Here is a 54,703-nt window from a genome sequence, read left to right as displayed (position 1 = left end):
GACGGCCGTCTCGAAGTCGGTCATGGCGCCCTGCAGGCCCTGGCCGGCCTGCTGCAGGGCGTCGGCCGCCTCGTCGATGTTGGCGTGGTGGAGCTTGATGGTGCCCATCGGTGGTCCTCCTCGGTGGGGTGGTCCGGATGTCTACGGATGCCTGCGGGGGTTCAGGGGTTTCAGGGGTTGAGGGTGTATTTGATGTCGTCGGAGAGCCCGGAGCCCCCGCCCCACTTGCCGGTGACCTCCAGGGCCTGCTCGTGGGCGTTGTTGATCTTGGTGTGGCCGGCACCGAACGCGCCGTGGAAGGTGTCGTAGGCCTGCTGGAGCTGCTGGTACCGGTCCAGCCAGTCGTTGATCTTCTGCTGGTAGCGGTCGCTGCAGGCGGCCTGGAAGTACTTCTGGACCTCGTCGTTGACGTCGGTGACCTGGGTGGCGGCGCGCTTCATGATGCCGAGGTGGTGCTCCAGGCTGGCGAGGATGCGCTGGACGGAGGCGTCGTCCGTCTGCAGGCTGGGGGTGGTCATGGGGTGGCTCCTTCCGGTCGGTCCCGGGGCGTTTCGGCCGCCGGGTTCATTTCAGGTCAACGGTCTTGCGGGAAGTACGGGTTCAAACCGGCAGGAACGCGTTCCAGCGGGTTCAGCGCGGGCACGGCGGTGCCGGCGGGGCGCCGGTGGGGGCGGGGCCGGTGAGGGCGGCCGGGTCGAGGCTGGGGCCGGTGGGCAGCAGGGCCAGCAGGGCGGCGGGCACGCCCGCCGGGGCGAGTTCGCCGTAGCCGAGCTGTTTGGCGACGGCGGGGGCGGCGAGCGGGTACTTCACCCCGGTGTCGGTGACCAGGTAGAGGGTGGCACCGGTGCCGGCCGTGGACAGGGCGCGCACCAGGGCGCCGCCGCCGGGGCGCACCGCGACGGTGTCAGCGGGGGTGCAGGCGGCCTCGATGCCGGGCTGGGCGGTGGGGGCGGGGCCCTGGACGGCGCTGTCGTCGACGAGAGCGAGGGTGGTGGTGGGGGCGCCGTCGCCAGGGTGCAGTTCGGCGCAGACGTCGCGGCCCTGGGGGGCGGTGAGGAGTTCGGGCACGGTGGCGGGCAGGGCGGCGGCCGACGGGGCGGGGGCGGGGGGCGCGCTGTGGGCGGCGAGGTCGGCGGCGCCGATCGCGGCGGGGGTGGCGGCGGCGCCCTGGTAGGCGCTCTGCTGGGTGCGGGGGTCGGCGAGCAGGAGTTGACGGGCCATCGGGGTGAGCGGGGTGAGTCCGGCGCCGGTGAGCAGGTAGGAGTCGCCGCCGGGGCCGGTGAAGAGCTGGCCGATGCGGGTGGGGCGGGCGGCCAGGTCGGGGCCGGGGGTGCCGCGCTGGTCGAGGTCGGGGGCGGCGAGGTCGGGGCCGGCGGGCAGGGCGTTGAGGAAGGCCTGGGTGACGGGCTGGGCGGTGGCGGCGGCCTGGCCGAGGGCCTGGCGGGCGCCGCCGCGGGTGTCCAGGCGCAGCCGGCGGCCGTGCCACAGCAGGTACTGGGCGTCGTCGGGGGCGGTGACCAGCAGGGCCTGGTCGTCGGTGAGGGCGGTGCCGTGGGTGGCGGGGTCGACGGCGAGGGCGAGGCGGGGGCGGCGGGTGCCGGAGGGGTCGGGGCGCTGGGTGGCGCAGGCGAGCCAGGGGGCGGTGGCGAGGCGGTCGGGCAGGGGCAGGCCGTCGGGGGCGCCCGGGATGCCGAGCGGGGTGCCGCGCGGGGTGCCGTCCAGGGAGCGGCTGCTGACCTGGTCGACGGTGAGCCGGTCGCCGGCGAGCAGGCGGGCGGTGGCCTCGTTGAGCAGGGGGTGGAGGGTGCCGTCGAGGTAGAGGTAGCGGGCGCCGGTCTCCTTGACCAGGACGAGGGTGCCGGGTTTCTTCCAGCCGGTGGCGCCGCCGGGGACCATGACGCCGTAGACGGCGGCGATCAGGCAGGCGAGGGCGGCGACGAGCAGGCCGGTGGCGATGCCGCGGGAGGTGCGCCCGGTGGGGGCGTCGGGGGCGTCGGGTTCGCCGCGGAGCATGCCGGTGGCGAGGCGGCCCATCACGAACAGGTGGGCCTGCACCTGGTCGCGCTTCGACTGCATGGCGGTGGTTCTCCTCGGGCGGCGGGTTCGGGGCGGGGTGTGCGAAGGGTGACGGGGCGTCAGCCGCCCAGGGCGCGCAGCCCGTGGTAGGCGCCGGCCGCGGCGAGGGCGAGCGGCAGGACGGCGACGGCGGCGAGGGTGTGCAGCAGGTCGGCGGCGCGTCCCCAGTAGGGCAGCAGGCGCCGGCCGGGGACGGTCCAGGAGGCGGCGGCCAGCAGGGCGGCGGCGGCGAGCAGGGCGGCGAGCAGGCCGATGCGGGCGGCGGGGCTCTGGGCGGCGGCGAGGTGGGCGGTGAGCAGGGCGGGGCCCAGGACACCGGGGGTCAGGACGGCCAGGCGCTGGGGGATGGAGCCGATGCCGCGGGCGTGCAGCAGGAGCAGCACGGACAGGGCGCAGGTCAGGGCGGCGGGGGCCCAGCCGTCCTGGCCGGTGAGGACGGTCAGGGCGAGGGCGAGGACGGGGGCGAGGGCGAGGTGGAAGGCGGTCAGGTAGCCGTCGGCGACGGTGCTGCGGGTGCGCACGGCGGTGGCGGGGACGGCTTCGATGCCTTCCTGGAGTTCCTCGGCGTTGCGGGGCAGGGCGGGCAGGCGCAGTCCGGACAGGCGGAAGCACAGGCCGGGCAGGAAGGCGGCGGTGGCCACGGGGGCGACGGCGAGGACGGCGGCGGTGGCGGGCGGGGTGAGGCCCGCGAGCAGCAGGGCGCCGGCGGCGGTGACGTGCAGGGCGAGCAGGAGCAGGCCGAGGAAGAGCGGGGCGGCGCAGCCGACGGCGGCCAGGGCGAGGGTGGCGGCTCCGGCCGCGGCGCAGCCGCCGGCGAGCAGGCGGGCTCCGGTGGCGGAGGGGCCTGCGCCGGTGGTGAGCAGGGCGCCGGCCAGGGCGAGGTAGGGCACGGCGGTGGCGCCCAGGGCGGTGCCGGCGCCGGCGTCGCCGACGGCGCGGGAGGCGCTGAGGGCGCCGAACAGCAGGAGCAGGCCGGTGACGGCGGCGGCGCCGGCGCGCAGGTGGTCGGGGCCGGGCTGCAGCAGCAGGGCCAGGCCGCCGGCCAGGGCGGTGACGGCCAGGGCGAGGGCGGTGTGGTGGGTGAGGGCGGGGCGCCAGGTGTCGGGGCGTTCGCGCATGCCGGTGGCCACGCCGTCGGGCAGGTCGTCGTAGTGGACCTCGGGCAGGGGGTCGCGGCGGGGGCGCAGGTAGAGGTCCTCGCCGTCGTGGAGGTCGAGGGCGTCGGCGCCGAGTTCCTCGTCCAGCGGGGGGTGGCCGAGGCGTTGGAGGATCCAGCCGTCGTGTTCGGCGCCCTGTTCGTCGAGGTCGTCGCCGGCATGGTCGAGGACGGCGGGCAGCAGGTCGGCGAGCGGGACGTCGGCGGGGACGACGAGTTCGAACACCGCGTCGGGTGCGTGGAACCGGAGTCGGCACTGCCCGGTGACGGCGGCTCCGTTGGCGCTCCCGTTCAAGGTTCTCCTCACGTCCGTACGGTCCTGGCCGTAGGTCTTCCTGGCTGCGGGTCGGTTCCGCCGTCCGCGCAGCGCTCTCCCTCTGGGGGGACGGGCGGTGGCGGCCGCGGGGTTCAGCTCGGGTTTCGCCGCTCGTGCGGGGGTGGATCCGGCGGGGGTGGATCCGGGGGCGTACGGGCGGGTTGAACCCGGGGCGGGGCGGTGGCCGTGGTCCTGAAGGACGGCGGCCCGAGAGCCGGGCCGTGCGGCCGTCCCCCCGGGTCCGAGGAGCGCGTTCGTTGAGTGTGGTGCTGGTCGACCGTCCGCCGCGGCGTCCCGGGCCGGCGATGCCGGACGGCGAGATCCAGTTGCAGGAGCCGCCGGCGCTGCCGGAGTCGCAGAGCGGCATGTCCAGCATGATCTCGATGGCGCCGATGGCGCTGAGTTCGCTGTCGATGGTGTTCGTGGTGCTGCGCCCCGGCGAGGGCGGCGGGGTCATGACGTACGTGGCGATGGGCATGATGGGCCTGTCCGCGGTGGGCATGCTGGTGACCTCGCTGATCCGCGGGTCCAGCGACCGCAAGCGGGAGTTGCGGGCCGAGCGGCGGGACTACCTGCGCTACCTGGCGCAGATGCGCCGGCAGGTGCGCGCGCACGTCGTGCGCCAGCAGGAGGCGCTGGCGTGGCGGCATCCGGCGCCGGGGTCGCTGGCCTCGCTGGTGCGCACCTCGCGGCTGTGGGAGCGGCGCAGCGCGCACCCGGACTTCGGTGACGTGCGGATCGGGCTGGGGCACCAGCGTCTGGCGGTGCGGCTGGCGCCGCTGGCGACCAAGCCGGTGGAGGACCTGGAGCCGTTGTGCGCACACGCGTTGCGCCGGTTCATCCACGCCTACGGCACGGTCGCGGACCAGCCGATCGCGGTGTACGTGCGCGGGTACGCCCAGGTGCTGGTGCGCTGCGACGAGCCGGAGGCCGGGCGGGCGCTGGTGCGGGCGATGCTGGCGCAGCTGGCGTTGTTCCACGCGCCGGACGAGCTGCGGATCGCGGTGGTGTGCGGGGCGCAGGAGCGGGGGCGGTGGGAGTGGGCGAAGTGGCTGCCGCACGCGCTGCACCCGGTGGACACCGACGCGCTGGGGCCGGTGCGGCTGGTGGCGGGGTCGGTGGCGGAGCTGGAGCAAGTGCTGGGGGCGGAGTTCGCGGGGCGCGGGCCGTGGGAGCCGGAGGCGCAGCCGGGGCGGGACGAGCCGTTCACGGTGGTGGTGCTGGACGGGGTGGCGGTGGGTGCGGGCAGCCGGGCGGCGCTGGCGGGCTGGCGCAACGCGGTGCTGCTGGACCTGGGCGAGGCGCTGGAGTGGAAGCCGCTGCGGCACCGGCTGCGGCTGCGGATCGAGGACGGCGCTCTGGCGATGGTGGGGGCGGACCGCAACCACCGGGACGAGTCGACCGACCTGGGGCGTCCCGACGCCCTGTCGCAGGCCGCGGCGCGGCGGCTGGCCGCGCTGATGGCGCCGTACCGGATCGGGGACCAGTCGGAGGCCGGTGAGCCGCTGGCCGGGGACTTCGACCTGGCGTCGCTGCTGGGCATCCGCGACCTGCACGGGCACGACGTGGCGCTGGGCTGGGCCGGGCGCGGGGGTGCGGGGCGGCTGCGGGTGCCGCTGGGGATCGCCGGGGACGGTGCGCCGGTGGAGCTGGACATCAAGGAGTCGGCGCAGGGCGGCATGGGGCCGCACGGGATGCTGATCGGGGCGACCGGTTCGGGCAAGTCGGAGCTGCTGCGCACGCTGGTGCTGGCGCTGGCGCTGACGCACTCCTCCGAGGTGCTGAACTTCGTGCTGGTGGACTTCAAGGGCGGGGCGACGTTCCTGGGGCTGGACCGGCTGCCGCACACCTCGGCGGTGATCACCAACCTGGCCGACGAGGCGGCGCTGGTGGACCGGATGCGCGACGCGCTGCACGGGGAGCTGGTGCGCCGTCAGGAGCTGCTGCGTTCGGCGGGCAACTACAGTTCGCTGCTGGAGTACGAGAGCGCCCGGGCCGGCGGGGCGGTGCTGGAGCCGCTGCCGACGCTGTTCGTGGTGGTCGACGAGTTCTCCGAACTGCTGGCCGCGCACCGGGACTTCATGGACCTGTTCATCATGATCGGGCGGCTGGGGCGTTCGCTGGGGGTGCACCTGCTGCTGGCCTCGCAGCGGCTGGACGAGGGGCGGATGCACGCCCTGGAGTCGCACCTGTCGTACCGGATCGGCCTGCGGACGTTCTCGGCGATGGAGAGCCGGGGGGTGCTGGGGGTGCCGGACGCGTACCACCTGCCCTCGCAGCCGGGCAACGGGTTCCTGCGCAGCGACATCGCGACGCTGACCCGGTTCAAGGCGGCGTACGTCTCCGGCCCGTACCGGGCGCCGCGTCCGGCGGCGGTGCGCCGGCAGGCGGCGGCGGGGCAGGTCGCGGTGTACGGGACGAGGTACGTGGCGCCGCGTCAGCCGGTCGCGCTGCCGGCGGAGCCGGAGGTCGAGGAGGTGTCGGAGAGCCGCAGCCTGCTGGCGATCGCGGCCGAGAAGCTGGTGGACGCCGGGCCGCCGGCCCACCAGGTGTGGCTGCCGCCGCTGGGGGTGCCGCCGACGCTGGACCAGCTGCTGCCGCCGCTGGCGCCGGACGCGGTGTTCGGGCTGACCACCGAGGCCGATCCGGGCCGGGGCGGTCTGCGGGTGCCGGTGGGCGTGGTGGACCGCCCGTTCCACCAGGTGCGCGACCTGCTGGTGGCCGACCTGTCGGGGGCGGACGGGCACGTGGGCGTGGCGGGCGGGCCGCAGAGCGGCAAGTCGACCCTGCTGCGGACCCTGGTGGCCGCCCTGGCGCTCACCCACACCCCGCGCGAAGTGCAGTTCTACTGCCTGGACTTCGGTGGTGGCACGCTGTCCTCGCTGCGCGGCCTGCCGCACATGGGCGGGGTGACCGGGCGGCACGACCCGGAGCGGGTGGTGCGCACGGTCGCGGAGGTCAACGCGATCCTGGCCCGGCGCGAGCAGCGCTTCGCCGAGCGGGGCATCGACTCGGTGGCGGCGTTCCGGCGGGCGCTGGCCGCGGGGGAACTGCCCGAGGAGACCCACGGCGACGTGTTCCTGGTCGTCGACGGCTGGAACACCGTGCGCCAGGAGTTCGCGGACCTGGCGCCGGCGCTGACCCTGATCGCCCAGCGCGGCCTCAACTACGGCATCCACCTGATCGTGGGCACCACCCGCTGGGGCGAGGTCACCGGCGCGCTGCGCGACCTGCTGGGCACCCGCTTCGAACTGCGGCTGGGCGACCCGGTGGACTCCGCGATCGGGATGCGGGTGGCGGCGACCGTGCCCAAGATCCCCGGCCGCGGCCTGACCGGTGAGGAACTGCACTTCCTGACCGCGCTGCCCCGGCTGGACGGCAACGGCGCCACCGAGGACCTCGGCGAGGGCGTCGCGGACCTGGTCGACGCCGTCGCCGAGCACTGGAGCGGCCCGCGCGCCCCCGAGGTGCGGATGCTGCCGCTGCACCTGTCCTCGGCGGCGCTGCCCGCCGCCGAGGGCCGGCTGCGGGTGCCGCTGGGCCTCCAGGACGTCTCGATGGCGCCGCTGTGGCACGACTTCGAGGAGTCGGCGCACCTGGTGGTGGTCGGCGACAGCGAGGCCGGCAAGACCAACCTGCTGAAGCTGGTCGCGGCCGGCATCACCTCCGCCTACCGGCCCGACCAGGCGCGGATCATGCTGGTCGACTACCGGCGGGTGCTGCAGGGCGCGGTGCCCCAGGAGTACCGGCTCGGGCACGCGGTCGCGGTGGACGTGCTGCGCCAGATCGTCGACGGCGCGGCGCGGGCGATGGCCAACCGGCTGCCCGGGGCGGACATCCCGCCGGAGCGGCTGCGGCTGCGGGACTGGTGGGAGGGCCCGGAGCTGTTCATCCTGGTCGACGACTACGAGCTGGTCGCCGGCTCCCCCGGCAGCGCCGCCCACCCGTTCGCGCCGCTGCTGGACTACCTGGCGCAGGGCGCCGAACTGGGCCTGCACCTGATCGTGGCGCGCAGCGCCAACGGTGTCGGGCGGGCCTCCTCCGACCAGCTGCTGCGCAAGCTGGAGGAGGTCAACACCCCGGCGCTGCTGCTGTCCTGCCCGCCGAGCGAGGGCTTCCTGTTCGGCAACACCAAGCCCCGGGTGCTGCCCCCGGGGCGGGCGCTGCACGTCACCCGGCGGCGCACGGTGCTGGTGCAGACCGCGCTGCTGGACGACGGCGGGGACGGCGGCACGGGCGGGGCGGGCGGCGGCGTGGGCGGGGGGTCGGGGCGTTGAGCATCACCGGACAGGCCCCCGGGACGCGGCGCTGGCTGCCGCGCCGCCGCACCGGGGGCGACGGCGCCCCGGCGCCCGCGGCGACCCTGCACGAGGTGGGCCCGCACTTCGTCATCGCACCCGGCGCCGCCGACGGCCCCGACCCGGTGCCGCTGCCCGCCGAACTCACCGACGCGCTGGCCGCGTTGACGCCCGTGGTGGGCACCGTCACCGTGCTGGCCGCGGCCGCCGACGCGCAGCCCGTACTGCTCGGCCGGCTCGACGAACTGGCCCGCACCGCCGCCGCCCGCAAGGCCGCCACCCTGGTCCTGGCCGCCTCCGGCCTCGCCGCCGCGGCCGAGTCCGGGCCCCGCCCCGCCCAGCGGATCGCCGAACTGGCCGCCACCAGCATCGTCGCCCCGGACGGGCTGGTCACCCTGCGCCCCGACGGGACCCTGCTCACCACGGGCGACCCGGACACCGCGCCGTCCTCCTGGTGGCTGTTCACCCCGGACGGACGCACCCGCCGCCTCGGGGCGGTGTGGCCGCTGCCGGGAACGGGCGCGGCACGCGGCCGGGCGGCGGGGGCGGCGGCGACGGGTGTGCCGGCGACGGCGGGGGTGCCGGCGGGCCCGGCCGCGCCGGAGGCGGGCCGCGCGCCTTCTGCGCCCGAGGCGGCATCGGCAGCGGCACCCGCCGTGGTGCCGGGCCGGGTGAGCCCAGCGCCGTCGGCGCCGCCGAGCGCGCCGACGAGCACGCCACCGCCCGCGCCGCCCGCCGAACCGGCGGCGCCCGAGACGGCCCCGGAGCTGACGGCCGCGCTGCCGCACGGCCGCTGGTTCCACGGCGGCCCCGCCCCGGCCCTGCCGCCGGCCGCGCTGCTGGGCGCGGAGTCGGTGCCCGGCACGCCCGTCCTGGTGGTGGGCCGCCCGGGTGTCCCGCTGCCCCCGGTCGCCGAGGTGGCCGCCGCCCTGGCCGCCCGACCGGACGGGCCCGGGCCCTCCCCGGCCGACCCGCTGATCAGCGCGCCCTGGGCCACCGTCCCGGAACTCGTCTCCCTGGCCGGCGAACTCGCGGCGGAACTGGGCCGCGAGGTCCGGGCCGCCGTCGGCCTGCCGACCCGCACCGCGCACGGCTGCTCCTCGCTGGTCCTGACCGCCGACGCGGCCCCGGCCTGGGAGCCGTGGCTGACCGAACTGACCGCCTGCCCCGAACTCGGCCGCGTAATCGCCTCCGCCTGGCGCCCCCTCCCCTCGGCCTTCGCGGCCTGCGGCCCCGCGCTCCACCAGGCACCCGTCGCGGGCTGGCGCCTGGAGGCGGTCCCCGCCGGACTGTGGCTGCGCCCCGAGGAGACACCGCACGACCGCGGCCCCCGGCTGCTCGACCCGGCCCCGGACCGGCCGACCCTCATCGCGGGCTCGGCCGACCGGACGGCACCCGCCGAGGTGCTCGACGTCCTGGACGACCTGCTGTCCGCCCTCACCACCCCGGGCACCCCGACCCCGCGCCTGCTCCTGCCCGGCGCACCCGACTCCCCCACTGCCCCCGAGGCCGCTAACTCCCCTTCCCCGCAAGCCCCGCAGGCCGATCCCGACACCGGTAGCGACACCGACACCGACACCGGGACGCCTCCCCCGGCGGAGCCGCTCACCCCCGCCACCGCACCGACGACCGCCGTCGAGAGCACCGGCACACCCGACACCCCAGCCCCCGTCCCGGCCCCGGACCCGGACCCTGTCCCTGTCCCGGACGCGGCCGCCCCCGAGACCCCCGAGACCCCCGCCGCTCCCCGGCTCCTCGTGCCGCCCACCGCCGCCACCACCGCCGGGCGGGTGTCCACGCCCGGCGAACGGGCGGCCTTCCGGGCCCTGCTGGGCACGCACTTCCACCGTTACGCCAGCCGGGCCGAGCAGGCCGCGCTGCGGATGCCGGCGCTGCGCACCCAGGACCGCGAGGATCTGAAGGAGGACCTCGCGGCGGTCCACCTGCACCACATCGACACCGGACTGCCCGTCCACCGCGCCGAGTTGGTGGCGGCGGCCCGCCGCTCCGCCCCCGGCACCGGGCCGCTGGCCCCGTACCTGGCCTGTCTGGGCTCGGGGCTGCGCCGGCTGCCCAACCACCGGGGTGCGGTGCTGCTGGGCGCCGAGGCGGACGAGGAGGTGCTGGGTCAGTACGCGCGCGGTGTGCGGCTGGTGGAGCCCGCGCCGGTGGTGGGGACGGCGGAGCCGGAGGTGCTGCCGGGGACGGCCGTGGAGTTCCTGGTGTGGTCGGCGACCGGCCGCCGGACGTCGGCGATCGCCGAGGCCGGGGACCCGGAGGTGGTGTTCCCGCCCGGCACCTGCTTCACGGTGCTGGACGTGCTGCCCGGCGAGGAGGACCGCCCGGCCCGGGTGCTGCTGCGCGAGGCCGGCCAGGCGTCCGCTGCGGACGCGGCCGGGGACGAGCAGGACCGGGCCCGGCTGCTCGCCTGGCAGGAGCGCCGCGACCGGCTGCCCGCCGAGCGCCTGCGCGCCCCGGCCCGCCCCGAACGGCTGCTCCTGACCCCCGGGGTGGCACTGTGAGCGCGCGAACGGAGGACGATCCGGTGCAACCGGACGCGACCGACCCCACGACCGACCCCACGACCGGCCTCCCGGACTGCGGCCACCCGGGCTGCGCGCCCGTGCCGGACACGGAGCGGTACGCCCTGTACCGGCAGGACGCGAAGCTGCTGGCGGCGATCGGCGAGCACGTCGACGCCCAGGCCGACCGGGTCACGGTGCGCCTGCCCGGGGCGCTGGCCCGGGCCGCGGTGGCCGCCTGGGACCGCGACGACGAGGGCGACCTCGACGAGGAGACCCGTGAGCAGTACGAACTGCGCGGCCAGGCAGGTGACTTGGCCCTGATCGGCCTGGCCGTCTCGGAGCGCGGCCGCTGGGAGGGCGAGGAGGTCGTCGTCGACCTGTTCGTCAACCTCGCCGGGGCGGCCCTGCTCGCGCACATCGAGGCCGCGGGGGCCGACTACCGGTCCCCGCACCCGTAGCGCCGACACCCGTGACCGACACCCGCGGCCGTCGCCCTTACCCCACCCCGGCGCCCGCGGCGCGGCGGCGCGCCCCTGTCGGATGTCAGGGACCGTGGCCGCCCGCGCCTTCCTAGGCTGACGGCACCGGCCCCGACCCCACGTCGGGGCCTCCACCAGCAAGGGAGAACCACCCATGCGCAGGATCACCCGTACCCTGGCCGCGATCGGGCTCTCGGCCGCCGCGCTGACCACGGTGGGCGTCGGCAGTGCCGGCGCCGCCGACGGCTCCTGGGCGGGCTGCCCCTCGGGCGCCGTGTGCGTCTACCCGCAGGACCAGAACCCGGCCTCCTCCCCCTCCGCCGTGTACTGGAGCTACGGCGCCCACAACCTGCAGGGCCAGTACGGCAACCACTGGGTGCTGAACAACCAGACCGGGGGCGCCCACGCGCACCTGTGCCGGGGCTCGGGCGGCGCCGACTGCGTGTACGACATCCCGGCCCAGAACGGCGTCTACTACGACCTGGGGCCGATCAACTCCATCACCCTCGACCGTCCCTGACGGACGGTCGGCATGAGCCGGGGTGCCCGCCGCGGTCGGGGGAACGGCGGGCACCCCTTCCACCCCCGGTCCGTCCTCAGCGCACGGGCGTGAAACCGGCCCCGGAGCGCCGCACCCGGGTCAGGCCGGGCCCGGCGAAGTGCGCGGGGACCACCAACTCCCCCTCGTCGGCGGCCCGCTGGAGGATCCGCAGCCGGCTGGCCGCCGCGGCGGCCGCGTCCAGGCAGAAGCAGCTGTTGCAGGCGGGGTGGGCCAGCTGGACCGGCGAGTGCAGCAGGTCGCCGACGAACACCGCGCCCCCGCCGCCGCAGGCCAGGCGCAGCACCGAGGAGCCGGGGGTGTGGCCGGGGGTCTCCTCCAGGACGAGTCCGGCGCCGATGCGGTGGGTGCCGGACCATGTGCGGGCCTGTCCGGCGGCGAGGACGGGGGCGACGCTGTCGGCGAAGACCTGGTCCCATTCGGCCCATTGGGCCGGGTCGGGGGTACCGGTGGTACCGGTGGTGCGGGCGGGGTGGGCGGCGGCGGGGTCGAAGAAGGCGAGGTCGGCGGCGGGGAGGTAGTAGACGGCTTCGGGGAAGGTGGGGACCCAGTGGTCGCCGTGGCGGCGGGTGTTCCAGCCGACGTGGTCGGCGTGCAGGTGGGTGTTGACGACGGTGTCGACGTCCTCGGGGCGGATGCCGGCTTCGGCGAGCAGGTCGAGGAAGCGGCCCCGGCGGTGGTGGAACATGGGGGTGCCGGGGCGTTCGCGGCCGTCGCCGACGCCGGTGTCCACCAGGACGGTGCGCCCGCCGCAGCGGACGGCCCAGGTCTGCAGGGCGCCGCGGTAGGAGCCGTCGGCGGGGTCGTAGTGGTCGGGGCCGGTGTGCTGCCAGTCGGCTTCGGCGGGGCCGGGCACGATCTGCGCGGCGGGGGCGAAGGGGCCCTGCCATTCCAGGATCCGGATGATCTCCGCGTCCCCCAGTTCGATCCGTTCCACCAGCCCGCCCGGTTCGGCCCGTTCCGTCGCGTCCGTCGTTTCCGTCAGTTCGGTCTGTTTGGTCTGTTCGGTCTGTTCGGTCTGTCCGGTCCGTTCCACGGCCCGCCCCTCTCCCTCGTCCGCTGTCTGCGCTGTCTGCGCTGTCTGCGCCGTCTGCGGGGTCGAGCCTAGGAAGCGGCGGTGAGCCGTTCAATGCGTGATCGGCTTGTCCTGATACGCGATCGGCTCACCGCTGTCACTATGCTGACGGCCATGGACGTGGTCAGCGATGCGATCGCCGCGGTGCGGGTGGGCCGCGCCTCCTCCGAGCGGCTGCGCCCGCAGGGGCGTTGGGGCGCGTGGATCCCCGGGTACGCGGGGGCGGGCTTCCATGTGGTGCTGGCCGGCTCGTGCTGGCTGGTGGCCGAGGGCGGCGGGCCGGTGCGGCTGGGGCCGGGGGACGCGGTGCTGCTGCCGCACGGCACCGGACACGCGCTGTCCGGCGAGGAGTTGACGCACCGTCAGGCCCGGGGGCTGCCGGAGCTGGACACCCTCCTCCAGCGCACCCGCCAGGGCGGCGACCGCCGGGGCGGCGCCGAACTGCGGCCGGGCGGAGCCGAGTTGCTGTGCGGCAAGTACCGCCTGGACCGCGCCCTGGCGCACCCGCTGATGCGCGAGCTGCCGGCCCTGGTCCACGTCCCCGCCCGCAGCGGCGGGCACCCCGAACTGCGCGCTGCCGTCGACCTGTTGGGCGCGGAGCTGGCCGTCGAGCGCCCCGGGGGCCGGCTGGCCGTGCCCGCGCTGATCGACCTGCTGCTGGTCTACCTGGTGCGCGCCTGGACGGAGCGTCCCGGCGCCGGCGGCTGGGGCGCGGCGCTGGCGGACCCGGTGGTGGCGGCGGCGCTGGCGGCCGTGCACGGGGAGCCGGCCCGGGCGTGGAGCGCCGGGGCGCTGGCCGAGCGGGCGGGTGTCTCGCGGGCGACCCTGAACCGGCGCTTCACCGCGCTGGCGGGGCGCCCGCCGATGGCGTACCTGACCTGGTGGCGGATGACCCGGGCGGCCGCCCTGCTGCGCCGGGGCTCCGATCCGCTGGAGACGGTGGCCCGAGCGGTGGGCTACGCCAGTCCGTACGCGCTCTCGCACGCCTTCGCCCGGGAGTTCGGCACCACGCCCGGCCGTTACCGCGCCGAGGCCGCGATGGCAAGCACACACGCCGTCAAACCCGAAAGCGTTCACGAAGATAACGAATAGAGGCGCAGGCCTCGGAGTCTGGTTTTACTTCTTGACGCCATGTACGCGGTCAGGTTTAACTCCCCCCACCCCCGCCGCACCGCCGCGGCGGCCACCAGGGAGAGGCATCCCGCATGAACGCACGACTGCGTCGCGTCATCGTCTCGACCGCCGGCCTCGCGCTGGCCCTTTCCATGACCGCCGCCTGCGGCAAGGCCGGCGGCGACAAGAAGGACTCCGCCGCCTCCGGCGACACCACCTCGATCGGCCTGCTGCTGCCCGAGAACGCCTCCTCGGTGCGCTACGAGTCCTTCGACCGGCCGTTCATCGAGGCCAAGGTCAAGTCCCTGTGCGCGAGTTGCAAGGTGCTCTACAACAACGCCCAGGGCAGCGCCGCCAAGCAGAAGCAGCAGTTCGACACCCTCCTCGCCCAGGGCGTCAAGGTGATCATCCTGGACGCCTACAACGCCGAATCCACCCAGGGCTGGGTGCAGGAGGCCGCCGCCAAGGGCGTCAAGGTCGTCGCCTACGACCGCCTGGCCACCGGCCCGGTCGCCGCCTACGCCTCCTTCGACAACGAGAAGGTCGGCGAACTCCAGGGCCAGGCCCTGCTGGACGCGCTCGGACCGCAGGCCCCGGACGCCAACATCGTCATGATCAACGGCGACGAGGCCGACCCCAACGCCGCCCAGTTCAAGACCGGCGCCCACAAGGTCCTGGACGGGAAGATCAAGAAGGTCGTCTACGAGCAGTCCGGCCAGTGGGACCCGATCGTCGCCGGCCAGAAGGCCGCCGCCGCCGTCACCCAGCTCGGCAAGAACGGCTTCCAGGCCGTCTACTCCGCCAACGACGGCATGGCCGGCGCCATCATCACCCAGCTCCAGGGCTCCGGCATCAAGGTCCCCGTCGGCGGCCAGGACGCCGGCCTGGACGCCATCCAGCGCATCGTCAACGGCGACCAGGCCTTCACCATCTACAAGGCCTACCGGCCGCTCGCCGACACCGCCGCCGAACTGGCCGTCGACCTGCTCCAGGGCAAGGACGTCAAGTCCGTGGCCACCACCACCGTCGACAGCTCCACCGACAAGAACATCCCCGCCAAGCTGCTGGACGCCAAGGTCGTCACCAAGGCCAACATCGCCCAGACCGTGATCGCCGACGGCCTCTACAAGGCCTCCGACATCTGCACCGCCGACTACGCCGCCGCCTGCACCGCCGCCGGCCTCAAGTAGCCCCCGCCTCCCGGACATTCAGGATGGTTCACGTGACAGGCGCACCCGTCCTCCAGCTGCGCTCGGTATCCAAGCGCTTCGGCGCCGTCCAGGCCCTCACCGACGTCGACCTCGCCGTCCACCCGGGCGAGGTCCTCGCCCTCGTCGGCGACAACGGCGCCGGCAAGTCCACCCTCGTCAAGACCATCGCCGGCGTCCACCCCGTCGACGAGGGCACCATCACCTGGCACGACGCCCCCGTGCGCCTGGCCCGCCCCCAGGACGCCACCGCGCTCGGCATCGCCACCGTCTACCAGGACCTCGCCCTGTGCGACAACCTCGACGTCATCGCCAACCTCTTCCTCGGCCGCGAGAAACGCCGCCGCACCCTGCTCGACGAAGTCGCCATGGAGCAGCACGCCCGCGAGCTGCTGGACACCCTCGCCATCCGCATCCCCGACGTGCGCGCGCCCGTCGCCGCCCTCTCCGGCGGCCAGCGCCAGGTGGTGGCCATCGCCCGCGCCCTGGTCGGCGAGCCGTCCGTGGTGCTGCTGGACGAGCCCACCGCGGCCCTGGGCGTCGAGCAGACCGCCCAGGTCCTGGACCTGGTGGAGCGGCTGCGCGAACGCGGCCTGGGCGTCATCCTGGTCAGCCACAACATGGCCGACGTGCGGGCGGTGGCCGACACCGTCGCCGTGCTGCGCCTGGGCCGCAACAACGGACTGTTCCCCGTCGAGGGCACCACCCAGGAACAGATCGTCGCCGCCATCACCGGCGCCGACGACAACGCCCACGCCCGCCGCCGGGCCCGCCGCGCCGAGGAGGAGGACGCCGCATGACCACCCCCGCCCCCGACCCCCGTCTGCACGTGAGCGCAGCGACCTGGGCCGGACGCGCCGACGCCGCCCGGCGCCGGCTCGCCTCCGGCGAACTGGGCGCGCTGCCCGTCGTCGTCGGCCTGGTCGTCATCGCGATCGTCTTCCAGTCCGTCACCCACCACTTCCTCCAGGCCGACAACCTCACCAACATCAGCCGCTTCATCGCCGGCCCCGGCCTGATCGCGGTCGGCGTCGTCTTCGTCCTCATCCTCGGCCAGATCGACCTCTCCCTCGGCTCGGTCGCCGGCGCCTCCTCCGCCATCACCGCCGTCCTCGCGGTGCGCCAGGGCTGGCCGGAGTGGCTGGCCATCGCCGCCGCCCTCGGCACGGCCGCCGCGCTGGGCCTGCTGCACGGGCTGCTGTTCGCCCGCGTCGGGGTGCCCGCCTTCGTCGTCACCCTGGCCGGCATGCTCGCCTGGTCCGGCCTGCAGGAATGGGTGCTCGGCGACGGCGGCACCGTCAACAACCGCCACGACGGCATCGTCGCGGGCCTGGACTCCACCTTCCTCGGCGACGGCGACATCGCCTACGCCTGGGGCCTGGCCGTCCTCGCCCCCGCCCTCTACCTGCTCGCCCAGCTGCGCACCGCCCGCCGCCGCTCCGCCGCCGGGCTGGCCGCCCGCCCGCTCACCGACATCCTGCTGCGCGCCGGGGCGCTGGCCGTCCTGGGCCTGGCCGCCGCGTACGCCCTCAACCAGGACCGCGGACTGCCGCTGTCCCTGGTCGTCCTGCTCGGCGCGGTCGTCGCCACCGACTTCGTGCTGCGCCGCACCCGCTACGGGCGGCAGATCTTCGCGATCGGCGGCAGCGTCGAGGCCGCCCGGCGCGCCGGCGTCAACGTCGCCCGGGTGCGGGTCTCGGTGTTCATGCTCTCCGCGCTGCTGGCCGGCCTCGGCGGCCTCTTCTACGCCTCCCAGCAGGGCTCCGCCGACAAGCAGTTGGGCAGCGGCAACGTCCTGATGATGGCCATCGCCGCCGCCGTCATCGGTGGCACCAGCCTCTTCGGCGGCCGCGGCAACGCCTGGTCGGCGCTGCTGGGCATCCTGGTCATCCAGTCCATCACCACCGGCCTGGACATGGTCCACGCCGCCCAGGCCATCCAGTACATGATCACCGGCGCGGTGCTGCTGGCCGCCGTCGTCCTCGACTCCCTCACCCGCCGCACCCGCACCGGCCGCGGCTAGCGCCTGTCCGGCAGCCGCCCCGGGGCCCCGCCGCCCGGTCCCCGACGGGGCGGCGGGGCCTCGGCGTCGTCTACTGTCCCGCCATGGACTTCACCTCCGGCGGCACGGCCGGGCCCCGCCTGGACGCCGCCGCCCTGGCCCGGCTCGACCTCGGCACCAACGTCTGGGGCAGCCTGCCCGGAGCAGCCGGCGCCCAGCACGCGGCCGAGCTGTTCCACCGCGCCGGCTGGCGGGTCCGCCGCTCCAGCTGGACCGAGTTCGAGGTCGAGAACGCGTACGCGGAACTCGAACTGACCCCGCTCCAGCCCGTCCTCGTCACCGGCTTCGTGGACCCCGACCGCCTCACCGACCTGCTGGCCGCGCTCCGCGCCACGGGCCTGTCCTACCGCCTCGAACACGAGGACCCCGAAGGACGCGAACACCTCCACCACTCCCCCGACCACGACACCTGACAGCGCCCGGCCGACCCCGTCCACACACGCGGGAAGTCGGGCCCGCCGACTTCCCGCGCTTAGGGGCGGGTCGGCTGGGTGGGGGTGACGAGGGCCCAGACGAACTTGCCGATGCCGCCGGCACGCGGGCAGCAACCCCAGCGCTCCGCGAGCTCGTTGACGAGGAACAGCCCGCGGCCGTGTTCTTCGTCCGGCCGGGGACGAGCGGACGGAGGGCCGCCCCGGCCCCGGCATCGTGGACCTCGATGCGCAGCCGGCCGCCGGCGAGGGCGAAGCGGACCTCGATCAGCCGGTCGTCGGGGGCGCCCGCGTGCTGGACGGCGTTGGCGAAGAGTTCGCCGAGGAGGAGTTCGGCGACATCGCGGTAGCGCTCGCCGGCGGCGAGGTAGGCGCGCAGCAAGTGCCGGGCCAGCGGCGCGGATTCGACGCAGGAGTCGAGACGGGCGGCGAACGCGCGGGGGCGGGATGGGAACGTGACTACGATCAGCTACTGGTGGAAGCGCCGCCGACGGCCGCATCCCAGGAAATGGTCCGCAAGGCCCGAAAGGAACTCCGATCATGACCGACCGTGTAGACCTGTCCAGTGTTTCCTGGGTCAAGTCCTCGTACTCCAACAACGGCGGCGACTGCGTCGAGGTGGCGCCCGGATTCCCCGGCCTCGTCCCCGTACGTGACTCCAAGGACCCCAACGGTCCCCGACTCGCCTTCCCCGCCGGGGCGTGGCGCTCCTTCCTGACCGCCGTCCGCACCGGTGAGTTCGGCGACGTCTGAACCGACGGCGCAGGCCCCGTCAGCTCCGACACCTGGAGGAGCTGGCAGCCCGGCCGCACTTCATCCTGCAAGTCGCCCCGTACACGCTTGGCGAGCTGCGCCCCTTCTCGCACTCCGTCACGTTGTTGACCCTGCCCACTCGCACGATGGTTGGGTACATGATCCGGGAGGCACGGAAAGAGTATGAATGGCATGCGCGGTGACCACCCGGCTGACGCCACGTGGCGAAAGAGTTCCTACAGCAACGGGCAGGGCGGGTGCGTCGAGGTCGATGACTCACGGCCCGGAGCGGTGCGCGACTCGAAGGACCCCCACGGCCCGGTCCTGGTCTTCCCGGCGGGCGCCTGGCGGTCGTTCGTCGCCGCCGTCCGTTCCGGCGAGTTCGGCGACGTCTGAACCGACGGCGCAGGAAGTCGGCGGGTCCGACTTCCTGCGCGCGGGGATGCGGGGTCAGCCGGTGCGTTCCGAGAGTTCGACGACGATGTTCTCCGGGCCTCGGACGTAGCACATCCGCTGGTTCTTGTAGCGCTCCACCGCGCCGACGAGCCGGGCGCCGCGGGCCGTCAGGTCGGCGAGGACGGTGTCGAGGTCCTCGACGGCGAAGCCGATGTGGTGGATGCCCGGGGTGTTCGACGGTGCGGGGCCGTCGCCGGGCGGGCGCTGCGGGCCTTGCGGGGAGTGGTACTTGGTCAGTTCGAGCCGGCTGTGGCCGTCCGGGGTCTGGACGATGGTGAAGTCCGCCCGGACGCCTTCGAGGCCGACGACGCGCTCGACCCAGCCGCCCTCCACCGATCCCTCGCGCTGCACCTGCAGCCCGAGCGCGAGGAAGAAGGCCGTGACGGCCGGGAGGTCGTCGACGACGATGCCCACGTGGTCCATCCGCCGCAGAGTCATGGCACCGAGCATAGTCCCACCCGCTCCCGCCGCCCCGGGTCCAACGGGGCGGCGGGACACGGGCGTTGGGGGTGTTCAGGCGGGGTGCAGGCCCGGGTTGCCGGCCTCGGTGACGAAGGACGCGGCGGTGGAGACGGTGCCGCCGGGGCGGGTGATGTGGGAGATGACCCGGTGGTCGGCCCGTACCTGCCGGCGGTCCATCGTCAGCGCGGTGTAGCCGCGGCGGCCGTCGTAGAACTTCAGGTGCGGGTTGGCGGCGGTCAGGGCGGCCCAGTTGGCGGGCTTCTCCTCCCCGTCGCCGTCGCTGCTGATCGAGGTGCCGACGAACTCCACGCCGACCGTGCGCGAGGCGGGGTCGTCGAAGTCCCGCTTGACGTCCATCGCGTAGGCCACGTGCACGTCGCCGGTGAGCAGCACCAGGTTCTTCACCCCGGAGCGGTCGACGTCGGCGAGGAAGCGTTCGCGGGCGGCCGGGTAGCCGTCCCAGGCGTCCATGGACAGCTTGGAGCGGGCGGCGGTGGTGTTCTTGCGGCGGGAGAAGACGACCTGCTGGGGCACCACGTTCCAGGTCGCCCGGGAGCGGCGCAGCCCTTCGGCGAACCAGCGTTCCTGGGTGGCGCCCATCAGGGTGCGCCGGGGGTCCTCGGACTCGGGGGTGGGGTACTGCCAGCCGTCGCCGTTGGCCTGGTCGTCGCGGTACTGGCGGGTGTCGAGGATGTCGAACTGCGCCAACTGCCCGCAGTGGACGCGGCGGTAGAGGGTGAGGTCGGTGCCGCGCGGCCGGGGCGGGCGCAGCGGCTGGTTCTCCCAGTACGCGCGGTAGGCGGCGGCGCGGCGGGCGACGAAGGGGGCCGGGTCCTGGTTCTTCTCCGGGATGCCGGCGGCGTAGTTGTTCTCCACCTCGTGGTCGTCCCAGGTGACGTACCAGGGGTGGGCGGCGTGGGCGGCCTGGAGGTCGGGGTCGTTCTTGTAGAGGGAGTAGCGCAGCCGGTAGTCGGCCAGGGTGGTGGTCTCGTGGTCGAGGGCGGCGGGCAGGGTGCGGTCGGTGTACTTGCGGTCGCCGCCGGCGGCGTCGATGCCGTACTCGTAGATGTAGTCGCCGACGTGGAAGACGGCGTCGAGGTCCTCGTCGGCGAGGTGGCGGTAGGCGGTGAAGTAGCCGTCCTCGTAGGCCTGGCAGGAGACGACGGCGAAGCGGGTGCGCTCGGGGCGGGCGGTGCGGGCGGGGGCGGTGCGGGTGCGGCCGACGGGGCTGGTCCAGGCGCCGACGGTGAAGCGGTAGTAGTAGCCGCGGGCCGCATCCAGGCCGTCGACGTCGACGTGGACGGCGTAGTCGAACTCGGCGTGGGCGCGGGTGGAGCCGCGGCGGGCGGTGCGGCGGAAGCGTTCGTCGTGGGCGATCTCCCAGCCCACCCGGACCGAGCCGGCCGCCGGCAGGCCGGAGCCGGGTTCCAGCGGGCGCGGGGCCAGGCGGGTCCACAGCACGACGGCGTCGGGCAGCGGGTCGCCGGAGGCCACGCCGAGGGTGAACGGGTTGTCGGTGATCAGGCGCGGGGCGAACTCGGGGTCGGCGGCGTGCGCGGAGGGCAGGTTGACGGAGAAGGCCAGGGCGGCGGCGGCCGAGGTGACGGTGAGGAAGCGGCGCCGGTCCAGGCGGGCGGCGGCCTCGCGCAGCAGCCGGTCGGGCGAGGGGCGGTCGGCGGGACGGGTCATGGCGGGGCGGCCTTTCGCAGCGGGGGCGGCGGGGGCGGTTCGGGCGGGTGCGGCTCCGGGGGTGTGCGAAGGAATTGGAGTGGACCGCTCCGTACGCCAGGGGTCCGGACCCGGGCGGTCGGGTGATCATCTGATGGGAGAGACGTGAAGGTCCGGCAGATCATCCGATAGGTACGGGAAACGGGGTGATCGGTGCGCTCCGGAGGCCCGCGGCGGGGCCGGGGGCGGCCTCTGGTGCGGAAATGGTGAACGCCCGGGCCGTTCGCGGCCCGGGCGTGCAAGGGGTTGGTCAAGCGCTCGAAGGACTAGATCTTCCCGGAGAAGGTGTCGCACTGGGTCATGTCGCCGGTGCGGTAGCCGGTGGTGAACCAGGCCTTGCGCTGGTCGGCGGAACCGTGCGTCCACGCCTCCGGGTTGATCCTCCCGGTGGCCTGCTTCTGGATCCGGTCGTCGCCGACGGCAGCGGCCGCGTCCAGGCCCTGGGCGATGTCCTGGTCGGTCAGGGCCGCGATCAGCGGGCGGCCGGTGGAGGCCTGCGGAGTGGTGGTCGCGTGGTGGGCCCACACCCCGGCGTAGCAGTCGGCCTGCAGCTCCAGGCGCACCGAGGCGCTGGAGGCGCCCTGGCGGTCACCGCCGACCTTCTGCATGGTGCCCAGCAGGTTCTGGATGTGGTGGCCGTACTCGTGGGCGACGACGTAGGACTCGGCGAACGGGCCGCCCTTGGCGCCGAAGCGGCTGGACAGCTCGTCGAAGAAGCCGAGGTCGAAGTAGGCCTTCTGGTCGCCGGGGCAGTAGAACGGGCCGACCGCGGAGGTCGCCGGGCCGCAGGCGGTGGAGACCCGGCCGGTGAACAGCACCGTCTGGGCCGGCTTGTAGGCCGTCTTCGTACGGCGCGGCAGCTCGGCGCTCCAGAACTCCTGGACGCTGTTGGTGACGGCCGTGATCCGGCAGTCCTGGCGCTTGTTGGCGTCCGCGCCCTTCTTGCAGGACTGCTGCACCTCGCTGTCGGTGCGCGTGGTGGAGGAGGACGAGGTGCCGCCGCCGGAGGACAGGCCCAGCAGCTGCGGGTCGACCCCGAGGATGACCGCGAACAGCACCGCGAGCAGGCCCACGGCCCCGCCGCCGATCGCGACCTTCCCGCCCGGGATGCCGCGGCGGTCGTCCACCTGCGAGGTGTCGAGGTCGCCCTGGTCGTCGAACTGCATGCCCGTGCCTGCCCGTTTCTGTCGATGTATCGGCCTGTCGAGACGCCGCGGTGTCGCTTTGGTGACGGTTCGTGTGCCCGCGGCGCCGCCCAGCCTACGGGCAGCGGGCCCCGACCCGCCGCAGCCGCCGCGGCGCAGCCGGGCGTCACACCCCGGCCCCCACCACCCGCAGCAGCTCCAGCCGGGACGCGGTCTCGCTGCCCGCGGCGGCGGTGTGCACCAGCAGCAGCTGGTCCTGCCCGCCCGCGGCCAGCACCTCGCACTCCAGCTCCAGCTCCCCCACTACCGGGTGCAGCACCCGCTTGCGCCCGCTGCGCCGCAGCGCCACCTCGTGGCGCTCCCAGTAGGCGGCGAACTCCTCGCCGGTGGCCAGGAGTTCGGCCAGCAGCTCGGCGGCGCGCCGGTCCCCGGGGCGGGCGGCGTGCGCGGCCCGCAGGCCCGCCACGTGGGCGCGGGCCAGCGCCTCGTGGTCCTCGGGCGGGAACAGCGCGCGGCCGGCCGGCTCGGCGAACCAGCGCAGCAGCAGGTTGCGCCGCCCCGGCCCCGGCCCGCCGGCGTCCCCGAACACGGCCGCGCCCATCGCGTTCTGCGCCAGCACGTCCCCCAGGTCGGAGACCACCTGCGCGGGCGTGTCGTGCAGGCGGTCCAGGATCAGCAGCAGCCCCGGGCGCACGTGGGAGAGCGGGCCGTGGCGGCGCGGCGGCTCGTGCCCGGCCAGGTGGAACAGGTGGTCCCGCTCGTCCTCGCTCAGCCGCAGCGTCCGCGCCAGCGCCGCCAGCAGCTGCGGGGAGGGCTGCGGGCCGCGCCGCTGCTCCAGCCGGGCGTAGTAGTCCACCGACAGGCCCGCCAGCTGCGCGACCTCCTCGCGGCGCAGCCCGGGGGTGCGGCGGCGGGTGCCGGGGGGCAGGCCGACGTCGGCGGGCGTCAGGCGGGCGCGGGCGCGGCCGAGGAAGTCGGCGAGGGCGTCACGGTCGATCATGTGTCCAGCATGGCGCGGGCCGGGGCGCGGTAGCCAGGGAGTACCGGTCCCGGGTTACCGGCCCCGGGTTACCGCGCCCGGGTTACCGCGCACGGGTCCGGGGGCTAGGGTCGTGGCCCGTGTCCGATACCCCGTCATCCCCCGTGTCCTACCCCGCCGCCACCGCCGACGCCTACGACGCCGTGGCCGTGCGCTACGCCGACCTGGTCCGGGACGGCCTGGCCCGCCTGCCGCTGGACCGCGCCTTCGTCGCCGCGTTCGCCGACCTGGTCCGGGACGCCGGCCCCGCCCCGGTCGCCGACCTGGGCTGCGGGCCCGGCTACCTGACGGCGGCCCTGCACGAGGCGGGACTGGAGGCCTTCGGCCTCGACCTCTCCCCCGCCCTGGTCGACATCGCCCGCCGCAGCCATCCGCGGCTGCGCTTCGAGGTCGGCTCGATGGCCGCCCTGGCGGCGGGCGACGGGACGCTGGGCGGCGTGGTGTCCTGGTACTCGCTGATCCACACCCCGCCGGAGCAACTGCCCTCCTACCTGGCCGAGTTCCGCCGGGTGCTGGCCCCGGGCGGGTACGCGCTGCTGGGCTTCTTCGAGTCCGGGGGCGAGCCGGTGACCGTCTTCGACCACAAGGTGGCCCCCGCCTACCGCTGGCCCCTGGAGGCGCTGGCCGCCCTCGCGGGCGAGGCCGGTCTCGCCGAGGTCGCCCGGATGCTGCGCGAGCCCGGCGAGGGCGAACGCTTCCGCCGCGGCCACCTGCTCCTGCGCGCCGCCTGACCCTGCGGGCCGCCGCGGACCCTGCGCGCGGCCCAGGGCCTGGGACACGAACCGGCCACCGACCGGCGGTGCAGCCCCGGCGGACCGGGACGCGCGACGGGGGCACCGCGCAGGAAGTCGGACGGGCCGACTTCCTGCGCACGGCGGCCACGGGCGCTACGGCGCCGGCGGGAGCCGAGAGCGGTGCGGCCCCGGCAAGCCGGATGCGGAGGGGGCGCGCAGGAAGTCGGGCAGGTCGACTTCCTGCGCGTGAGGGCCACCGGAGGTGCGGGCGACCGCCCGGCTCGGCGGCGTCCGCCCGGCCGCCAACCGGGCGAGGCGGCGCGGCGACCGGCATGGCGCCGGTGCCCGCCCGGCACCGCCGCCGGACACTGGTGCGCCCGGACGCAGGCAGGAGAGACGACCATGGACGACGCCACCCGCCCGAGCAGCCCGGGCCGCACCGCCCCCGTCGGCCAGGCCGGGGTACTGGGCACCGCGCTCGCCGGTGTGCTGGCGGCCGCGCTCGCCTCGGGCTCCTGGCAGTGGTTCTCCACCTACCTCGGTCTGACGCTGCTCGCCGTGGTCTTCTCCTTCGCGGCCCCGCCGGTGCGCACGCCCGGCGCGGGCTCCGGCCACCTGCGCAGCCTGGCCGCCTACTCGCTGGTCGTCGGCCTGTGCGCGGCCCTGGTCCTGGCCCCCGCGATGCAGCGCTGGGCCTGGCTGTTCCCGATGCCGGGCACCCGCACCGAGTGCGCCCGCCTGGGTGACTACGCGACCGTGAAGGCACAGGCCGCCCTCGGCCCGCTCACCGACCGGGCCGGCACCGCACTGGCGTACGCGCAGAGCGACCAGAGCCGGCACGCCGTCAACGACTGCCTGGCCTCCACGACCACCCTGTGGCTGCCGGTGTACGCCTTCGGGGCGGCACTGCTGACCGCCCTCGCCATCCACCTGCTGGGCCGCCCCCGCACCGCAGCACCCGCGCCCGGGGAGTAGCGTGCCGGGTGCCGGGCGGTGTCCCCGCGATCAGAGCGCCGGCCCGATCCCCTCCGGCAGGGCGGCCACCACGAAGGCGACGGCCTCCTCCGGCGTCTCGAAGCGCGCGAGCGACTCGCTCCGGTTCCGCACCCCGTAGAACCCCTCGTCGTGCGGCCAGATCATGGACCCGACCCGTGTCGTATCCCACCGCGCCGGGGTACCGGTGGAGAACCAGAGGTTGAAGTGGCTGGTCACCGGCATCAGTTGGCGGAGCACCGGCTGGGCGTACGCCGCCGCCAGCAGTGCGTGCACGCGCGGGAACCGGTTCATCGGCGGCATGTGGATGCCGTCGAGCCTGCAGCACCACTCCAACTCGACGGCACCGAGCGGCTCCCGCTCGTGCGCGAGGGCCCAAGGGCGGAACCCGACGCACGGGGCCTGGTCCCTGGTCTCGGCAAGCCCCGCTCCACCGGTCCAGGCCCTGACCGCCCTGACCACCTCGGCCGGATCGGCGGTCCGCCCGCCGGCCAGGCGCAGGCCCTTGCTCTGGAGGTACACCCAGAAGGTCCCACGCTGCTCGTCGGCCGCACGCACCCTCACCCGCCGGTCGAGCCCCGCGTCGACGTACACGGCGATGCCGCTCCACTGCTCCTCCGGCTCGGGCAGCACCACCCCGAGGCCCTCCGCCGCACGCAGCAACCTCTCCCCGAGCGCCACGCCGCTCCCGTCGTTCTCGCCGGACCCCGCCCCGAAGCTCATCCCGCCAGTACGGCGCCGAGCTCGTCGACGGCCTCGGCCGATCAGGTGCCGGCCCGTCCGGCCCCGGGGCCGGGCGGGCCCCGGAGTTCGGCCGGGCCCCGGAGTTCGGCCGGGCGCTAGCGGCGCAGGGCCGAGATCAGGCCGCCGGGCCCTTCCTCGCGCTGCGGCGGGGTGGTGATGGGGCGGCCGTAGGCGGCGGCGCGGTCGCGCAGGGTGTGGGCGGTGGCCTCCCAGCCGTGCCCGGCCAGCCAGTGGACCGGGTCGTCGGGCATCTCCGAGACCCACATCGACGCGGCCGATCCCGGCACGGCGTCCGCGGCGAAGCGTTCCAGGACGCCGCGCGAGCCCAGTGTCAGGCCCATCCGGCTGCCCGGCGCCGACTGGGCGCCGATCCGGGTCAGCAGCAGTTCCACCGCGTCCTGGGGCAGGTAGATCAGCAGGCCCTCGGCGATCCACGCGGTCGGCGCCGTCGGGTCGTGCCCGGCGGCGGCCAGCGCGGCCGGCCAGTCCTCCCGCAGGTCCACCGCGACGGTGGTCCGCTCGCAGCGGGCGACGGCCTGTTCCTGGCGCAGCACCGAGTCCTTGAAGTCCAGTGGCACGGCGGTGTCGACCTCGAACAACCGGGTGCCCTCGGGCCAGTCCAGCCGGTAGGCCCGGCTGTCCATGCCGGCGCCGAGCAGCACGACCTGCCGCACCCCGGAGGCGCAGGCCTGTTCCAGCAGGTCGTCGAGGAACTTCGTCCTGATGACGATGGAGAACGACACGGCCAGCCGGCGCCGGTGCGCGGCCTCGTCGCCGGGCGGCGGCGAGGAGGGCCACAGTCCGCCGGCGGCGGCGAAGGCCCGGGCGAGCGGGTCGCGGAACAGCGCGTCCTCGCGCTCGGTCTCCAGCGCCCGCACCCTGGCCACCCCCACGGCCGTGGCCCACACTCCCGACGGCTGTTCCCGCTGCTGCTCATCAGTCACCGCGCCAGCCTAGATGACCTCACACGAGGGGCCCGCGGGGCCTGCGGGGGCCGCGGGGTTCCAGCGCGAGCGCGCGAAGCCGACCGGGGCCGGACCTCGCGGGCCGGACCGGACGGGTGCGGCCGGTCTAACCTGGGACGATGACAGGACAGTTCGGCACCGTGGTGCTGATGTGCGGCCTGCCGGGGGCGGGCAAGACCACGTACGCGCTGGGGCTGGTGCGGCGCGGTTACGTCCGGCTCTCCATCGACGAGGTGGTCTGGCGGCGGCTCGGGGGGCGCGACGCCGGCCGGGTGCTGGCGGCCGAGGAGTTCGACCGGCTCAAGGAGGAGGTCCGGCGCGAGCAGCGGCGGGAGCTGGTCGACCTGATGCTGGCCGGGCGCGACGTGGTGGTGGACTACAGCTTCTGGAGCCGGGCCGCCCGCGAGGACTACAAGGAGCTGGTCGAACGTCACGGCTGCCGCTGGGAGTTGGTCCACCTCAAGGCCGACCGCGCGACCCTGGACCGCCGTCTGGAGCGGCGCAACAACGAGGACGGCGCCAACGCCGTCACCGTGGACCGGGCGCTGCTCGACCGCTACCTGGAGCACTTCGAGGAACCGGAGGGTGAGGGCGAGCGGGTCATCGCGCAGCCCCCGCCGTGAGGGTCCCGGCCCCCCAGCCAGGGACCGGCGATCCCTGGTTAGGCGGGTCTCTGCCGCCACCACCCGGCCCCGGGCAGGCTGGTGCCCGTCGGAGAGAGCAACTCCTCGAAGGGGACGGGACGATGGCGAGCATTCTGGTGACGGGCGCGACCGGTTCGGTGGGCCGGCGGCTGGTGCCGCGGCTGGCGCGGTGGGCCGGGGCCGAGGGCCGTTCGGTGCGGGTGCTGGTGCGGGACGCGGCGAAGGCGCGGCGGCTGGACCTGGACCTGGCCGGGGTGGAGGTGATGGTCGGCGACGTGTGCGAACCCGCCGACCGGGCGCGGGCGTTGGACGGCGCCGAGGTGGTGCTGAACGTGGCGGCGGCGCTGCGCGGGGTGCCGGACGGGCAGGCGTGGGCGGTGAACCGGGACGCGGCGGTGGCGCTGGGGCGCGCGGCGGCGAAGGCCGGGGTGGCCCGGTTCGTGCACACCAGCACCAACCTGGTGTACGGGCGGGGGCTGGGCCGCCCCGCCGTGGAGGGGGACCGGCCGGCGCCGCACCCCGCGTGGGGCGTGTACGCGCGCTCCAAGGCCGAGGCGGAGGCGGGGCTGCGCGAACTGGACGGTGAACTGCCGCTGGTGGTGGCCCGGTTGGCGTTCGTGTACGGGGAGGGCGATCCGCATCTGGCGCAGTCGCTGCGGTGGGCGGCGTCCTGGCCGGCCCACCAGCGCCTGGCGGTGGTGCACCACGCGGACGTGGCGCAGGCACTGTGGCGGGCGGCGGTGACCCCGGGCGTCGAGGGCCGCACCTACAACGTGTCGGACGACGCCCCGCTGACGGCCTGGGACCTGCACGCACTCAACGGCCTTGTCCACCCCGGCACTTCGGAGCAGGCGGACTTCGACCCGTGGGAGGGCCAGATGTCAACCGCGGCCGCCCGCCGGGACCTCGGCTGGCGCCCGCTGTACCCCTCGGCGTGGGCGGCGGCCGAGGCCGGGGCGCTGTGACCGCGCCGCGGTGGCCCGGCCCTCCCCCGCCGGGGAGGGGAGGGCCGGGCCATCGCGTCAGCGCCCCGGCGCGGGAGCCGGGGCGTAGCCGGCCGGGCGGGTGGTGAAGGTGCCGCGGCCCTGGGTGCGCGAGCGCAGGCGGCCCGCGTAGCCGAAGAGTTCGGCCAGCGGCACCAGTGCGCTCACCCGGGCCCCGCCGCCCCCGCCGTCGCCGCCACCGGTGCCCTGGATCTGGCCGCGGCGGGCGGCGAGGTCGCCCAGGACGGCGCCGAGCGCGTCCTCGGGGACGGTCACGGTCACCTCCGCGAGCGGTTCCAGCAGGTGCAGCCGGGCCGCGCGCAGCGCCTCGCGCAGGCCCAGGCGGGCGGCGGTGCGGAAGGCGAGTTCGGAGGAGTCCTTGGGGTGGGTGAGGCCGTCGGTGAGGGTGACGGCGAGGCCGGTGACCGGGTGGCCGCCGAGCGGGCCCTCGGCGAGGGCGTCGCGGCAGCCGGCCTCCACGGCCTGGACGTACTCGCGTGGCACCCGGCCGCCGGTGACGGTGGAGGCGAACACGAACCCCTCCCCCGCGGGGGCGTCGGCGAGGGGTGCCAGGTCGAACACGATGTGGGCGAACTGGCCCGCGCCGCCGTCCTGTTTGGCGTGCCGGTAGGTGAAGCCGGTGACGCCCTCGACCAGGGCCTCGCGCAGCGCGACCTGCGGCGCGCCGACGACGGCCTCGACGCCGGCGTCGCGGCGCACCCTCTCCACCGCGACCTCCAGGTGGAGTTCGCCCAGTCCGGACAGGGTGCGCTGGCCGGTCTCGGGGTCGGTGGCCAGGCGCAGCGAGGGGTCCTCCTCGGTCAACTTGGCGAGGGCGGCGGCGAGTTTGCCGGTGTCGGCGGTGCGGCGGGCCTCGACGGCGACGGTGACGACGGGTTCGGCGCTCACGGGTGCCTCCAGTCGGATCGGGTGGTCGGGGTCGCACAGGGTGGTGCCGGCGCGGGCGGTCCTGGGGCCGATGACGGCGACGATGTCGCCGGCCAGGGCGTGGTCGGTCTCGGTGTGGCGGTCGGCCTGGACGCGCAGGATGCGGGCGATGCGCTCGGTGCGGCCGGTGGCGGCGTCGAGGACGGTGTCGCCCTTGCGCAGGGTGCCGGTGTACAGGCGCAGGTAGGTGAGGCGGCCGGTGGGGGCCGCGGTGACCTTGAACGCCAGGGCTGTGAGGGGCAGTTGGGGGTCGGCGCGGTGCCGGGTCTGCTCGCCGGCCGAGGTCGGGGTCTCCAGGGGTGAGGGCAGGTAGGCGACGGCGGCGTCCAGCAGGGGTTCGATGCCGCGGTTGCGGTAGGCGGCGCCGGCCAGCACCACCACCGCCTCGCCGGTGCGGGTGAGTTCGCGCAGGGCGGCGGTGAGGGTGGCGGGGGTGAGGGTGGCGTGGGTGCAGAACTCCTCCAGGGCCCGGGGGTCGAGTTCGGCCACGGTTTCCTCCAGGGTGCGGCGGCGGGCGGCCGTCTCGGCGGCGAGGTGGTCGGGGACGGGGCCCTCGGTGAGGGTGCCGTCGTCGGACCAGGTCAGGGCGCGCCGGTGGACGAGGTCGACGACGCCGGTGAAGGCGTCCTCGGCGCCGATGGGCAGGTGGACGGCGAGCGGGCGCGGATGCAGGCGCTCGCGGATGGAGGCGACGGCGGCGTCCAGGTCGGCGCCGGCGCGGTCGAGTTTGTTGACGAAGGCGATCCGGGGCACGCCGTGGTGGTCGGCCTGGCGCCACACCGACTCGCTCTGCGGCTCGACGCCAGCGACGGCGTCGAACACGGCGACGGCGCCGTCCAGGACGCGCAGGGAGCGTTCGACCTCGTCGGCGAAGTCGACGTGGCCGGGGGTGTCGATGAGGTTGATCCGGTGTCCGGCCCAGGTGCAGCTGACGGCGGCGGCGAAGATGGTGATGCCGCGGTCGCGTTCCTGGGGGTCGAAGTCGGTGACGGTGGTGCCGTCGTGGACTTCGCCGCGCTTGTGGGTGGCGCCGGTCAGGTAGAGGATCCGCTCGGTGACGGTGGTCTTGCCGGCGTCGACGTGGGCGAGGATGCCCAGGTTGCGGACGGCGGCGATACCGGTGACGGCAGTGGTGGTGGTGTGGGTGCGCATGGCCCGGGTGCCTTTCGAGGCGGTTGTCTTCGGGTGGGCGCGCGATTGGGTGCAGTGCCGCGACGCGGGATTCCGACGATCCGTCAGATCGCTGTCCGCGCGGGGCCCCCGGCAGAGGGGGCGGGCGGGTTCAGGCGGTGGCGGCGCTGCTCCGGTGCCGGCCGCGCAGCGGGCACCGGAAGAGCGAGGACACCAGGATCACCTCGTACCGCGAGGCGGGAGAGGGGGCGGCGGCACTGTGCTTCGGCATGGCCGCTGCGCCCCCTCTCGTCGTCTGCTCGCTCGGTACGGTTCTCGGCGGGCCGCGCCTCGGGGCGGGGCCGCGTGGCGAGTGTAGGGAGACCGGACCCGGCGGGGCCAGGGGTTTTACGGCGCCTTCGGTGCGCGGAAGCGCAGCACCGGTTCCTGCCAGGTGTCCGCGTCCGGGACGCCGGCGTCCAGGGCGGCGCCGATGGCGCGTTCCTCGTAGCGGAAGTGGGACTCCATGACGGCGGCCAGGCCGTCGAGTTCGCGGCCGATCGCCGCCAGGTCCGCGTGCGGCAGGGTGGCGGCCTCGTCGGTGAGTTCGCGGACCCGGGTGAGGATGCCGGTGATGAGGCCGTGGTCCTCGACGAGCTTGGCGACGGTGGGGGCGAGGTCGGGGCGTTCCCGTACCAGGGCGGCGAACAGGCCTTCGTCCTCGCCCTGGTGATGGCTGGTCAGGGCGGTGCAGAAGGCGAGGCAGTGGGTGAGCAGCGCGTCGTCGGGGAGGTGGCTCCGGCCCAGTGCGGTGCGGACGTTGGCCAGGCGGCGGCGCAGTTCGCGGTGTGCCTGGGAGAGCTGGAGACTGAGGGCGGCCGTACGGCCGGTGACGGGGGAGGCCACGGGTGGGCGGGTCCCTTCGGTGGTGCACCTCCATGCCTGGCGCGGTCCGCCACCGGCACGCGATGCGGCGCTCATCCGATCACGGCACCCGCCGCCCGGGCAAGCCCTCGGCCACCGCATCGGCCGGCTGAGCAGGCCGGTCGCGGGGCCGGCCGAGCAGGATCCCGGCGCCGACCAGCGCCAGCCCCGCCGCCTGCCGCACCCCCAGTTCCTCCCCGCCCAGGGCGGCGCCCAGCAGCACCCCGGCCAGCGGGTTGAGCAGTCCGAGCAGGCCGACCGTGCCGGCCGGCAGGTGGCGCAGCCCGGCGAACCAGCAGGCGAAGGCCAGGGCGGTGGCCACCAGGGCGGTGTAGCCGAAGGCGAGCAGGGTGGGGGTGTCCAGCGGCGGGGGCGCTCCTTCGACGGCGGCGGCCAGCGGCAGCAGTACCAGGGCGCCGGCGCCCAGCTGCCAGGCGGTGGCGGCCAGCGGGTCGGCGCCCTCGCGCCAGCGGACGGAGAGCACGTAGCCGACGGAGGAGACCAGCATCGCGCCCGTCGAGGCGGCCAGTCCGGCCCAGCCGGGCGTGCCGGTGCCGCCGAGCACGGCCAGCGCCACCCCGGCCAGTCCGGCCAGCGCGCCCGCCAGGTGGGCGGGGTGGGGGTGCTGGCCGGCCAGCACCCGGGCGGCGAGCAGCATGGCCAGCGGGGAGGCGGCCATGACGGTGGCGGCGGTGCTGGTGGGCAGCAGCTGGGAGGCCAGGTAGAGCAGGACGAAGAACGCGGCGGTGTTGAGCAGTCCGAGCAGCGCGCTGCGCCACCACCAGGGGCCGTGCGGGCGGCGGCGGGCGAGGGCGAGCAGCAGCAGCGCCGCCGGCAGGGCGCGCAGGGCGGCGCCCCACAGCGGGCGGTCGGCGGGCAGGTAGGCGTGGGTGACGTAGTAGTTGGCGCCCCAGGCGAGCGGGGCGAGGGCGGTCAGCAGCACCCACCGCACATTGGCTTCCATGGAAGACAATATAGCTTCCCGGGAAGCTGTCCGGGGTAGAGTGGTCCCATGGAGCACACCGAGCACGCCCGGCCGGGCGCCCACCCGGCACCCGGGGACCGGGTGGAGGCGATCCAGGCCGAGTGGCGGCGCGAACGCCCCGACCTCGACGTCTCCCCGCAGGCCGTGATCGGGCGCCTGCACCGCCTCGCCGACCGCCTGAGCGCCGAACTCGCCGCCGTCTACCGGCACTACGGCCTGGGCGAGGGCGAGTTCGACGTGCTGGCCGCGCTGCGCCGGGCCGGCGCCCCGTACGAGCGGGCCCCGGGCGAACTGGCCGCGCACACCATGGTCACCACCGGCGCGATGACCAAGCGGATCGACCGCCTGGAGCGCGCGGGCCTGGCCACCCGCCGCACCGCCGAGGGCGACCGGCGCGCCCGGGTGGTCGCCCTCACCGGGGCCGGACTGCGCCTGATCGACGAGGCGTTCACCGCCCACATGCGCAACGAGCACCGCCTGCTCGCCCACCTGGAGCCCGCCGAGGCCGCCGCCCTGCAGTCCCTGCTCACCACCTGGCAGCACCGCCTCGACGGCGCCGGGGCCGGGGACGACGCCGGGGAAGGGGACCGCCCCCTCCCCCGCTGACGGCCCGCACCCGGCCCCCTACCATCACCCGGTGGAAACCCGAAGATTCACGCTCAGCCGCGCCCAGCGCCGCCGCACCGAGGTCCCCGTCGCGGTCATGACCGTGCTGCTGTGCGGCCTGCCCTGGCTGGCCTCCTGGCAGCTGGCGGCGTTCCTCTCCGCGATCTGGCTGCCCCCGGTGCTGTGCACCGTCCCGCAGGACCTGTACGGCTCCACCGAGCTGTCCGGGCGCGGCCTGCACCTGCGCACCCCCTACCGGCGCCGCTTCCTGCCCTGGGCGGAGATCACCGAGGTCACGATGCGCGAGCGCGACGGCAAGGGCGGCCCGCGCCGCCAGCTCCTGGCCCACCGCGCGACCGGCCGCCCCGTCACCCTGCCCGGCCTGCGCGCCTTCAAGAGCGAGCCCGTCGAGTGGCAGGAGGTCGACGTGCGCCACCGCACGATCCTCGACCACCACCGCCGCGCCGCCACAATGTGACCCATGGACAGCAGCCCCCCTCCCCCGCCCGACCACGCCGACGAGCCCGCGCCCGCGCCCGACCCCGGGCCCGCGCCGCTGCCGCAGGGCTGGGAGAACCCGGCGGTGCGGGCCGACCGGCGCCTGGTGGAGCTGCTGCAGGAGCTGCGGGTGCTGCAGACCGGCGTGCAGATCGTCTTCGCGTTCCTGCTCGGTGTGGCCTTCACCCCGCGCTTCGCGGAACTGTCCGACGCCCAGCAGGACATCTACGTCACCACCCTGCTGCTGACCGTGGTGGCCGCCGCCGTGTTCGCCACCCCGGTGGCCCTGCACCGCGGGCTGTACCGCCACCCCGGCAAGGCCCGCATCGTCCACGTGTCCGCCCGCATCGCCCAGTACGGGCTGCTGCTGCTCGCCTGTGCGCTGAGCGGCGCGGTGCTGCTGGTGCTGGACGTCGTGCTCGGCACCGCGGCGGCCGTCGCGATCACCGCCGTCATCGCGCTGATCTTCGCCACGCTGTGGTTCGTCCTGCCCTGGGCCCTGCGCCGCGCCGCCCGCGACCGGCCCTGACCGCACCCCGCGCCTGAGCGCGCCCGCCCCCAACCCGCCTTTTCCCGGCCCGAGTTGATGAGCCGTTCACGTGCCGTGGACGAGCCGGACGTGCTCCGTTGACGAATTGACAGGTCACCGTCGATCAGGGGCATACTGGCGCTGCCCGACGGCCCCGGGGCGGCCCCGCCGCCCCACCGGGAGCCGCCCGCACCCCAGCACCCGACCGCCCGACCGGCCGGGCCGGACACGCCCGCCCCGCGCCCTGCGCCCTGCCCCCGGCAGCGGCGTGTCCTCGGCCTGCCCGCCACCGAGGAGAGGCGCCATGGCCTTCCACCCCACCGCCCCGCCGCCGGCCCCCGCCCCCGCCCGGCCCGGCGCGACCCCGCAGGGCGCGGTCGCGGACAGCGCCCACCTCGGCGACATCGTCGGCGCCCTCGGCACCATCCGCCGGGACGACCCCGCCGAGCCCCGCACCCGCCGCCAGCGCCTGAAGGCCCTGCTGGTCGTGATGGGCCCGGGCCTGATCGTGATGGTCGGCGACAACGACGCCGGCGGCGTGGCCACCTACGCCCAGGCCGGCCAGAACTACGGGATGAAGCTGCTGTGGACGCTGGCCCTGCTGGTGCCCGTGCTCTACGTCAACCAGGAGATGGTGATCCGCCTGGGCGCGGTCACCGGCGTCGGCCACGCCCGGCTGATCTTCCAGCGCTTCGGCCGGTTCTGGGGCATGTTCAGCGTCGCCGACCTCTTCCTGGTCAACGCCCTCACCCTGGTCACCGAGTTCATCGGCGTCTCCCAGGCCCTGGACCACTTCGGCGTGCCCAGGACCGTCTCGGTGCCGCTGTCCGCCGTGCTCCTGCTCGCCGTGGTGGCCGGCGGCTCGTTCCGGCGCTGGGAGCGGTTCCTGTTCGCGCTGATCGCCCTCAACGCGGTCGTGCTGCCGATGGCCCTGCTCGCCCGCCCCCGCGCCGACGAGAGCGCCGCCGGCCTGCTGCCCCAGTTCCCCGGCGGGCTGAACTCCACCCTGCTGCTGGTCATCGTCGCCATCGTCGGCACCACCGTCGCCCCCTGGCAGCTGTTCTTCCAGCAGTCCAACGTCGTCGACAAGCGCATCACCCCGCGCTGGATCCGCTACGCCCGCGCCGACCTGCGCATCGGCATCGCCGTGGTCACCGGCGGCGCCGTCGCCGTCATGGCCACCGCCGCCTTCGCCTTCGAGGGCACCGACGCCGCCGGCGCCTTCACCGACGCCCAGGGCGTCGCCGAGGCCCTCACCCGCCACGGCGGCCACACCCTGGGCACCCTGTTCGCCCTCGCCCTGCTCGACGCCTCCCTGATCGGCGCCAACGCCGTCGGCCTGGCCACCACCTACACCCTCGGCGACACCTTCGGCCGGCGCCACTCCCTGCACTGGCGCCCCCGCCAGGCCCCCCTGTTCTACGCCGGCTACGCCGTCCTGATCGCCCTGGGCGCCGCCGTCTGCCTGCTCGCCGACGACCACCTCCAGGGCCTGATCACCCAGGGCGTCCAGGCCCTGGCCGGCGTCCTGCTGCCCTCCGCCACCGTCTTCCTGCTCCTGCTGTGCAACGACCGCCCGGTGCTCGGCCCCTGGGTCAACACCACCCGCCAGAACGTCACCGCCGGCGTCATCGTCTGGGTCCTCGTCCTGCTCTCCCTGACCCTGACCGCCGAGACCTTCCACCCCGGCCTCACCACCGCCCAGCTCGCCCTCGGCTTCGCCGCCGGCGCCCTGATCGGCCTGGTCGGCGGCGTCCTGATCATCCTGCACACCCAGTACACCGAACAGAGCGCCCGCATCGAGGCCTTCGTCACCCGCCACACCAAGCCCGCCCCCGGCCCCACCGGCGAGACCTGGCTGATGCAGGTCCAGCACCCCGACGGCTCCCCGCTCACCCGCACCCAGCGCCGGGCCCACCTCGAACACGACCGCACCCACTGGCGCACCCCCGCCCTGGACACCCTGCCCCGCCCGCAGTTCTCCGCCCTGCGCAAGGCCGGACTGCTCACCCTGCGCGGCTACCTGCTGCTCGCCGTCGCCCTGGTCGCCGTCAAGACCGTCCAGCTGTACACGGGCTGACCCGCACCGCACCGCGCCGCAGCCGGCCCACTCCCCCGAAGCACCCCCCGAACTGCCCCCGCCCGCCCGTAGGGTGAACGCATGCACACCGACCACCGCTCCTGGGATGTCCTGCTGATCGGCGGCGCCTCCGGCCTCGGCAAGAGCCGCGCCGCCGCCCACCTGGCCGCGCAGCACGGCGCGTTCACCGTCGAGTTCGACGACGTCGTCGCCGCCCTCCAGGCCATCACCACCCCCGGCAGCCACCCCGACCTGCACCACTTCGCCGCCCGCCCCGACCCGGAACGGGACCTGGGCACCGACCGCGTCGTGGAACTGCAGATCGCCACCGCCCACGCCCTGGACGAGGCCCTGCTCGGCGTCGTGCGCAACCGCCTGAGCGTGGACGTGCCCGCCGTCGTCGAGGGCGACTACCTCACCCCCGAGGCCGCCGCCCGCGCCCGCGCCGAGGCCGCCGCGCTGGGCCGGCGGGTGCGCGCGGTGTTCCTCCACGAGGCCGACCCGGCCCGCATCGACGCCAACTACGCCGAGCGCGAACCCGGGGCCGGCCCCCAGAGCGCCCGCGCCGCCGTCAGCGCCCGCTACTCCGCCTGGCTCGCCGACCGGGCCCGCGCCCACGGCCTGCCCGTACTCGACTGCCTCCCCTATGAGACCCTGCCCGAGCGCCTGGCCGCCGCCCTGGGGTGAACGGCCGGGCGCCCGGGGACCCTCACGAGCCGGCCGGGGCGTCCTCGATGTCCGAGATCAGCTTGGTGGCCAGGTCGCTCTGCACCGCCAGCACGGTGTGCCCGGCGTCCGGGCCGCTGCCCCAGGTCAGCGTCACCGTGGTGAACAGGTGCCCGGCGCCCGAGTCGTGGTAGCGCACCTCCCAGGCGGTCGGCACGTCCTGGGCGCGCAGCACGCCGTCGGCGTGGTTGGCCTCCTCCCAGGCCGCCAGCCGCTGGCGCAGGTCCTCGGTGAGGTAGTGGGCGCGCAGGCGCTCCGACAGGTCGTCGGTGCCGTCGGCGACGGCGTCGATGTAGGCGCCGTAGAAGTCGGCCACCCGGTCGACCGCGGAGTCCGGGCTGCCGCTGCGGGTCACGGTGCCCGTGTCGGTGTCGGTCATGGGTTCTTCCCCTCCGTCCGGGCCCGGGCGGCGCTGCGCCGTTCGGGCCGTCTGGTCCTTCTCAGGGGTCCAACGAGCCCCGGGCGGTGGGGGTTTCGGGTACAACGTCCCGACAGGGGCCGCGGTGTCGGCGCCCGGGACGGGAGGGTGCGGCGGTGCTGATCGTGGTGGGCGGCGGGCCGGGCAGCGGCAAGACGACGCTGGCGCGGGCGCTGGCCCTGGCCGTCGGCTGTCCGCTGGTCAGCCGCGACGAGGTCAAGCAGGGCCTGCTGCACGCGGGCACCCGCGCCGAGGCCCCCGACGAGGTGGTGCGCGACGCCTTCTTCGGCGTCCTGGGGGTGCTGGTGGGCGCCGGGGTGAGCGCGGTCGCCGAGGCCGCCTACCAGGACCGGCTCTGGCGCCCGGGCCTGGCGCCGCTGGCCGGGCGCACCCAGGTGCGGGTGGTGCACTGCCGGGTGGACCCGGCCCTGGCCCGGCGCCGGATCGCCGCCCGGCTGGCCGCCGACCCGCACCGCGCCGCCCACGCCGACGCCCGGCTGCTGGCCGCCCCGCCCGGGGCGGGCAACCTGCTGGACGACTTCACCCCGCTCGCCCTGCCCGTGCCGTCGCTGTGGGTGGACACCGGCGACGGCTACGACCCGCCGCTGGCCGACGTCGTGGCCTTCACCCGGAGCTGACCGGGCGGGCGGGCACGGGAGTTCAGGGCGTGCCGCCGCTTCGGCGCCGCTCGCGCCCGTCGAGCCGCCCGTGGCGCATCCCGTCCCCCTTCGCCGGGGTCGGACTCCCGCTCCCGGAAAGGGACTTGCCGCAGCGGGCGGCCGGCTCCACCGGCCGCCCGTCCGGGCGGGGCTCAGTGCGGGAGGGGCTCAGTGCGGGAGGGTCTCGCGCAGGCGCTTCTTGTCGGGCTTGCCGACCGGGGTCAGCGCGATGGCGTCCACCAGGTGGAGCGCCTCGGGGGCGTAGATGCGGCCCTTGGCGGCGGTGACGAAGGCGCGGATCTCCTCCAGTCGCGGGTGCCGGCCCGGGGCGGGGACGACGGCGGCGTGGACGTGTTCGGCCTGCTGTTCGTCGCGGACGCCGTAGACGGCGCACTGGGCGACGTCCGGGTGGGTGAGGAGCAGTTCCTCGACCTCGGTGGGGTAGACGTGGCCGCCGACGACGATGATCAGGTCCTTGAGGCGGTCGGCGAGGTAGAGGTAGCCGTCGGCGTCGAGGTAGCCGATGTCGCCGGTGTCCAGCCAGCCGTCGCGCAGCACCTGGGCGGTGAGGTCGGGGCGCTTCCAGTACCCGGCCATGAGGGAGGCGGAGCGCACGTGCACCTGGCCCTGCTCGCCGACGGGCAGCTCGGTGCCGTCGGCGTCGCGGATCGCCACCTCGACGCCCGGCAGGGGGCGGCCCACCGAGATCTGGCCGCCGTGGCCGACGCGGTCGTGCTCCTCCGGGGCGAGGACGGCGATGTTCTGCGCCTCGGACATGCCGTAGCCGCTGACCAGGACCGGCCCGAACACCTCGATCGCCTCGCGGATGCGGGCCGAGGAGGAGGCGCAGCCGCCGTAGGCGATCCGCTGCAGGCTGGACAGGTCGGTGCGGGCGACGGCCGGGTGGTCGAGCAGCCGGTAGAGCAACGGGGGCAGCACCCACAGGTCGGTGATGCGTTCGCGTTCGATCGCGGCGAGGACGTGGCCGGGGTCGAAGGAGCGCTGGAGGACGACGGAGCCGCCGTGGTGGAGGACCACGTCGCTGTAGACGCCGGCGAGGTGGGCCAGGGAGGTGGCGGCGAGGAAGCGCGGTGGCACGGCGTCGGGGCGGGGGTCGGCGAGGGGGCCGTCGAAGGCGCGGCGGTAGGGGCCGTGGAGGCTGAGGATGCCCTTGGGGATGCCGGTGGTGCCGCCGGTGTGGCGGATGCCGAGGTGGTCGTCGGGGCCGACGGGGACGCCGGGGTCCTCGGCGGGGTGGTGGGCCGAGGCGGCGATGACGTCCTCGCCGATGGCCTCGGCGGCGGGGTCCTTCGGCCCGGGGCCCAGGGTGAGGACGGTGGGGCGGCCCGGTCCGTCGAGCAGCGACAGCAGGGCGGGGGCGTCGGCGTACCGTTCGGCGTCCACGAGCAGCAGGGTGGTGTCGACGCTGGCGGTGATCTCGGCCAGGACGGGGGCGCTCATGCCGTCGTAGAGGTTGACCACCCGGGCGCCGGCCAGGCCGGCGGCGTAGCGGGCGACGAGGGCTTCGGCGGTGTTGCCGGTGAGCAGGGTGACGGTGGTGCCGCGGCCGGTGCCGCGGGCGATCAGCTCGTGGGCGAGGCGGTAGGCGGTGGCCGCGAGGTCGCCGGCGGTGATCTCGGTGCCGTCGGCGGTGGTGACGGCGCGTCGGTCGGGGGCGGCGGTGAGGGAGCGGAGGATCAGGGCGGGGGCGCTGACGAACTCCTGGTCGGGCCTGGCCACTTCTTGTGTGTAGGGTGCAACCATATTCCCACCCTAGTGCCACCGCTGGTCCTGCGGTGGGGAGTTGGGCCGGGTGTGGCGGCGGGAGGTCGGCCCCGCCGGCTTCCCGCGCGGGCCCGGCCCGGCGGCGTCAGGGGGTGAGGGCGCGGGGCAGGTCGTCGAGGGTGTGCAGGACGTGGATGCCCTCGGCGACCGGGGCGGCCGGGGCGGTGGCGGCGCCGGCGCGGTGGAGCCAGTAGGCGTGCAGGCCCGCGTCGCGGGCCCCCTGGGCGTCGAGGGCGTAGTTGTCGCCGACGTGGGCGACCTGGTGCGGGGGCAGGCCCAGGGCGGCGCAGGCGGCGTGGAAGATCCCGGCGGCGGGCTTGGGTTCGCCGTGCTGCTCGGAGCAGACGAGGACGTCGCCGAGGTGGTCGAGCAGGCCGATGTCGGCCAGTTTGCGGCGCTGGTGGTCGGTGTCGGAGTTGGAGACGACGCCGAGGCGGTAGTGGGGGGCGAGGCGGGTGAGGGCGGGCAGGGCGTCGGGGAAGGCGGTGCGGGCGGCGTCGCGGTGGGCGGCGTAGCCGGCGAACCAGGCGCCGGCCCACTCGTCGGTGAGGTGGTCGGCGCCGTCCTGGCCGAGGTGGGCGAGGAAGCGGCGGGTGCGTTCCAGCTGCTGGGCGCGGAAGGTGAGTTCCCCGGCGAGGTAGCGGGCGTACTGGGCGTCCATGACGGTGTGCCACAGGGTGAGCGCGGCCTGCGGGGTGGGGAAGCGTTCCAGCAGGCCGAGGTCGCGCAGGTGGGCGAGGATGCCCGCGCGTTCCGCGCCGGAGTAGTCGAACAGGGTGTCGTCGACGTCGAAGAGCACGCCCTTGATCGGCATCGGCGTTCCTCCTAGCGGGCCGCGGCGGGGACGGGGGCCGGGGCGGAGGTGAGGAGGGCGTCGAGCAGGCCGGGGAAGCGGGTGTCGAGGTCGGTGCGGCGCAGGCGGACGAAGCGGTTGCGGCCGGCGACGCGGGTGGTGGTGACGCCGGCCTCGCGCAGGACGCGCATGTGGTGGGAGACGGTCGACTTGTGGAGGTGCTCCAGGCCGAGGTCGCGGGGGGCGCAGGAGTGTTCGGCGCCGTCGGCGTAGCTGAGCAGCAGGCGCATGCGGACGGGGTCGCCGAGGGCGTGCAGGACGGTGACGAGGTCGATGTCGGCGGTGGCGGGCTGGGGCAGGCGCTCGTCGTCGGTCATGGGTTCGGCTCCGGTCCTCGGGTCCTGCGGCGGGTCGGCGGTCAGTGATCGGCGGTCGGCGTTCGGCGTTCGGCGTTCGGCGTTCGGCGGGGATGGTTTGACAATCATCCACCAATCCCCGATTGTTTGGCGAGCATCAAACCGTTGCATACTCATCCAACAATCCGGCCGGACCCGTCCGACCGTCACCCCGGGGGGCCCTCCCGTGCCCGTACGCCTGCTCCTGCTCGCCCTCGGCACCTTCGCCATGGGCACCGACTCCATGGTCGTGGCCGGCATCCTCGGCCCGATCTCCGCCGACCTGGGCGTGTCGGTGGGCGCCGCCGGCCAGCTGGTCACCGTCTTCGCGCTCGGCTACGCGCTGCTGGCCCCGCCGCTGGCCGCCGTCACCGCCCGCTGGCCGCGCCGGCGCCTGCTGCTGACCGCGCTCGCCTTCTTCACCGTCGCCAACGCCCTCAGCGCCCTCGCCCCCAACTACCCGCTGCTGCTGGCCACCCGGGTGCTGGCCGCCGCCGGGGCCGCCCTCTACACCCCCACCGCCAACGCGGTGGCCACCACCCTGGTCGCCCCCGAACGGCGCGGCCGGGCGCTGGCCACCGTGCTCGGCGGCATGACGGTGGCCACCGCGCTGGGCGTGCCGCTGGGCACCTGGGTCGGGCGCGCCGACTGGCGGGCGACCATGTGGCTGGTCACCGCGCTGGGCCTGGCCGCGCTGGCCGGCCTCGCCGCCCTGCTGCGCGGCCTGCCCGCCCCCGCCGCCGCCCCCGCCCTGCGCGCCCGCCTGGCCCCGCTGGGGCAGCGCCGGGTGCTGGGCGCCGCGGCCACCACCCTCGCCTTCTTCCTCGCCTTCCAGAGCGTCTACATCTACCTCGCCACCGCCGTGCACGGCGCCACCGGCGGCGACGCCGACCGGCTCAGCCTGATCCTGCTCACCACCGGCGTGATGTCGGTGGCCGGCAGCTGGCTGGGCGGGCGCCTGGTCGACCGCACCGGGGTGCGCGCCGTGCTGCTGGCCGGCTCCGCCGTCGCCGCCTGCGCCTTCGCCGCGCTGCCGTGGCTGGGGCGCAGCATGCCGGGGGCGCTGGGGTACGCGGTGGTGGTGCCGCTGGCGGGGTGGGCGGTGTCGGTGGCGCTGCCGCACCGGCTGGCCTCGCTCGATGCGGCGAACGCGCCGCTGCTGATCTCGCTGAACAGCAGCGCGCTGTACCTGGGGACGGCCGCGGGGGGCGTGGCGGGGTCGGCGGCGATCGCGGTGCTGGGGACGCGGTGGTTCCCGCTGGCGGCGGCGGTGCTGGCGCTGGTGGCCTGCGCGACGGCGGCGGCCACCACCCGCGACCGGCGCCCGGGGGCGCGGGCGCTGGCCGGGGCCGGGGCCGGCGGGGTGAAGTCTCACGCTAAAGCCGAGGTTGAGACTGGAGTCCAGAACGAGGTCCGGGAGGAGGCCGGGGCGCGGCCGCGGGCCTGAGGCACCGGGGCGGCGGGGCCGGGGAGGGTGCTCCCCCGGCCCCGCCCGGGCGTGCGGGTCAGGCGCCGAGCACCTCGCCGACCAGGGCGCGCGCCTCCTGCTGCACCAGGGCCAGGTGGTCGGTGCCCAGGAACGACTCGGCGTAGATCTTGTACACGTCCTCGGTGCCGGAGGGGCGGGCCGCGAACCAGGCGTTGTCGGTGCACACCTTCAGGCCGCCGATGGCCGCGCCGTTGCCGGGGGCGTGGGAGAGCACCGCGGTGATCTTCTCCCCGGCCAGCTGTCCGGCGTCGACCTGCTGCGGCGACAGGCGGGCCAGGCGGGCCTTCTGCTCGCGGTCGGCGGGGGCGTCGACGCGGGCGTAGGCGGGGGCGCCGTGACGGGCGGTCAGTTCGCGGTAGCGGGCGCTGGGGGTGGTGCCGGTGACGGCGGTGATCTCGGCGGCCAGCAGGGCCAGCAGGATGCCGTCCTTGTCGGTGGTCCACACCCCGCCGTCGCGGCGCAGGAAGGAGGCGCCGGCGCTCTCCTCGCCGCCGAAGGCGATCGAGCCCTCCAGCAGGCCGTCGACGAACCACTTGAAGCCGACCGGGACCTCCAGCAGCTGGCGGCCCAGGTCGGCGGCGACGCGGTCCAGCATCGAGGAGGAGACCAGGGTCTTGCCCACCGCGGCGTCGCCGGGCCAGTCGGCGCGGTGGCGGTAGAGGTAGTCGACGGCCACCGCCAGGTAGTGGTTGGGGTTCATCAGGCCGCCGTCGGGGGTGACGATGCCGTGCCGGTCGGCGTCCGCGTCGTTGCCGGTGGCGATGGCGTACTCGTCCTTGCGGCCGATCAGGGAGGCCATCGCGGCCGGGGAGGAGCAGTCCATGCGGATCTTGCCGTCCCAGTCCAGCGTCATGAACCGCCAGGTCGGGTCGGTGACGGGGTTGACCACCGTCAGGTCCAGGCGGTGGGTCTCGGCGATGCGCCCCCAGTAGGCCACCGACGCCCCGCCCAGCGGGTCGGCGCCGATGCGAAGTCCCGCCGCCCGCACCGCGTCCAGGTCCAGCACCGAGGGCAGGTCCCGGACGTAGGCGCCCAGGAAGTCGTGGCGCCCGGTGGTGGCGGCCGCCAGCGCCCGCGCGTAGGGGACCTTCTTCACCCCGCGCAGGCCCTCGCGGATCAGCTCGTTGGCGCGGTCCTGGATCCAGCCGGTGGCCTGCGAGCCGGCCGGGCCGCCGCTGGGCGGGTTGTACTTGAAGCCGCCGTCGCGCGGCGGGTTGTGCGAGGGGGTGACCACGATGCCGTCCGCCAGCGCCCTGGGGCTGCGCCGGTTGTGGGCCAGGATCGCGTGCGAGACCGCCGGGGTGGGGGTGTAGCCGTCGGCGTCGTCGATCAGCACCTGAACGCCGTTGGCGGCCAGCACCTCCAGCGCCGTGGCCCTGGCCGGCTCGGACAGGGCGTGGGTGTCCGCGCCCAGGAACAGCGGTCCCGCGACGCCCTGTTCGGCCCGGTACTCGCAGATCGCCTGCGTGGTCGCGGCGATGTGGTCCTCGTTGAACGCCGCGTCCAGCGAGGAACCCCGGTGTCCCGAGGTCCCGAACGCGACCCGCTGCGCCACCTCCTGGGGGTCCGGGCGCAGCGCGTAGTAGGCCGTCACCAGCCGCGCCACGTCCACCAGGTCCCCGGGCTGCGCCGGCTGCCCGGCCCGTGCGTGTGCCATCCCTGTACTCCCGCCGAAATCAGCTGACTCGCGATACGTCCTCGCCCCGCGCTGACCGATCGTAGCCAGAACACGGCGCCGCCCCGAACCGAACGGGCCGGTCCGGGGCGCGCGGGGGCGCGGGCGGGGCGCCGGCGAGGGCTCAGGAGGCGGGCGGGCGCTCGCGGCGGGCCTGCGGCGCGGGGGCGGTGACGGCGGCCGCGGACTGCCTCACCCGGTCCCCTCCCGCCGCCGGGATCACCCCGCCGGTGCGCGGCGCCGTGCGCCCCGGGGCCGGGAACACCCCTGCGGCGTACGGCTCCTGCGGCCACGCCGCGTGCCGGGCGAGGGCCCCGTCGGTCCGCTCCGGCGCGGCGGGGCGGTCCGGCTCCGGTACGAACCTGCCGTCAGGCCGGCCGCGTACGGGGGCCGGAGCGGCGGCGGGGTTCAGCGGGAGGCCCACCAGGTGGCGGGCGCGGCGGCGGTGTAGCCCAGCGACTCGTACAGCGGGCGGCCCAGCTTGGAGGCGGTGAGGGTGAACGGCAGGTCGGGCCGGTCGGCGAGGGAGGCGAGCATGACGGCCCGGCCCACGCCGCGCGAGCGCGCCCGCGGCGAGGCGGCGACCCAGTAGTGGCTGCCGGCGCCCTCGTGCACGACCCGTACCAGGGCGCCCACGGCCGTGCCCTCGGCGCGGGCGAGGAACACGTCCACGCCGGGCTCGCCGAGCAGCGCCGGCGGGAAGAGCTCTCCGGGGCGGTGGGGTTCGAGGGCGGACAGTTCGAAGCCCTCGATCACGACCCGCTCGGCGGCCCGCAGTTCGCCGGCCTCCCGTACCCGGACCACCTCCACCGCCGGCGCACCGGCCGCGGTGGCCGCACCCGCCGGGGTGGGCGGGCGCAGCATGACGGGCATCTGCCAGCCGCGCAGGCCCAGGTGGGCCAGGTCGGTGGTGCTGAACGGGTCCTCGGCGGTGACCGGGCCCGCGGCCCGGCGTACCAGGTCGGCGAGTTCGGCCAGGTCGCCGGCGTCGGGGTCGGGTTCCTGGAGCAGGATCCGCAGGCCGGTGCGCCCGTCGCCGTCGACGGCGAGGAAGCCGCGGCGCCGGATCACCTGGTGGCCCCGGGAGCGGCCGGTCGCGGCCCAGAAGGCGGCGGAGTTGCGGGCCTGGCGCGCCGGCGCCCGGTCGAGGGCGGGGGCCCGGTCGGCGGCGGGGGCCTGGGCGGTGGTGGTGGATCCGGTGGTCATGACGCCCACGGTAGTGGGGAATTGGCCCGCTGTACCGGGCCATTCCGGTGCGGCCGCACTGGGCCACCTCGGGGGCTCCCGTACGGTCCCAGGAGCGTTTCGACCCTTATCCTGCCAGGTCAGGCCAGGGTTGCGGTAGGACGCAGCACACCCTTTTTCCGCCTTGCCCGCTCCCCCGCGCACCCCGCACACTCGTGCAACACCCACTCCCCCTTCCGCGGCCCACGCGCCGCCGCCCGCTCGTGCGGGCGGCCGGCGTGCGCGCCGTCGCGCCCCGGCGCCACCACGGGGGGTGGCCCGAGAGATGAGCAACGATGAAGGGGGACACGGGAGTTGACCGTGCACAAGGACCTGGTACTGGCCGCGCGGATGCGGCTGCTGAGCCACAACGAGCGGATCCTGACCGGCGAGGAGGGCATGCGGGTCTACCGGATCCTGTTCGCCGTCAGCCCGCAGGTGTACGCCTACAAGCTCGCCTACGTCCTGCGCGAGCTGGGCGAGACCGACCCCCGGGCGGCCCGCGACCCCGAGGTGCGCCGGGCGCTGCTGGAGGAGGCGCGGGCCGTCGCCGCCCGCATCCCCGCCGACGCGCCCGCCCACCAGCGGCGCATGTGGGAGTACAGCACGGCCGAACTGCGGGACGTCGAGCGGCGCCTGGGCCGGGCGGAGCGGTGAGCCGCCCGCACGAGGACCTCGTCCTGCGGGCCCGGATCCGGCTGCTGAGCTCCGACCCGTGGCCCCCGGAGGGAGAGGAGGCGATGCGCGTCTACCGGGTCCTGTTCGCCGTCGGCCCGCGCGCGTACGCCTACCGGCTCGCCGCCACCCTGCTCGACCTGGGCCGGGACCGGCGCTCCCGCCTGCCCCGGGCGGCGCGGCGCGCACTGCTGACGGAGGCGCTCGAAGCGGTGGCGCACGTCCCGGCCGGCGGCCCCTGGTACGAGGAGCGGATCGGCGAGTGGGTGCGCGGCGCGCTCGCGCAGCTGGACGCGCAGGAGTCCCGGCAGGCGCGGGGCGAACAGGAGTTGACTTCCTCACCCGCGTGAACGCGGGTGATTCCCCTCAGCCTCGCGGCTGAGCCGCTGCGCGTAACGCAACGGTTGGGACTACTTCCTGCTTCACCGACGACCGCCCGCCCGGAGTGCTCCGTTGAGGTCTTACACCGTCTCCACAGGCTGCTGCCGCCAGCCCGGCGGCCAGGATGTTCCTGGCTGCGTTCACGTCCCGGTCATGGGTCACGCCGCAGCCACACGTCCACTCGCGGACGTCGAGGGGCATCTCGTCACGGATGGTCCCGCAAGCCGAGCACAGCCTGGAGCTGGGGAACCACCGGTCAACGGTGATCAGCTCGCGGCCGTACCACCGGGCCTTGTACTCCAGCATGGCCCGCAGCTCCGTCCACGAAGCGTCCGAGATGGCCCGGGACAGCTTCTTGTTCTTGAGCATGTTGCGGACGGCCAGGTCCTCGATCACGACCGTTTGGTTTTCACGGACGAGTCGAGTGGTGAGCTTGTGCAGGAAGTCCCCGCGCCGGTCGGCGATCCTCGCGTGGACGCGGGCGACCTTGCGCCGGGCCTTCTCCCGGTTGGCCGAGCCCTCAGCCTTGCGGGCGAGTTCCCGCTGTGCCTTGGCCAGGCGTTCCCGGTCGGCGCGCTCGTGCTTCGGGTTGGTGACCTTCTCCCCGGTGGACAGCGTCACCAGGCTGGTGATCCCGGCGTCGACGCCCACCGCCGTACGGACGGGCGCGGGCATCGACGGGCGATCATCGCACAACAGGGAGACGAACCACCGTCCAGCCGCGTCCTGCGACACGGTCACCGTGGACGGCGACCGCCCCTCCGGGAGTGGCCGCGACCACACGATGTCCAGCGGCTCCGCCATCTTGGCCAGCGTGAGCCGACCGTCCCGGTACCGAAACGCGCTGGTGGTGTACTCGGCCGACCTACGGGACTTCTTCTTCGACTTGAACGTCGGGTACTTCGCCCTCCCGGCCCAGAAGTTGGAGAACGCCCCTTGCAGATGCCGTAAGGCCTGCTGCAACGGAACAGAGGAGACCTCCGAGAGGAAGGCCAGTTCCCCGGCCTTCTTCCACCCGGTCAGCATCGCCGACGTGGCGTTGTAGTTCACCCGCTCCTGACGCATCGTCCACGCTTCGGAACGGGCGGCCAGCGCCTTGTTGTACACGAGCCGCACACACCCGAACGTGCGTGACAGCTCAGCAGCCTGCGCATCCGTCGGGTAGAAGCGGAACTTGAAAGCCCGCTTCACATGAGTGCCCGCCATTCTCACAAACTACCCAGACCTGACGTAACGACCAAATCTGCGGGTCAGAGCACTGCAATCCGCCCTGCGGCGAATCGCAGCCCCTTGCCCTGCTCCGCAGGAGTTCCGTTTCCTCCCCCGACTAAAGCCGGGGGTATCCACGGAGGTATCTGATGACGTGAGGCCGCACGGCCGGGAGCCCGGTGCGGGCCGGTAGGCGCTGCCGGGATGGTTGCGGTACAACAATCCCTATTTGACGACTGATCGGAGAAACCCTGATGAGCAGGTCGGGTCTGTCCCGCCGCGCCCTGATCGCCGGTGCCGGCGCCGCCGTCGTCGGCTGGAACACCGCCGCCCGCGCCTGGGCCGCCGAGCCCGGCGCCGGCGTCGCCGAACTGCCCGCCCTGGACGGCGCCGTGACCCTGGCCGGCGACGGCCTGGAGCGCTTCGCCTGCGACTTCGGGCACCTGGTCACCGCCGCGCCCCGCGCGGTGCTGCGCCCCGGCTCGGTGCGGGACGTGCAGCGGGTGGTCGCCTTCGCGGCCCGTCACCGCATCCCGGTGGCCGTCAACGGGCAGAGCGGGGACGCGGCGGCCCTCGGGCAGGCCGGCCTGGAGTCGCACTCCAGTTACGGCCAGGCCAACCCGCGCGGCGGCATCGCGATCGACGCCCGCGGCCTGGGCCGGATCGTCTCGGTGCGCCCGGGCGTGGCCGTGGTGGAGGCCGGCGTCACCTGGGCGCAGCTGGCGGACGCGGGCCTGGCCAAGGGCTGGGTGCCGCCGGTGCTGACGGACTACCTGCACCTGTCGGTGGGCGGGACGCTGAGCGTGGGCGGCATCGGCGGGGCGGTGCAGCACCACGGCCTGCAGACGGACACGGTGCGCGAGGTGGAGGTGGTGACCGGGTCGGGCGAGCTGGTGACGGCCTCGCGCGAGCGCGAGCGGGAGCTGTTCGAGGCGGTGCTGGCCGGCGGCGGGCAGGCGGGGATCATCGTGCGGGCGACGCTTTCGCTGGTGCCGGCGCCCGAGCGGGCCACGGTGTTCACGCTGGCCTACGACGACCTGGACGCCTACCTGGCCGACCAGCGGGCGGTGCTCGCCGACGGGCGGTTCGACCTGCAGGTCGGCAACGTGGTGCGCAGCGCGGACGGGGCGCGGTGGCGGTACACGGCGGAGCTGGTGGCGTACGGGCGGGCGGGCGCGCCGGTGGAGCGGGAGCGGCTGCTGGCGGGGCTGTCGCCGGTGGCGGGTGAGACGTCGGTGGTGGAGCAGAGCTGGCGCGAGTACGCGTTCCGGGTGGACGCGTTCGCGGGGTACCTGCGGGCGGCCGGGTTCTGGGGGCTGCCCAAGCCGTGGCTGTCGCTGTTCCTGCCGGCGTCGACGGCGGGGGTGTTCATGCGGGAGGCGGCCGCCGAGCTGACGGCCGCGGACCTGGGGGCGGGGCTGCTGCTGTTCTACCCGTACGCGCGGGAGCGGGTGCGCACGCCGCTGGCGGTGCTGCCGCAGGAGCCGGTGGGCTGGCACTTCGACCTGCTGGCGTTCCCGGCGCCGGGCGCGGACGTGGCGGGGATGCTGGAGCGCAACCGGCGCCTGTACGAGCGGGCGGTGGCCCTGGGCGGCAAGCGGTACCTGATCGGGGCGGTGCCGGGGATGACGGGCGGGGACTGGGCGCGGCACTACGGCGCGCTGTGGGAGCGGGTGCGCCGGGCCAAGCGGCGTTTCGACCCGGCGGGGGTCCTGACGCCGGGGCAGGGCATCCACGCCTCCTGACCGCGGCCGGCGCCGGCGCCGGTCTTCCCGGGAGGGGGGCCTTCCCGGGAGGGGGCCTTCCCGGGAGGGGGCCTTCCCGGGAGGGGGGCCGGCGCCGGCGGCGGTGTCAGGTGATCTCCATCTGGGCCATCATGCCCATCGCGGAGTGGTCCAGCAGGTGGCAGTGGTAGGGGTAGCGGCCGCGGTAGGAGGTGAAGGAGGCCTGCAGGCGCACGCTCTCGCCGGGCATCAGGCGCACGGTGTCCTTGAGGCCGGACTCCTCGGGGCCGGGGGCCTTGCCGTTGCGGGCCAGGACGCGGAACTGCACCAGGTGCAGGTGGAAGTTGTGCGGGGTCTCCTTGTTGCCGTTGACGACGGTCCAGATCTCCGAGGTGCCGAAGGCCACCGCCGCGTCGACCCGGTTCGGGTCGTAGACCTTGCCGTCGATCATGCCGCGCGGGGCGGCGCCGGGGGTCTCGTCGACCGTCAGGACGACGGTGCGTTCGCGGGCGACGGCGGTGGGCAGGGCGGGCAGGGTGCGCAGGACGGCGGGTACCGAGCTGGGGTCGTGGGCGGCGCGGGTGATGTCGAAGCGCAGGACGACGCCGACGTGTTCGGCCGGGCCGGGGGGCATGGAGTTGGTGAGCACGACGCTGGAGCCGACCTTGTAGCGGGAGAAGTCGATGACGACGTCGGCGCGCTCCCCGGGGGAGAGGTCGACGGTGTCGGTGGTGTGGGGGCGTTCCAGCAGGCCGCCGTCGGAGCCGATCTGGGTGATCGGGCCGCCGTCGGCCAGGCGCAGTGAGAAGAAGCGCAGGTTGGAGGAGTTGAGCAGGCGCAGCCGGTACTTGCGGGCGGCGACCTCGACCTTGGGCCAGGGGCGGCCGTTGGCGAGGATGGTGGCGCGGCCGGCGGGGTCGTCCATGCGGTAGACCAGGCGGCCGGCGTGGTCGAAGCGGGCGTCGCGCAGGGCGATGGGCAGGTCGTAGCGGCCCGAGGGCAGCGGCAGGGCCTCCTCGGTGGCGTCGGTGAGCAGGTAGGTGCCGGACAGGCCGCGGTAGACGTGTTCGGATTCCAGCTGGTGGGCGTGGTCGTGGAACCACAGGCTCGCGTGGGGCTGGTCGTTGGGGTAGGTGTAGGTGCGGGCGGCGCCGGCGTCCAGGAGGTTCATCGGGCCGCCGTCGGAGGCGGCGGGCACGGCGGCGCCGTGCAGGTGGACGGAGACCGGGTCGTCGAGCAGGTTGCGCTGGCGCACCACGACGGGGCGCCCGGAGCGGGCGCGGATGACGGGGCCGGGGAAGGCGCCGTTGTAGGTGAGGACTTCGGTGCGGTGCCCGGGCAGGATGCGGGCGAAGGACCTGAGCATGGTGACGCTGTAGGTGTCGGTGCCGTCCGCGGTGTCGACGGGGCTGAGCACCGGGGGCAGCGGCAGGACGGCGGTGAACTTCTCGGCCAGCGCGGGGCCGGCGTCGGGGCCCGGGTCCGCGGCCGCGCCGGTGCCGGCGGCCGGGCCGGCGCCCATGTCCATGTCCATGGCCGTGCCGGTGCCGTTGCCGGTGCCGGTGCCGGTGGCGGCGGTGTGGGCGGCCTGGAGGGGGGCCGGGCGCACGGTGGCGCGCAGCAGCAGGACCCCTCCCCCGGTCGCCAGGGCGGCGCCGATCATCCTGCGTCTGGTCACCATCGCCTCAGGTCCTCCCCGTCACGCCCGTACGGGCCCTCGCTTCCCCCGGCCGGGGACGTGTTCCGGGGGTGATTGCAGCAGCGCCTCCTGTGGCCGGGCTGGGGTCCGGCTGGGGCCGCGCGCGGTGCGCGGCGGGTGCCGCGGGGCGGGAGGGCGGTGAGCTGCGGATGTTGCGGGCGCCTTGCGCGGGGGCGGTCACGGTGGCTCGGGACGCACTCGAAGAACCCTCAAGAACCGGGCCCCGCACGGGGGTCCGGCGGATGCGAAGGAAGGGCCCCCGTGGACCTGCGGTACTGGCTGCCCAGGGCGGCCGAGGTGGCCGAGCGGTGGGGCGAGCGGTTCGGGCCGTACACCCCGCACCCGGCGAACGCCGTGGACGAGGCGGACTTCGCCGCCGCGTTCGAGCGTTTCGCCGCCCGCCTGGAGCACAACTCCCCGTTCTTCCACCCCCGTTACGCCGGGCAGATGGTCAAGCCCCCGCACCCGGCGGCCGTGGTGGGCTACCTGACGGCGATGCGCTTCAACCCCAACAACCACGCCTACGAGGGCGGCCCGGCCACCAACGACATGGAACGCGAGTGCGTGGCGGCGCTGGCCGCCATGTTCGCCCTGCCCGCGCACGTGGGCCACCTGACCTCCAGCGGCACCATCGCCAACCTGGAGGCGCTGTACGTGGCCCGCCAGAGCCACCCCGAGCGGGGCGTGGCCTACAGCGCGCAGGCCCACTACACCCACAGCCGGATGTGCCACGTGCTCGGCGTCCAGGGCCACCCGGTGCCCGCCGACGCCGCCGGGCGGATGGACCCCGGCGCCCTGGAGGCGCTGCTGCGCACCGGGCGCGTCGGCACCGTGGTGGTCACCTGCGGCACCACCGGGCTGGGCGCCGTCGACCCGGTGCACGAGGTGCTGGCCCTGGCCCGCCGCTACGGGGCGCGGGTGCACGTGGACGCCGCCTACGGCGGGTTCTTCGCCCTGCTGGGCCGCGACCCGCGGCAGGCCGCCGCGCTGGGCATCGACCCGGCGCCGTGGCGGGCGATCGCCGGCTGCGACTCGGTGACCGTCGACCCGCACAAGCACGGCCTGCAGCCCTACGGCTGCGGCGCGGTGCTGTTCGCCGACCCGGCGATCGGACGCCACTTCGCCCACGACTCCCCGTACACCTACTTCACCGACGCCGAACTGCACCTGGGCCAGATCAGCCTGGAGTGCTCGCGCGCCGGCGCCTCGGCCGCCGCCCTGTGGCTGACCCTGCAGCTGCTGCCGCTGAGCGCCGACGGCCTGGGCCGGGTGCTGGCGGCAGGGCGGCGCGCCGCCCTCGACTGGGCCGAACTGATCGACTCCAGCGAGGAACTGACCCTGTATCAGATACCGGAGCTGGACATCGTCAGCTACTTCCCCACCCCGGGCGCCGGCGCCGCGACGCTCAGCGCCGTGGACGCGGCCAGCGACCGGGTGCTGCGCGCGGGCATGGCCGACGACCGGGACCCGGTCTACCTGAGCACGCTGCGGGTGGACGCCGCCGACCTCACCCGCCGCCACCCGCACCTGGCGGCGGACACCGACGGGGCGCGGGTGCTGCGCAGCGTGCTGATGAAGCCGGAGGCCCAGGAGTGGGTGCCGCGGCTGCACGCGCGGGTGGCCGCCCTGGCCGCCGGGGCCGTCGCCGCCGACACCGCTGTTCCCGGGGCCGCTGTTCCCGAGGCGGCCGGGCCCGACGCCGTTGCCGCCGCCGTCACCGCCGCCGCCGTTGCCGTTGCCGAGAGCGCCGTTACCGAGAGCGCCGTCGTCGAGACCGCTGTCGCCGAGAGCGCCGTTGCCGAGACCGCCGTTGCCGAGGAGAGCCCGCGTTGACCACCGCCCCCGCCGTGCGGCCCGCCCCCGTGGCCGCACCCGCCGCCCCGCCCGCCGCCCCGCTCCTGCCCCGGGCGGCCCGCGCCGAGGAGGCCGGGCCGCTGGCCCGGGTCCTGGCCGCCGCCTTCCAGGAGGACCCGCTCACCCGCTGGGCCTTCCCCGACCCCGAGCACCGCGCGCGGGTGCTGCCCGCCTTCTTCCGCGTCCACCTCGAACAGTGCCTGGCGCACCGGGGCGTGCTCGCCGTCCACGACCGCGCCACCGGCGAACCCCAGGGCGCGGTGCTGTACCTGCCGCCGGGGGTGTGGGAGGACCCCGGCCGCCAGAACCGCAGCGCCGCCCGCGCCCTGGACCGGGCGATCGACATCGCCCGCCACCCCGAGTCCGCCCGCCGCCTGGCCGCCATCACCCGCCTGCAGATCCGCCGCCACCCCCGCCACCGCCCGCACTTCTACCTCGCCTTCATCGGCGTGCTCCCCGAGGCCCGCCCCAGCGGCGCGGGCCGGGCCCTGCTCGACACCCTCCTGGCCGAGGTCGACCACCACGGCCAGGCCGCCTACGCCGAGACCAGCTCCCCGGCCGGCGCCCGGCTGTGCGCCGCCTCCGGCTTCACCCGCTTCGGCGAGGCGATCGCCCTGCCCGGCGGCGGACCCCACCTGAACCCGGTGTGGCGGGGGCCCCGATGACCGCCCCCGCCACCCTCGCCCCCGCCCCGGCCCCCTCCCTCGCCTCCACCGGCCCGGGCGGCCTCGCCACGGCCGGCCTCGCCCCGGCCGCACTGCGCCTGTTCAGCGCCGAGGACATCGACGCCGGCGCCGCCCGCGCCCACCCCGAGGCCGCCGAGATCCTGCGCTGGGCCCGCCGCTTCCTCACCACCGCCCACCCCGACCTGGGCCGCAGCGGCCCGGTCTGCCCCTACACCCAGCCCTCGCTGCGCCGGGGCCTGTTCCACCTCGCCGTCACCGACGGCGCCCCCCACACCGACCTGCACGCCCTGGTCGGCGAACTGCGCGGGCACTACGACCGGCTGCTGGCCCACCTCACCGAGGAGGCCGAGCGCGAACTGCTCACCGTGCTGCTGGTCCTGCCCCAGCTGGACCCCACCGACTCCACCGCCCTGGACGCGCTCCAGCGCGGCGCCAAGGACGAGTTCGTCGAACAGGGCCTGATGATCGGCCAGTTCCACCCGGTGTGCGAGGAACCGGGCCTGTGGAACGGCACCTTCCGCCCGCTGCGCGCACCCGTGCCGCTGCTGGCCGTGCGCAAGCTGCTGGTCTTCGACCTGCCCTTCCTGCTCGGCGACCCCGGCCATCTGGCCCACTACCTGGCCCGTTTCGCCCCCCAGGTCCCCGCCCGCATCCGCGACCAGCTCGTCACCGGCCTCACCACCCAGAGCCCCACCACCTGAACCGCACCACCCGAACCGCACCCGCGACCGCCCGCCCCCACGCGCGCGGAGCCCGGCCGGCGCCCGGGCTCCGCGCGCGCCCCTTCCCGCAACGGCCGCGATCCTGCGGCGCGTCAGCGGGCCAGGCGCCCCAGCAGGGCGGAGGCCGCCGCGATGCCCGCCACCGTGGCCACCGCCAGGACGGCGAAGTCCAGCGGCAGGTGGGAGGGGGTGCCGATCAGCAGCCCGCGCAGCGCGTCGACCTGGTAGCTGAGCGGGTTGACCTTGCTGACCGCCTGCAGCCAGCCCGGCATCAGGTGCACCGGGTAGAGGGCGTTGGAGCCGAAGAACAGCGGCATCGTGATCGCCTGGCCGATGCCCATCAGCCGGTCGCGGGTCAGCACGATCCCGGCGATCGCCATCGACAGGCAGGAGAAGAACGCCGAGCCGAGCAGCACCACCGCCACCACCCCCAGCAGGCGCAGCGGGTTCCACGTCATCGCGACCCCGAGGACGGCGGCGATCAGCACCACGACCACCGCCTGGAGGACGGCCTTGACCCCGGCGGCGAAGGCCTTGCCGGTGACCAGGGCGGCGCGCGGGGTCGGGGTGACCAGGAGCTTGGTCAGCACCCCGGAGTCCCGCTCCCAGATGATCATGATGCCGTAGAAGATCGCGATGAACATCGCGGACTGCGCGATGATCCCGGGCGCCAGGTAGTCCAGGTACGGGATGCCGCCGGTGGGGATCGCCTTGAGGCGGGTGAAGGTCTCCCCGAAGATCAGCAGCCACAGCGCCGGCTGGACGGCCCGGGTGTAGAGCTCGGTGCGGTCGTGGCGCAGCTTCTGCAGTTCCACCGCGCACATCGCGGCCACCCGGGCGGGCACCACGCGCCAGCCGGTGCGGGCGCGCGGGGGCACCAGCAGCAGGTCCAGCGCGGGCGCGGATATCGGGGGTTCAGCCGACGCGGTTGGCCGTGCGGCGGGTACGGCGGACATCGCCGAAGT

53 protein-coding genes (1 of these 53 running past the window's edge) are annotated in these 54,703 nt (G+C 75.4%); 29 read left to right on the top strand and 24 right to left on the bottom strand.

Annotation, left to right across the window (positions count from 1 at the left end; genetic code table 11):
- From ACIP4P_RS37910 to eccD, 4 genes are all read right to left on the bottom strand, one after another.
- On the bottom strand, positions 1-108 hold the start of the coding sequence (locus ACIP4P_RS37910) for a hypothetical protein (RefSeq protein ID WP_400926825.1). It extends 180 nt beyond the left edge of the window; only the first 108 of its 288 coding nucleotides appear in the window; its start codon is at positions 106-108; the stop codon falls past the left edge of the window.
- Between the two features lie 62 nt (positions 109-170).
- Positions 171-518 (bottom strand): hypothetical protein, encoded by a 348-nt coding sequence (locus ACIP4P_RS37905; protein WP_400926822.1) that lies wholly within the window; start codon positions 516-518, stop codon positions 171-173.
- Between the two features lie 112 nt (positions 519-630).
- Positions 631-2,076 (bottom strand): type VII secretion protein EccB, encoded by a 1,446-nt coding sequence (gene eccB, locus ACIP4P_RS37900; RefSeq protein WP_400926819.1) that lies wholly within the window; start codon positions 2,074-2,076, stop codon positions 631-633.
- A 59-nt stretch (positions 2,077-2,135) separates the two neighbouring features.
- A complete protein-coding gene (eccD, locus tag ACIP4P_RS37895; protein ID WP_400926816.1) occupies positions 2,136-3,539 on the bottom strand; it encodes a type VII secretion integral membrane protein EccD in 1,404 nt (467 codons plus the stop codon).
- Between the two features lie 314 nt (positions 3,540-3,853).
- Between eccD and eccCa the strand changes: the two genes are divergently transcribed.
- From eccCa to ACIP4P_RS37875, 4 genes are all read left to right on the top strand, one after another.
- A complete protein-coding gene (gene eccCa, locus ACIP4P_RS37890; RefSeq protein ID WP_400926925.1) occupies positions 3,854-7,825 on the top strand; it encodes a type VII secretion protein EccCa in 3,972 nt (1,323 codons plus the stop codon).
- On the top strand, positions 7,822-10,368 hold the full coding sequence (locus ACIP4P_RS37885) for a hypothetical protein (RefSeq protein WP_400926813.1): 2,547 nt from the start codon (positions 7,822-7,824) through the stop codon (positions 10,366-10,368). Before eccCa ends, ACIP4P_RS37885 begins: the two co-directional genes overlap by 4 nt.
- A gap of 23 nt (positions 10,369-10,391) precedes the next feature.
- Positions 10,392-10,829, top strand: a complete 438-nt coding sequence (locus ACIP4P_RS37880; RefSeq protein ID WP_400926810.1) for a hypothetical protein — start codon at positions 10,392-10,394, stop codon at positions 10,827-10,829.
- A 175-nt stretch (positions 10,830-11,004) separates the two neighbouring features.
- Complete coding sequence (locus tag ACIP4P_RS37875; protein ID WP_400926807.1) at positions 11,005-11,370, top strand: hypothetical protein; 366 nt, start codon at positions 11,005-11,007, stop codon at positions 11,368-11,370.
- Between the two features lie 76 nt (positions 11,371-11,446).
- Here ACIP4P_RS37875 and ACIP4P_RS37870 read toward each other — a convergent pair whose 3' ends face one another.
- Positions 11,447-12,346 carry an MBL fold metallo-hydrolase gene (locus ACIP4P_RS37870; protein ID WP_400926922.1) on the bottom strand — a complete coding sequence of 300 codons (900 nt, stop codon included), beginning with the start codon at positions 12,344-12,346 and terminating at the stop codon, positions 11,447-11,449.
- A gap of 252 nt (positions 12,347-12,598) precedes the next feature.
- Here ACIP4P_RS37870 and ACIP4P_RS37865 point away from each other — a divergent pair, with 252 nt between their 5' ends.
- The 5 genes from ACIP4P_RS37865 to ACIP4P_RS37845 all read left to right on the top strand — a co-directional run bounded on the left by ACIP4P_RS37865 (position 12,599) and on the right by ACIP4P_RS37845 (position 17,280).
- Positions 12,599-13,576 carry an AraC family transcriptional regulator gene (locus tag ACIP4P_RS37865; protein WP_400926804.1) on the top strand — a complete coding sequence of 326 codons (978 nt, stop codon included), beginning with the start codon at positions 12,599-12,601 and terminating at the stop codon, positions 13,574-13,576.
- Between the two features lie 113 nt (positions 13,577-13,689).
- Positions 13,690-14,787, top strand: a complete 1,098-nt coding sequence (locus ACIP4P_RS37860) for a substrate-binding domain-containing protein (protein ID WP_350516175.1) — start codon at positions 13,690-13,692, stop codon at positions 14,785-14,787.
- Positions 14,788-14,810: 23 nt separating this feature from the next.
- Positions 14,811-15,605 (top strand): ATP-binding cassette domain-containing protein, encoded by a 795-nt coding sequence (locus tag ACIP4P_RS37855; protein WP_350516174.1) that lies wholly within the window; start codon positions 14,811-14,813, stop codon positions 15,603-15,605.
- The gene (locus ACIP4P_RS37850; protein WP_400926800.1) at positions 15,602-16,828 is read left to right on the top strand and encodes a sugar ABC transporter permease; all 1,227 of its coding nucleotides are present in this window, start codon (positions 15,602-15,604) and stop codon (positions 16,826-16,828) included. The genes ACIP4P_RS37855 and ACIP4P_RS37850 overlap by 4 nt, the downstream gene beginning before the upstream one ends.
- Before the next feature lie 83 nt (positions 16,829-16,911).
- On the top strand, positions 16,912-17,280 hold the full coding sequence (locus ACIP4P_RS37845; RefSeq protein ID WP_400926797.1) for a hypothetical protein: 369 nt from the start codon (positions 16,912-16,914) through the stop codon (positions 17,278-17,280).
- Here the strand turns inward: ACIP4P_RS37845 and ACIP4P_RS37840 are convergent.
- Positions 17,171-17,680: an ATP-binding protein gene (locus ACIP4P_RS37840; protein ID WP_400926794.1), complete on the bottom strand. Its 510-nt coding sequence runs from the start codon at positions 17,678-17,680 to the stop codon at positions 17,171-17,173. The genes ACIP4P_RS37845 and ACIP4P_RS37840 overlap by 110 nt on opposite strands.
- Positions 17,681-17,838: 158 nt before the next feature.
- On the opposite strand from ACIP4P_RS37840, the gene ACIP4P_RS37835 reads away from it, so the two are divergent.
- Genes ACIP4P_RS37835 through ACIP4P_RS37825 form a run of 3 tightly spaced genes read left to right on the top strand, consistent with a single transcriptional unit; the run spans position 17,839 to position 18,447 of the window.
- Positions 17,839-18,051 (top strand): DUF397 domain-containing protein, encoded by a 213-nt coding sequence (locus ACIP4P_RS37835; protein WP_350516170.1) that lies wholly within the window; start codon positions 17,839-17,841, stop codon positions 18,049-18,051.
- Positions 18,048-18,254, top strand: a complete 207-nt coding sequence (locus ACIP4P_RS37830; protein ID WP_400926919.1) for a Scr1 family TA system antitoxin-like transcriptional regulator — start codon at positions 18,048-18,050, stop codon at positions 18,252-18,254. The genes ACIP4P_RS37835 and ACIP4P_RS37830 overlap by 4 nt, the downstream gene beginning before the upstream one ends.
- Positions 18,235-18,447, top strand: coding sequence for a DUF397 domain-containing protein (locus ACIP4P_RS37825; RefSeq protein WP_400926791.1), 213 nt, complete (start codon positions 18,235-18,237; stop codon positions 18,445-18,447). Before ACIP4P_RS37830 ends, ACIP4P_RS37825 begins: the two co-directional genes overlap by 20 nt.
- A 54-nt stretch (positions 18,448-18,501) precedes the next feature.
- Here ACIP4P_RS37825 and ACIP4P_RS37820 read toward each other — a convergent pair whose 3' ends face one another.
- From ACIP4P_RS37820 to ACIP4P_RS37805, 4 genes are all read right to left on the bottom strand, one after another.
- Positions 18,502-18,945 carry a VOC family protein gene (locus ACIP4P_RS37820; RefSeq protein WP_400926788.1) on the bottom strand — a complete coding sequence of 148 codons (444 nt, stop codon included), beginning with the start codon at positions 18,943-18,945 and terminating at the stop codon, positions 18,502-18,504.
- A 75-nt stretch (positions 18,946-19,020) separates the two neighbouring features.
- Entirely contained in the window at positions 19,021-20,658 is a 1,638-nt protein-coding gene (locus ACIP4P_RS37815; RefSeq protein ID WP_400926785.1) for an alkaline phosphatase D family protein, read from the bottom strand.
- Between the two features lie 305 nt (positions 20,659-20,963).
- Positions 20,964-21,863: a neutral zinc metallopeptidase gene (locus tag ACIP4P_RS37810; RefSeq protein ID WP_400926782.1), complete on the bottom strand. Its 900-nt coding sequence runs from the start codon at positions 21,861-21,863 to the stop codon at positions 20,964-20,966.
- Between the two features lie 145 nt (positions 21,864-22,008).
- Positions 22,009-22,839, bottom strand: coding sequence for a helix-turn-helix transcriptional regulator (locus ACIP4P_RS37805; protein ID WP_400926916.1), 831 nt, complete (start codon positions 22,837-22,839; stop codon positions 22,009-22,011).
- A 146-nt stretch (positions 22,840-22,985) separates the two neighbouring features.
- On the opposite strand from ACIP4P_RS37805, the gene ACIP4P_RS37800 reads away from it, so the two are divergent.
- A complete protein-coding gene (locus tag ACIP4P_RS37800; protein WP_400926778.1) occupies positions 22,986-23,612 on the top strand; it encodes a class I SAM-dependent methyltransferase in 627 nt (208 codons plus the stop codon).
- Between the two features lie 405 nt (positions 23,613-24,017).
- Positions 24,018-24,590 (top strand): hypothetical protein, encoded by a 573-nt coding sequence (locus ACIP4P_RS37795; RefSeq protein ID WP_400926775.1) that lies wholly within the window; start codon positions 24,018-24,020, stop codon positions 24,588-24,590.
- A 30-nt stretch (positions 24,591-24,620) separates the two neighbouring features.
- Here ACIP4P_RS37795 and ACIP4P_RS37790 read toward each other — a convergent pair whose 3' ends face one another.
- Complete coding sequence (locus tag ACIP4P_RS37790) at positions 24,621-25,331, bottom strand: DUF6193 family natural product biosynthesis protein (RefSeq protein WP_400926772.1); 711 nt, start codon at positions 25,329-25,331, stop codon at positions 24,621-24,623.
- A gap of 116 nt (positions 25,332-25,447) precedes the next feature.
- On the bottom strand, positions 25,448-26,296 hold the full coding sequence (locus ACIP4P_RS37785) for a class I SAM-dependent methyltransferase (RefSeq protein WP_400926769.1): 849 nt from the start codon (positions 26,294-26,296) through the stop codon (positions 25,448-25,450).
- Positions 26,297-26,436: 140 nt separating this feature from the next.
- On the opposite strand from ACIP4P_RS37785, the gene ACIP4P_RS37780 reads away from it, so the two are divergent.
- Entirely contained in the window at positions 26,437-26,940 is a 504-nt protein-coding gene (locus ACIP4P_RS37780) for an AAA family ATPase (protein ID WP_400926766.1), read from the top strand.
- 122 nt (positions 26,941-27,062) lie between these two features.
- A complete protein-coding gene (locus ACIP4P_RS37775; RefSeq protein ID WP_400926763.1) occupies positions 27,063-27,926 on the top strand; it encodes an NAD-dependent epimerase/dehydratase family protein in 864 nt (287 codons plus the stop codon).
- Between the two features lie 57 nt (positions 27,927-27,983).
- Here ACIP4P_RS37775 and fusA read toward each other — a convergent pair whose 3' ends face one another.
- From fusA to ACIP4P_RS37760, 3 genes are all read right to left on the bottom strand, one after another.
- Positions 27,984-30,044 (bottom strand): elongation factor G, encoded by a 2,061-nt coding sequence (gene fusA / locus ACIP4P_RS37770; RefSeq protein WP_400926760.1) that lies wholly within the window; start codon positions 30,042-30,044, stop codon positions 27,984-27,986.
- Between the two features lie 366 nt (positions 30,045-30,410).
- Positions 30,411-30,908, bottom strand: coding sequence for a hemerythrin domain-containing protein (locus tag ACIP4P_RS37765; protein ID WP_400926757.1), 498 nt, complete (start codon positions 30,906-30,908; stop codon positions 30,411-30,413).
- Between the two features lie 79 nt (positions 30,909-30,987).
- A complete protein-coding gene (locus ACIP4P_RS37760; RefSeq protein WP_400926754.1) occupies positions 30,988-31,890 on the bottom strand; it encodes a DMT family transporter in 903 nt (300 codons plus the stop codon).
- 48 nt (positions 31,891-31,938) lie between these two features.
- Between ACIP4P_RS37760 and ACIP4P_RS37755 the strand changes: the two genes are divergently transcribed.
- From ACIP4P_RS37755 to ACIP4P_RS37735, 5 genes are all read left to right on the top strand, one after another.
- Positions 31,939-32,517, top strand: coding sequence for a MarR family winged helix-turn-helix transcriptional regulator (locus tag ACIP4P_RS37755; protein ID WP_400926751.1), 579 nt, complete (start codon positions 31,939-31,941; stop codon positions 32,515-32,517).
- A gap of 31 nt (positions 32,518-32,548) precedes the next feature.
- Positions 32,549-32,995, top strand: coding sequence for a PH domain-containing protein (locus ACIP4P_RS37750; RefSeq protein WP_400926748.1), 447 nt, complete (start codon positions 32,549-32,551; stop codon positions 32,993-32,995).
- A gap of 3 nt (positions 32,996-32,998) precedes the next feature.
- Complete coding sequence (locus ACIP4P_RS37745) at positions 32,999-33,544, top strand: DUF6328 family protein (protein WP_400926745.1); 546 nt, start codon at positions 32,999-33,001, stop codon at positions 33,542-33,544.
- A gap of 304 nt (positions 33,545-33,848) precedes the next feature.
- Positions 33,849-35,624 carry an Nramp family divalent metal transporter gene (locus tag ACIP4P_RS37740; protein WP_400926742.1) on the top strand — a complete coding sequence of 592 codons (1,776 nt, stop codon included), beginning with the start codon at positions 33,849-33,851 and terminating at the stop codon, positions 35,622-35,624.
- An 81-nt stretch (positions 35,625-35,705) separates the two neighbouring features.
- Positions 35,706-36,311 (top strand): AAA family ATPase, encoded by a 606-nt coding sequence (locus ACIP4P_RS37735; RefSeq protein ID WP_400926739.1) that lies wholly within the window; start codon positions 35,706-35,708, stop codon positions 36,309-36,311.
- Between the two features lie 22 nt (positions 36,312-36,333).
- On the opposite strand, the gene ACIP4P_RS37730 is transcribed toward ACIP4P_RS37735, so the two are convergent.
- Positions 36,334-36,729, bottom strand: a complete 396-nt coding sequence (locus ACIP4P_RS37730) for a hypothetical protein (protein WP_400926736.1) — start codon at positions 36,727-36,729, stop codon at positions 36,334-36,336.
- A gap of 155 nt (positions 36,730-36,884) precedes the next feature.
- On the opposite strand from ACIP4P_RS37730, the gene ACIP4P_RS37725 reads away from it, so the two are divergent.
- Positions 36,885-37,406 carry an AAA family ATPase gene (locus ACIP4P_RS37725; RefSeq protein WP_400926733.1) on the top strand — a complete coding sequence of 174 codons (522 nt, stop codon included), beginning with the start codon at positions 36,885-36,887 and terminating at the stop codon, positions 37,404-37,406.
- Between the two features lie 189 nt (positions 37,407-37,595).
- Here ACIP4P_RS37725 and ACIP4P_RS37720 read toward each other — a convergent pair whose 3' ends face one another.
- From ACIP4P_RS37720 to ACIP4P_RS37710, 3 genes are all read right to left on the bottom strand, one after another.
- Positions 37,596-39,191 carry an AMP-binding protein gene (locus tag ACIP4P_RS37720; protein ID WP_400926730.1) on the bottom strand — a complete coding sequence of 532 codons (1,596 nt, stop codon included), beginning with the start codon at positions 39,189-39,191 and terminating at the stop codon, positions 37,596-37,598.
- A gap of 106 nt (positions 39,192-39,297) precedes the next feature.
- Positions 39,298-40,026 (bottom strand): HAD family hydrolase, encoded by a 729-nt coding sequence (locus tag ACIP4P_RS37715; protein WP_400926727.1) that lies wholly within the window; start codon positions 40,024-40,026, stop codon positions 39,298-39,300.
- Positions 40,027-40,037: 11 nt separating this feature from the next.
- Positions 40,038-40,382: a transcriptional regulator gene (locus tag ACIP4P_RS37710; protein ID WP_350517484.1), complete on the bottom strand. Its 345-nt coding sequence runs from the start codon at positions 40,380-40,382 to the stop codon at positions 40,038-40,040.
- A 205-nt stretch (positions 40,383-40,587) separates the two neighbouring features.
- Here ACIP4P_RS37710 and ACIP4P_RS37705 point away from each other — a divergent pair, with 205 nt between their 5' ends.
- Positions 40,588-41,847, top strand: a complete 1,260-nt coding sequence (locus ACIP4P_RS37705; protein WP_400926724.1) for an MFS transporter — start codon at positions 40,588-40,590, stop codon at positions 41,845-41,847.
- A gap of 58 nt (positions 41,848-41,905) precedes the next feature.
- Here ACIP4P_RS37705 and pgm read toward each other — a convergent pair whose 3' ends face one another.
- Positions 41,906-43,546 (bottom strand): phosphoglucomutase (alpha-D-glucose-1,6-bisphosphate-dependent), encoded by a 1,641-nt coding sequence (gene pgm, locus ACIP4P_RS37700; RefSeq protein WP_400926721.1) that lies wholly within the window; start codon positions 43,544-43,546, stop codon positions 41,906-41,908.
- A gap of 426 nt (positions 43,547-43,972) precedes the next feature.
- On the bottom strand, positions 43,973-44,770 hold the full coding sequence (locus ACIP4P_RS37695) for a GNAT family N-acetyltransferase (protein ID WP_400926718.1): 798 nt from the start codon (positions 44,768-44,770) through the stop codon (positions 43,973-43,975).
- 333 nt (positions 44,771-45,103) lie between these two features.
- On the opposite strand from ACIP4P_RS37695, the gene ACIP4P_RS37690 reads away from it, so the two are divergent.
- Positions 45,104-45,445 carry a hypothetical protein gene (locus ACIP4P_RS37690; protein ID WP_400926715.1) on the top strand — a complete coding sequence of 114 codons (342 nt, stop codon included), beginning with the start codon at positions 45,104-45,106 and terminating at the stop codon, positions 45,443-45,445.
- Positions 45,442-45,813, top strand: coding sequence for a hypothetical protein (locus ACIP4P_RS37685; protein ID WP_400926712.1), 372 nt, complete (start codon positions 45,442-45,444; stop codon positions 45,811-45,813). The genes ACIP4P_RS37690 and ACIP4P_RS37685 overlap by 4 nt, the downstream gene beginning before the upstream one ends.
- A 16-nt stretch (positions 45,814-45,829) precedes the next feature.
- On the opposite strand, the gene ACIP4P_RS37680 is transcribed toward ACIP4P_RS37685, so the two are convergent.
- Positions 45,830-47,050, bottom strand: coding sequence for an RNA-guided endonuclease InsQ/TnpB family protein (locus tag ACIP4P_RS37680; RefSeq protein ID WP_400926709.1), 1,221 nt, complete (start codon positions 47,048-47,050; stop codon positions 45,830-45,832).
- A 257-nt stretch (positions 47,051-47,307) separates the two neighbouring features.
- On the opposite strand from ACIP4P_RS37680, the gene ACIP4P_RS37675 reads away from it, so the two are divergent.
- Positions 47,308-48,798 carry an FAD-binding protein gene (locus ACIP4P_RS37675; protein ID WP_400926706.1) on the top strand — a complete coding sequence of 497 codons (1,491 nt, stop codon included), beginning with the start codon at positions 47,308-47,310 and terminating at the stop codon, positions 48,796-48,798.
- Between the two features lie 106 nt (positions 48,799-48,904).
- On the opposite strand, the gene ACIP4P_RS37670 is transcribed toward ACIP4P_RS37675, so the two are convergent.
- Complete coding sequence (locus ACIP4P_RS37670; RefSeq protein WP_400926703.1) at positions 48,905-50,458, bottom strand: multicopper oxidase family protein; 1,554 nt, start codon at positions 50,456-50,458, stop codon at positions 48,905-48,907.
- 279 nt (positions 50,459-50,737) lie between these two features.
- Here ACIP4P_RS37670 and ACIP4P_RS37665 point away from each other — a divergent pair, with 279 nt between their 5' ends.
- Genes ACIP4P_RS37665 through ACIP4P_RS37655 form a run of 3 tightly spaced genes read left to right on the top strand, consistent with a single transcriptional unit; the run spans position 50,738 to position 53,717 of the window.
- Positions 50,738-52,309, top strand: coding sequence for a pyridoxal phosphate-dependent decarboxylase family protein (locus ACIP4P_RS37665; protein ID WP_400926700.1), 1,572 nt, complete (start codon positions 50,738-50,740; stop codon positions 52,307-52,309).
- On the top strand, positions 52,306-52,995 hold the full coding sequence (locus ACIP4P_RS37660) for a GNAT family N-acetyltransferase (protein ID WP_400926697.1): 690 nt from the start codon (positions 52,306-52,308) through the stop codon (positions 52,993-52,995). The genes ACIP4P_RS37665 and ACIP4P_RS37660 overlap by 4 nt, the downstream gene beginning before the upstream one ends.
- Complete coding sequence (locus ACIP4P_RS37655; protein WP_400926694.1) at positions 52,992-53,717, top strand: DUF6875 domain-containing protein; 726 nt, start codon at positions 52,992-52,994, stop codon at positions 53,715-53,717. Before ACIP4P_RS37660 ends, ACIP4P_RS37655 begins: the two co-directional genes overlap by 4 nt.
- 113 nt (positions 53,718-53,830) lie before the next feature.
- On the opposite strand, the gene ACIP4P_RS37650 is transcribed toward ACIP4P_RS37655, so the two are convergent.
- Positions 53,831-54,694: an ABC transporter permease gene (locus ACIP4P_RS37650; RefSeq protein ID WP_400926913.1), complete on the bottom strand. Its 864-nt coding sequence runs from the start codon at positions 54,692-54,694 to the stop codon at positions 53,831-53,833.
- Between the last annotated feature and the right edge of the window lie 9 nt (positions 54,695-54,703).

The organism is Kitasatospora sp. NPDC089509 (assembly GCF_044749365.1).
In the GTDB taxonomy this organism is placed as follows: Bacteria; Actinomycetota; Actinomycetes; order Streptomycetales; family Streptomycetaceae; genus Kitasatospora.
Note: the sequence above shows the minus strand (reverse complement) of the source record. Positions and strands in the feature narration are given on the sequence as shown.

What these genes read in the sequence shown, in the direction of transcription:
- ACIP4P_RS37905 (WP_400926822.1), bottom strand. Translation starts at nt 518, where the DNA reads ATGACCACCCCCAGCCTGCAGACGGACGACGCCTCCGTCCAGCGCATC.
- eccB (WP_400926819.1), bottom strand. Translation starts at nt 2,076, where the DNA reads ATGCAGTCGAAGCGCGACCAGGTGCAGGCCCACCTGTTCGTGATGGGC.
- eccCa (WP_400926925.1), top strand. Translation starts at nt 3,854, where the DNA reads ATGCCGGACGGCGAGATCCAGTTGCAGGAGCCGCCGGCGCTGCCGGAG.
- ACIP4P_RS37875 (WP_400926807.1), top strand. Translation starts at nt 11,005, where the DNA reads ATGCGCAGGATCACCCGTACCCTGGCCGCGATCGGGCTCTCGGCCGCC.
- ACIP4P_RS37865 (WP_400926804.1), top strand. Translation starts at nt 12,599, where the DNA reads ATGGACGTGGTCAGCGATGCGATCGCCGCGGTGCGGGTGGGCCGCGCC.
- ACIP4P_RS37860 (WP_350516175.1), top strand. Translation starts at nt 13,690, where the DNA reads ATGAACGCACGACTGCGTCGCGTCATCGTCTCGACCGCCGGCCTCGCG.
- ACIP4P_RS37855 (WP_350516174.1), top strand. Translation starts at nt 14,811, where the DNA reads ATGGTTCACGTGACAGGCGCACCCGTCCTCCAGCTGCGCTCGGTATCC.
- ACIP4P_RS37850 (WP_400926800.1), top strand. Translation starts at nt 15,602, where the DNA reads ATGACCACCCCCGCCCCCGACCCCCGTCTGCACGTGAGCGCAGCGACC.
- ACIP4P_RS37845 (WP_400926797.1), top strand. Translation starts at nt 16,912, where the DNA reads ATGGACTTCACCTCCGGCGGCACGGCCGGGCCCCGCCTGGACGCCGCC.
- ACIP4P_RS37835 (WP_350516170.1), top strand. Translation starts at nt 17,839, where the DNA reads ATGACCGACCGTGTAGACCTGTCCAGTGTTTCCTGGGTCAAGTCCTCG.
- ACIP4P_RS37825 (WP_400926791.1), top strand. Translation starts at nt 18,235, where the DNA reads ATGAATGGCATGCGCGGTGACCACCCGGCTGACGCCACGTGGCGAAAG.
- ACIP4P_RS37820 (WP_400926788.1), bottom strand. Translation starts at nt 18,945, where the DNA reads ATGACTCTGCGGCGGATGGACCACGTGGGCATCGTCGTCGACGACCTC.
- ACIP4P_RS37815 (WP_400926785.1), bottom strand. Translation starts at nt 20,658, where the DNA reads ATGACCCGTCCCGCCGACCGCCCCTCGCCCGACCGGCTGCTGCGCGAG.
- ACIP4P_RS37810 (WP_400926782.1), bottom strand. Translation starts at nt 21,863, where the DNA reads ATGCAGTTCGACGACCAGGGCGACCTCGACACCTCGCAGGTGGACGAC.
- ACIP4P_RS37795 (WP_400926775.1), top strand. Translation starts at nt 24,018, where the DNA reads ATGGACGACGCCACCCGCCCGAGCAGCCCGGGCCGCACCGCCCCCGTC.
- ACIP4P_RS37790 (WP_400926772.1), bottom strand. Translation starts at nt 25,331, where the DNA reads ATGAGCTTCGGGGCGGGGTCCGGCGAGAACGACGGGAGCGGCGTGGCG.
- ACIP4P_RS37780 (WP_400926766.1), top strand. Translation starts at nt 26,437, where the DNA reads ATGACAGGACAGTTCGGCACCGTGGTGCTGATGTGCGGCCTGCCGGGG.
- ACIP4P_RS37775 (WP_400926763.1), top strand. Translation starts at nt 27,063, where the DNA reads ATGGCGAGCATTCTGGTGACGGGCGCGACCGGTTCGGTGGGCCGGCGG.
- fusA (WP_400926760.1), bottom strand. Translation starts at nt 30,044, where the DNA reads ATGCGCACCCACACCACCACCACTGCCGTCACCGGTATCGCCGCCGTC.
- ACIP4P_RS37760 (WP_400926754.1), bottom strand. Translation starts at nt 31,890, where the DNA reads ATGGAAGCCAATGTGCGGTGGGTGCTGCTGACCGCCCTCGCCCCGCTC.
- ACIP4P_RS37755 (WP_400926751.1), top strand. Translation starts at nt 31,939, where the DNA reads ATGGAGCACACCGAGCACGCCCGGCCGGGCGCCCACCCGGCACCCGGG.
- ACIP4P_RS37745 (WP_400926745.1), top strand. Translation starts at nt 32,999, where the DNA reads ATGGACAGCAGCCCCCCTCCCCCGCCCGACCACGCCGACGAGCCCGCG.
- ACIP4P_RS37740 (WP_400926742.1), top strand. Translation starts at nt 33,849, where the DNA reads ATGGCCTTCCACCCCACCGCCCCGCCGCCGGCCCCCGCCCCCGCCCGG.
- ACIP4P_RS37735 (WP_400926739.1), top strand. Translation starts at nt 35,706, where the DNA reads ATGCACACCGACCACCGCTCCTGGGATGTCCTGCTGATCGGCGGCGCC.
- ACIP4P_RS37730 (WP_400926736.1), bottom strand. Translation starts at nt 36,729, where the DNA reads ATGACCGACACCGACACGGGCACCGTGACCCGCAGCGGCAGCCCGGAC.
- ACIP4P_RS37720 (WP_400926730.1), bottom strand. Translation starts at nt 39,191, where the DNA reads ATGGTTGCACCCTACACACAAGAAGTGGCCAGGCCCGACCAGGAGTTC.
- ACIP4P_RS37715 (WP_400926727.1), bottom strand. Translation starts at nt 40,026, where the DNA reads ATGCCGATCAAGGGCGTGCTCTTCGACGTCGACGACACCCTGTTCGAC.
- ACIP4P_RS37710 (WP_350517484.1), bottom strand. Translation starts at nt 40,382, where the DNA reads ATGACCGACGACGAGCGCCTGCCCCAGCCCGCCACCGCCGACATCGAC.
- pgm (WP_400926721.1), bottom strand. Translation starts at nt 43,546, where the DNA reads ATGGCACACGCACGGGCCGGGCAGCCGGCGCAGCCCGGGGACCTGGTG.
- ACIP4P_RS37695 (WP_400926718.1), bottom strand. Translation starts at nt 44,770, where the DNA reads ATGACCACCGGATCCACCACCACCGCCCAGGCCCCCGCCGCCGACCGG.
- ACIP4P_RS37680 (WP_400926709.1), bottom strand. Translation starts at nt 47,050, where the DNA reads ATGGCGGGCACTCATGTGAAGCGGGCTTTCAAGTTCCGCTTCTACCCG.
- ACIP4P_RS37675 (WP_400926706.1), top strand. Translation starts at nt 47,308, where the DNA reads ATGAGCAGGTCGGGTCTGTCCCGCCGCGCCCTGATCGCCGGTGCCGGC.
- ACIP4P_RS37670 (WP_400926703.1), bottom strand. Translation starts at nt 50,458, where the DNA reads ATGGTGACCAGACGCAGGATGATCGGCGCCGCCCTGGCGACCGGGGGA.
- ACIP4P_RS37655 (WP_400926694.1), top strand. Translation starts at nt 52,992, where the DNA reads ATGACCGCCCCCGCCACCCTCGCCCCCGCCCCGGCCCCCTCCCTCGCC.
- ACIP4P_RS37650 (WP_400926913.1), bottom strand. Translation starts at nt 54,694, where the DNA reads ATGTCCGCCGTACCCGCCGCACGGCCAACCGCGTCGGCTGAACCCCCG.